A 56,007-nucleotide genomic window follows, 5' to 3' on the forward strand; every position below is an offset into this window, starting at 1 on the left:
ACTCCTTGTCGACCCATGTAAATCCAGTATAGCCCTCAGGTTGGCGCGATGGCTGATCAACATGAGTAATCAGGTAACAATTTATCTTGTTTGGAGGCGCCGGAGAGCCCTTTCTTACCCAAGACCAGCACTTCGGGATCGAGGCTCGCGTAATTGGAGAGTTTCATAGCAACCGAATTGGCTGACCGGCCCAGGTGTTTTGCCAGCTCGATGACTTCGGGCCGGCCATGATGCAGTTGCCCAAACGTCAGCCGGCAATAAAGTGCCAGCACCAAAAGTCGGTCTTGATCCGCCCATGATTTTCTTTCCGATGCCATGTTTGCCCCCGAATTGTTATCTTCCGAGCCTACTTTGAAGCATTAGGGAAGCGCCACTCTTGCTCACCTCTCCCCCATCAGCCGACCAATGAGGTAGAACTCTTCCTTCAGCGGTGAGCATGCTGCTGCAGCCACTGCCCCCACGATGATGCCACCGGTCAGCAAGCCCCGCTCGTCATGCAGCGAAGCGGGACTCTCCGGCGGCACCTACCGTGTACGGGCGAGGCGCGGGCTCAATCCTGCAATCGAAGGAGGCTCGACGGAGCTGACAATGTCGCCGGGTCGGTGGCATGCAGCGTCATCGCGATACCGCCCAGGCAGGTCATGTCGCGGTCCCATGGACAGGTCGCGACCCGGGTCAGGCCGATCAGCTCTTCGACCAGAGCGTCATCGATCGCCTGCTCGACCTCAGAGCGCATGGCCGGGTATCCCCGCACCCCGGCACCGGTGATCAACACAAGATCGGGATTGAACAGCGCCATGACATTGGCGATGCCATACCCCAGGGCGCGACCGGCCTTGCCGAAGATCTGACGAGCAACGGGGTCCCCGCGCATGGCGAGTTGCGTCAATGCCTGCATCTGTTCCTCGGAGGGGTGGGCGCTGTCGCCTGCGGGCAGGGAGAGCATGGTTCGCGCCTCGCGATACAGGGCGTAATCACCGACATAGGCCTCGATGCATCCGCGCCGGCCACAGGAGCAAAGCGCCCCTCCAGGCTCATACTTGCTGTGACCGAGTTCCGCCGCCGAGCCGTTGGCGCCGATAAAGGGCTGGCCATCGATGAGCACCGACATGCCGATCCCATAGCCCAGCATGATCACCACCATGTGCGGATAGGCCGCGTACTCGGGCTGGCTGGCGAGGCTCCTGGCGATGCAGTTGGCATCGTTTTCCAGCAGCACCGGGCAGCCGAAGACCGCGGCGAGGCGTGACGAGATGGGTGCATTGCGGAATCGCAGCGCCGGCGACCAGATAATGGTGCCATTGTGGGGCGAGACGATGCCCTGTACGGCCAGACAGATACCGGCGAAACGCGAGTAAGTGTCGCGCAGCTGGGAGCTCAGTGCCTCGATCTTGTCTACCAGAAACGCACAGAGCTCTTCCTGGGTAAGCGCCAGGGTGGCGAGCGAATGGAGCTCGCTGTGGCGAACCTGGCCGACGAAGTCGCCCACCACGATCTGCACCTCGTTGATCGAGAGCTTCACGCAAACGACGAAGACCGCGTCGGGGTTGAGTTGAATCAGCGTCTTGGGCCGACCGCGTCCGTTGTCGCGATGCATGCCGGGGGGAAGTTCGCTGACCAGCGCCTGACCGAGCAACTCCGTGGTGATCGCGGTAACGGTGGCAGAGCTGATGTCGTTGCTCGCGCCCAGGTCCACGCGTGCCATCGGCCCCTGCGAGCGCAACGCGCGGATGACGGCCAGGGTGTTGTCCTGTCGAGAGCTTTCGCTTGATGGGATAGCCATGGCGATTTTCGCCTTGTTTATTTCAAGTAAAAAAGTATATCAACGCTGACACGGTCAATAGCCCGAAAACCCTGCGCCTTTAGTCGTGATCCTGGGCCTCCGATGACCAAGTCGACCCGCTCTCAGCCAGCACTCAGCACACACGAGGCGACATCGCCCCGCAATCCTGAGACCTAAGTTGAATATGAAAGACTTTATTTTAGCGCCTAAAGTAAAACGACAATATCCCATAAACCTAAGGGGTAACGCCCATGCTTGCCCAGACTGCCCACTATCCCAGCCTCGAGGCGCGAGTCGTCTTCGTGACCGGCGGCGGGGGTGGCATCGGCGCCGCACTCACCCGGGCCTTTCATCGCCAGGGCGCTCAAGTCGCCTTCGTGGATATCGACGATGAGGCCAGTCAGGCCTTATGCGATGAACTCCAGACGGAGACCGGCCGAGCACCGCTATACCGCCGCTGCGATATTCGCGATATCGAGGCGCTGAAGGCCACGATCGACGAAGTAAGCGAGGCCCTGGGGCCGATCCGCACCCTGGTCAACAATGCCGCCAGCGATGACCGCCACGACTGGCGCGAGGTCAGCGTCGACTACTGGGACGAGCGCATGTCGCTCAACCTGCGACCCATGTTCTTTGCTGCCCAGGCAGTGGCCGACCGCATGGCGGCGGCTGGGGGCGGCTCGATCATCAACTTCGGCTCGATAAGCGTGCGTCTCGCTCTCGGCGGCCTGCCTGCCTACGTCACCGCCAAGGCCGCCGTGCATGGCCTGACGCGTAGCCTGGCGCGGGATCTCGGCGAGCAGAACATCCGCGTCAACACCGTGCTGCCTGGCTGCATCATGACCCAGCGCCAGCTAGACAAGTGGATCTCGCCCGAAGATGAGGAGAAGATCCAGCAGCACCAATGCCTCAAGGTACGCCTGGAGCCGGCTCACGTGGCGCCCACGGTGCTCTTCCTGGCGGCAGACGACAGCGCGCAACTGACCGGCCAGGAATTCCCGGTCGATGGAGGGTGGGGATAATGGACTCGCGGAACACGCCCCTGCTGGAAGGAAAGCGTATCTCGCGCGCCTTCGGCGGCAACCAGGTGCTCTTCGACGTCGACCTGGCGCTGCACCCCGGTGAGGTCCACGCCCTGCTCGGTGAGAACGGCGCCGGCAAGTCGACCCTGGTGCGCATCCTCTCCGGCTATTTACCGCCTTCCTCTGGCGAAGTGCTGGTCGCAGGCGAGCGCCGTGCTTATGGCTCCAGCGGCGAGGCCGAGGCGGATGGCATCGTCATGATCCACCAGGAACTGGCCCTGGCCGAGCAGTTAAGCGTCGAGGAAAACATCTTCCTCGGCCGCGAGCTGCGCCGTGGACTCTTTCTCGATCGCCGGGCGATGCGCGAGCGCTGCCGCGAGGCGCTGGCCGAGCTCGAGACCGCCGTGGCGCCTACCGCCAGGGTCAAGGACCTGGGCACCTCCGACCAGCAGATGGTGGAGATCGCCAAGGCAGTGACCCGCGACGTGCGGGTGCTGATCATGGACGAACCCACCGCCTCGCTGACCGAGCGCGAGGTGCAAGTCCTCTTTGCTCTCGTCGGCCGACTGCGCGAACGTGGCGTCGCCATCCTCTATATCTCCCACAAGCTGCGCGAGATCGAGCAGATCGCCGATCGCGTCACGGTACTGCGCGACGGCCACCTCATCGACAGCGGCCCCCTCGAGGGCCGCAGCAAGGAGGAACTCGCCCGCCTCATGGTGGGGCGCGAGATCACCGAGATGTATCCGCCGCGGACCCAGGTGCCCGACGACGCCCCCACGGTACTCGAGGCACGCGATATCGTGGTCCCCGGCGCAGTCCGGCGGGCCAGCTTTACGCTTCGCAAGGGCGAGGTGCTCGGCTTCGGCGGCGTGGTCGGTGCCGGACGCACGGCCCTGATCGAGTCGATCCTTGGCCTGCGCTATCGCGCCGCTGGCGAGGTTCGCCGCCACGATGCGCCGGTGAACCTGCGCCACCTGCGGGACGCCGTGCAGCACCGTATCGCCTACCTCACCGAGGATCGCAAGGGCAAGGGTCTGGTGCTCAACATGGGGCTGCGCCCCAACCTGACACTGCTGAACCTGCGCGCCTACTGCCATCCGCTGATCGACCGCAAGCGTGAGGAGCAGGCCTTTCAGCAGGCCATCGAGCGGTTCGACATTCGTCTGCGCACCGAGGCGCTTACAGCGGCCGAACTCTCCGGTGGCAACCAGCAGAAGCTGTTACTCGCCAAGGTCATGTCCATCGACCCCGAGATCGTCATCATCAACGAGCCGACCCGTGGCATCGATGTGGGCACCAAGCAGGAGATCTATCTCTTCATCCGCGAGCTCACCGATGCCGGCCGCTCGGTCATCCTGATCTCCTCGGAGATGGGCGAGCTGATCGGCCTATCCCACCGGGTGGCAGTGATGTGTGCCGGCGTGCTGACCGGCATCCTCGAGGGCGAGCAGATCAACGAGCAGGAAATCATGCAGTATGCATCGGGAATCAAGGGGGTAGGAGCGGATGAGCAACGTCGCGCCTGAACGCAAGGCTACCAAGGGAGGCGGAATGGCCATCGACCTGAAGACCTGGGGGCCTTTCATCGCCCTGGTGGTGTTGGCCATCCTGGGGGTGCTGATCAACCCGGCCTTTCTGGGGCTGGACAACCTCAGCAACATGCTCACCCGCAGTGCCTTCATCGGCATCATCGCGATCGGTGCGACCTTCGTGATCACCGCCGGTGGGCTGGATCTGTCGGTGGGCTCCATGGCGGCCTTCATCGCTGGGGTGATGATCATCATCATGAACAGCCTGGTCGAGCAGTTCGGAGCCGGCCTGACTACCGTGCTGTTCGGGGTGGGGGCGTCGCTGATTCTGGGCATGGGCGCCGGCTTCATCAACGGCGTCGTCACCACAAAGGGCAAGATCGAGGCGTTCATCGTTACCCTGGGGACCATGGGCATCTATCGCTCGCTGGTCACCTATCTCGCCGATGGCGGCACCCTGACGCTGGACTGGAACGTGCGCGATATCTATCGACCCGTCTACTACGACAGCCTGCTGGGTATCCCGATTCCGGTCTGGGTCTTTCTGGTCGTCGCCATCATCGGCTACATACTGCTCAACTTCACTCGCTTCGGACGCTACTGCTTTGCCATCGGCTCCAACGAGAAGGTCGCGGAGTACAGCGCCATTCATGTCGACCGCGTCAAGACGCTGACCTATGTTCTACAAGGCATCTGCGTGGCGCTGGCGACCATCATTTACGTGCCGCGACTGGGCTCGGCCTCCGGCGCCACCGGCGTGCTCTGGGAACTCGAGGCGATCGCCGCCGTGATCATCGGCGGCACCGTGCTCAAGGGGGGACACGGGCGTATCTGGGGCACCGTGGTGGGCGCGATCATGCTCACCATGATCGGCAATATTCTCAACCTGACGGACGCCATCTCCAACTATCTCAACGGCACGGTGCAGGGGATCATCATCATCGTCGCGGTGTACCTGCAACGCGCGTCGTGGAGGAAAACGGGCCCCTGAAAGGCCCCGCAACGCAAATTGCACAACAAAAACCGCACGACAACAGCAAGACAACAACATGAGCAGGAAAGGAGCATGACCATGCGACACCTCAAGACAGGATTGGCCGCCCTTGCCACCACGGCAGCGCTGGGCGTTCCCGCCATCGCCGTGGCCCAGGATTACACCATCGGCGTGTCGATACCCGCGGCGACTCACGGCTGGACCGGCGGGGTCAACTTCCACGCCGAGCAGGCCAAGGAGCGACTGGAGGAACTCCATCCGAATATCTCGATTACCATCTCCACCGCCAGCAACCCCGGCGAGCAGGCCAACGACCTTGAAGACCTGGTCTCGCTGCGCGACATCGATGCACTGGTGATCCTGCCCTTCGAGTCCGGCCCGCTGACCGACCCCGTGCGCCGGGTGAAAGAGGAAGGTGTCTTCGTCACCGTGGTGGATCGCGGCCTGACCCAGGACGGCATTTCGGACCTCTACGTCGCCGGTAACAACCACGAGTTGGGTCGTGTCTCCGGTGAGTACATCCGCGAACAGCTCGACGGCGAAGGCGACATCGTGGTGCTGCGCGGCATCCCCACGGTGATCGACGATGAACGCGTCGAGGGCTTCCAGGCGGCGATCGAGGGCTCCGATATCAACATCCTCGACATGCAGCATGCCAACTGGAACCGTGACGACGGCTTCGAGGTAATGCAGGACTTCCTCTCGCGCTTCGATAACATCGACGCCGTCTGGGCCCAGGATGACGACATCGCACTCGGCGTGATCGAGGCGGTCCGCCAGGCCGAGCGCGAAGATGAGCTGTTCATCGTCGGTGGCGCGGGCATGAAGGACATCATCGAGCGCGTCATGGAAGGCGACGACCTGGTACCGGTGGATGTGCTCTACCCACCCGCCATGATCGCTACCGCCATGGACCTGACCGTCCAGCATTTCGTTTCCAACGGACCGGTCCTCGGCGAGTACATCCTCGGCTCGCCGCTGATCACCGAGGAGAATGCCGAACAGTACTACTATCCCGATTCCCCCTTCTAAGCCGCATGCCTCGCCGGGCGGGCCATACAGGGCCGCCCTTCCACCGCGACGCCATCATCAAGCGTGACACCCTCAGGAGGGCCGATATGAAGACCATCAAGGGGCCGGCGATCTTTCTCGCTCAGTTCGCCGGCGACGACGCCCCGTTTAACAGCCTGGACAGCATTGCCGCCTGGGCGGCGGGACATGGTTACAAGGGTGTGCAGATTCCCAGTTGGGACTCGCGCCTGATCGACCTCAAGCGCGCCGCCGAGAGCAAGACCTACTGCGACGAAATCAAGGGCATCTTGGCCGAGAACGGCGTCGAGCTGACCGAGCTCTCGACCCACCTGCAGGGGCAACTGGTCGCCGTGCATCCCGTCTACGACGAGATGTTCGACGGCTTCGCCGTACCCGAGGTCAGGGGCAACCCCGCCGCCCGCCAGTCCTGGGCGGTGGAACAGCTGCACCTGGCAGCCAAGGCGTCACGCAACCTGGGGGTGACCGAGCACGGCACCTTCTCCGGCTCGCTGGCCTGGCCCTTTCTCTACCCCTGGCCGCAGCGCCCGGCCGGGCTGATCGATAGCGCCTTCGACGAACTGGCCAAGCGCTGGCGTCCGATTCTCGATGCCTTCGACGAAGCCGGCGTGGACCTCTGCTACGAGATCCATCCCGGCGAGGACCTCCACGACGGCGTTACCTTCGAGATGTTCCTGGAGCGCCTGGGCCATCATCCGCGCTGTAACATCCTCTACGACCCCAGCCATCTTATCCTGCAACAGCTCGATTACCGGGGCTTCCTGGATGTCTACGCCGACCGCATAAAGATGTTTCATGCCAAGGATGCCGAGTTCAAGCCAAACCCCAAGCAAGGGGTCTACTCCGGCTACCAGTCCTGGACCGAGCGCGCCGGACGCTTCCGCTCGCTGGGCGACGGCCAGATCGACTTCAAGCACATCTTCTCCTGGCTGGCCGCCAACGACTACGACGGCTGGGCGGTGCTGGAGTGGGAGTGCTGCCTCAAGCATCCCGAGGTCGGCGCGCGCGAGGGGGCGGCCTTCATTCGCGATCACATCATCGAGGTCACCGAGCGAGCGTTCGACGACTTCGCCGGTGGCGGCACGGATGAGGCAGCCAATCGACGCATTCTGGGACTCGACTGAGACACGCAGGAGCACGACGACATGAGCAACGAGCACAACGCCCCACGCCGGCTGCGCCTGGGCATGGTCGGCGGCGGCCAGGGCGCCTTCATCGGTGGCGTACACCGCATCGCCGCCAGGATCGACGACCACTTCGAACTGGTCGCCGGCGCCTTTGCCTCCGACCCCGACCGCGCGCGAGCCTCGGCGGCCACGCTCCACGTGGCGCCGGAGCGCGCCTATGCGGACTACCGGGCGATGGCCGACGCCGAAAGCCAGCGTGAGGACGGCATCGATGTGGTCGCCATCGTCACGCCTAATCACCTGCACTTCGACGTGGCCAGGACCTTTCTGGAAGCGGGCATCGACGTCATCTGCGACAAGCCGATGACCACCACCCTCGAGGATGCCCGCGCCCTGGCCGATCTCGTCGAGCGCAGCGGACGCTTCTTCGGCCTGACGCACAACTACAGCGGTTATTCCCTAGTGCGCCAGGCCCGCGAAATGGTGGCCGCCGGTGAACTGGGTGAGCTGCGCGTCGTCCAGGTCGAGTATCCCCAGGACTGGCTCGCCACGCGCATGGAAGATCAAGGCGTCAAGCAGGCGGAATGGCGAACCGACCCCAAGCGCAGCGGCCCGGCCGGCTGCCTGGGCGACATCGGTACCCACGCCTATCATCTGGCGCGCTTCGTCACCGGGCTCGAAGTGGAGTCGCTCGCCGCCGACCTGCACGCCTTCGTGGAAGGACGCGTGCTGGACGACAACGTGCACATGATGCTGCGTTTCAAGGGCGGCGCCCGTGGCATGCTCTGGTCGAGCCAGGTGGCGCCCGGCAGGGAGAACGGCCTGCGGCTGCGCGTCTACGGTAGCCAAGGCGGCCTGGAGTGGCACCAGGAGGAACCCAACCAACTGATCCATACCCCCCAGGGCGAACCACCCCGCCTCCTGACGCGCAACGGACCAGGGCTCGGTGACGCGGCCATGGAAGCAGTGCGTCTTCCGCCGGGCCACCCCGAGGGTTACCTGGAAGCCTTTGCTCAGCTCTACAGCGACTTCGCCGAGCAGATCCGCGCCCGCCATGCCAACCGCGAAGCCCATGGCCTGGCGCGCCATACCCCAGGCGTGGCGGATGGTGTCGATGGCCTGATGTTCATTACCCGGGCACTGGAGTCCTCGCAGGCGGGGGGCAATTGGGTGGCGTTTCAGTAAGTGTGAATTTCCTTAGCGAGCATCACCCCCTGAAGTGGTCCGAAGGATAAGGACCACTTCGGTCATAGTGGCCTTTTGGGCAAGATTTTCGAATATCGACACGGCTTTACGTTAACGTCAACGTTACATTTCCTTCCATAGACCTGTGAAACAGCCCTCGTCATCGTTTCCGGGCACCGGTTCTAACGCAACAACTCTTCTGCTTTCGTGACGAAAAAGCCGAGAGCTCACGCCTGTAACGCTATACTGAATGAGACCCACCACCCGAACAGGATCATGCCACTTGATTGCCGGCATCAGCGTAACGGAGCCCTGAGACTCGATAGCGCCCTGTCACGATTGATGCTCGAGCACGAGCCCCTTGACCCTGCCCGAACGACAATGGCCGGCTCCGGCTGCCTGACGCCGGACAGGCCCGCGGGTCAACGGCTGATGATGTCAGGTGGGGAATGGTGAAGCATAGGCAGTCGAGTCCCTTGTGCCGCGCCCTCCCAAGGAGGATGACATGGCCATTCATATCGATAACACCTCACTCAAGGCGTTACGCAAGAACTTCTCCGGCGAGATCCTGCTCCCCGAAGAGGCCGGTTACGACGAGTCGCGACGCCTGTTCAATGCGATGATCGACCGCCACCCGGGCGTCATCGCCCAGTGCGCCGAAGTGAAGGATGTCGTCAGCGCCGTCAACTTCGGCAGGCAGCTGGGGCTGGAAATCGCGGTTCGCGGCGGTGGACATGGTGTTGCAGGCAAGGCATCGACGGAAGGCGGTCTGGTGATCGACTTGCGGCGCATGAACGCCGTGTCGATAGACCCGGAGGCGCGCACCGCCACCGTCGGCGGCGGCGCGACCATGAGCCACCTCGACCGCGCCACCCAGCCCCACGACCTGGCCACAACGGGCGGGCGGGTGTCGACCACCGGTGTCGGCGGCTACACCCTGGGCGGTGGCGACGGCTGGCTGGCCCGCAAGTTCGGCCTGGCCTGCGACAATCTGCTGGCCGCCGAACTGGTAACCGCAGACGGCAGCATCGTCCATGCCAGCGAGGAAGAAAACCCCGAGCTGTTCTGGGCGCTACATGGCGGCGGTGGGAACTTCGGGGTCGCCACATCGCTGACCTTCCGACTTCACGAACTAAAGCAGGTAACTGCCCTGCTGCTGGTGTGGTCGCCCGATAAGGCATCGGAAGTTCTTCGAGCCTATCGCGATTATTTGGAAGCGGCACCGGATCAGGTAGGCGGCGGTGCCCTATACATTACGGCCCCTCCAGAGGCTTTCGTGCCAGAGCATTTCGTCAGCAAGCTTACGTTCGCCGTGCTGGTCGTTTATGCCGGACCGGAAGCCGAGGCACGCGAGGTGGTAGCCCCGCTACTAGCGCTCGGCCATGAGGCTGAGATGATTGCCGAGATGCCCTACGCCGACCTGCAGTGCATGCTCGACGATCCGCCCGGCTATCGCAATTACTGGTCGGCCGAGTACCTGGAGACTTTCCCCGACGAGGCGATCGCGCTGTTCTGCGAACGGGCGAGCGACATGATCGTGCCCTCCCCTTCCCAGCAAGTGCTGATTCCCCAAGGGGGGGCGGTGGGCAATAGGCCGTCGGACTTCCCGGTTCCCTGGCGACACGCTCCCTGGGCCGTTCACCCATTCGGCCTATGGGAGAATTCTGCCGATGATGAGCGCGGCAGGCAGTGGACTCAACGCCTGCGTCGCGACCTGAGCCCCTGGGCCACCGGCAGCGTCTACCTCAACTTCATCGGCGACGAGGGCAAGGAGCGAATCATCGCCGGTTTCGGGCGGGAGAACTACGAACGGCTCGCCAGGATCAAGACACGGTACGATCCGCAGAACCTATTCCACCTTAACCAGAATATCGCGCCGGCCTGACCGGTGCGATGATCGAATCACCGGTCACTGACGACAAGACACTGCCACGTCTCTCCCGAGACGGGGCAGTGTCTTGAATGCCTTGGGCAAACCACGCAGCAAACTGATGCAGTTGGAGGATTCACGTTGAGGAAAGGCCCCTCGTTGTGCCGCGCCGCAGCGTCAACTAGTATTACCGTATTACTCCATGGCGAGGAGGGCAATCGCCATGCCCACGGCAACCAGTCGGCTTACCAGTAAATACCAGGCCACCATCCCCGGCATCGTGCGCAAGGAGCTGGGCCTGCACGCCGGCGATGCGATCAGCTTCGAGATCGAGGATGGCGAGATTCGTCTGCACAAGGCTCTTCCCCTCGACCTGGCCTTCACGCATGCCGTCGAGGGCACCCTGAGCGAGTGGGAATCCGACACCGACGAAGAAGCCTACCGTGAGCTTTGAGGCCTTCGATGTCGTCGTCGTCCCTTTCCCCTTTACCGACCGATCGACTACCAAACGCCGGCCAGCGCTGGTCCTCTCCTCGTCCGAAATCTTCAGCCGACCAACCGTTCACGCCGTGCTGGCGATGATCACCAGTGCCAGGAACTCCACCTGGCCATTGGACACCGAGATCCAGGACCTCGACGCCGCAGGCCTACCCGCCACTTCCATCGTACGCATGAAGCTCTTCACCCTGGATGAACGTCTGATCATCCGCCAGGCTGGCCGACTTGAGCAGGACGACCGACGCCGAGTGATCAGAGCCCTGACGGCCCTAATGCCAGCCATCGTCCAGTAACCGGGCGCTCACGCGCGGCGGCCCCGCCTCTTCCGAGGCGGGGCCGCGTTCAGAGTGATTCTTGCCTGACAGTCGTGACCGAATAATCGTGGCCGAAAACCACCGGTAATCGCAACGCACCAGAACTATACTGAAATAGCCAGTGGAAAGGATTACTTGATCAGAAGCCAGTATTCGCTCTCGTTCAGGCCCTACTCAGGCACCTCTTTCCTGCAACCAACGTGGTGTGGGAGCAAGCCGTCATGAACATAAAACGTATTGCCACAGGAGTCGGTTCAATCCTCATCGCCGCACTCACTTTCATGTCATCGAGCACAGCGGATGATTCGGTAATCCTCTCGACCGAACTGGAAGGCATGGAGGGAATGGAAGCCAAAATCATGCTCTTCGAGGTTGACTCTGATTGGGTCACCGAGCGCCATACCCATCCGGGGCAACTTTTCGTCTATGTGCTGGAAGGTAGCGTAGAGGTCGCGGTGGAAGGCGATGAACCAAAGCTCGTATCGGCCGGAGAAGCCTTCTATGAGCGTCCCGACACGCCGATGGTCGGAAGAACCGCAAGCTCCGAGGGAGCCAAGTTCATTGTTTTTAATGTCGGCCGTACCGGTGAGCCCATCACGGTCTCCCAGACCGAGTGAGGGCTGTTCATTCGAGCCAGCAACCTGATGAAATGAATCCGGCGGCCGATCACCTCGGCCGCCGCTTCGCATTATTAGTTTGGATTAATTGATAGACGATACCTCCCTGCTCTTCCGACCTCTTGATCCTCCCAGAAGGTTCATAGATCGTCGCCGCATTGCTCGCGGGCTACAGACTCAGGAGCTTCACCTGGGTAGTGAAGATCATGCTCTTACACCTTCGAACCAAGGACGTGAAATTGCATCAGGTGGAGAATGCTGTCAGCAAAGTGCTTTATGTCTTGAGCGTTACCGTATCAAGTATCGGCTAACGTGATAGTGCCTGTTCGGCACGGATGGCGATGTGAGCTACAGGGTGATGAGAATGCCGCCACTGGCCAGGATCATCACCACCGCCCATGCGAAGCGGTTCCAGTGGGGCACACAGGCGGGGGGCAATTGGGTGTCAATTCAGGGGTAGCCGTGGGGCTCAGACATCGCGACCGACGACTTTTCGATGAACCAAGCTCGATGAGCCACAGGCGACTACCCTGGGAGATACCGCAGTACGTTCAATTTCTAAACTAAGCGAGTCAATGAAACCATGCCAACAAGAACATTGAACGAGGACATTAGAGAAGGTCGTTTGGCCCCTGGATGACACTTGCCAATACCTGGGCAGCCGCCCCGCGGGCGGCGATGAAGGTAGCGTCGTCGATCAAGCGTAAAGGGATCTGTTGAGACGTTCCCAATAGACGATTCTGGTTGCTCTTGAAATAGGCCAGGGCGGGATCGAGAAGCGGTGAACCCAACTGAACAAGCGACCCGCCAAGAACGATTTCGGAGGGGTTCTGGGCATGATGGAGGTTAAGCAGCAGTACGCCCAGTGCCTCGCCCGCACGGTGCAGGGTGCGCCGGACTTCGTCCTCATGCAGACGCGGCAACAACGCCTCGACGAGGTTTTCGTCCTCTCCAATGGAAAGCGACGCGCGTATCGACCAGCCGCTGACCAGGGTCTCGGCGCAACCACGATTGCCGCAGTGGCAATATAGCCCGCCGGGCTGCAGCACCGTGTGACCGATCTCCCCCGCCAGGCCCTGGATACCTCGAGTGACGAGGGGTCGATGATGACCTTCGACCAAACCACTGCCGATACCAGTACCGGCGCTAACGTAGACTAACGAGTCAGGGATGTGGCCGGTACGGAAGTAGATTTCACCGAAAGCGGCTGACTTGGCTTCGTTGTCGACCAGCCATGCACCCTCTAGCTGGGGCAGATGGGGGCGCAGCAAGTCAAGAAAGCGCACATCGCGCCAGCCCAGATTCGGCGCGAGCCTCAGCACGGGTTCGCCGGGGGCGATGGGGCCTGGCAGTGCAACCCCGATGCCAAGACAGCGACGACCGGCGAGCTCGGGTAATGTCATCAGAGCCTGCAGTCGCTTGGCAAGTCGCTTGGCAGTGATCTCCGGTGTTGTGGGGGCCAATGGCTCATGGTGAGAGGCGATTTGTTCGCCCGAGAGGGAGCAGGCGACCAGGCGCAGACCATGTACCCCCACCTCAACACCCAGCATGGCGAAGTGCTGATCATTGAGATGCAGAGCACGTCCCGGCCGGCCTCCACTGCTCTTCTGTAATTCACCCTCACGCAGCCAGTTTAGTTGCAGCAGTGATTGCACCCCTGCCCCCACGGTGGCCTTGGTCAGTTGTGCCTGGGTGGCAATATCAGCCCGGGTCAAGCCAGGGGATCGGCGAACCGACTCGAGAATGGCGCTACGGTTGAGCCGTTTGAGAAAATGAAGATCGCCCGCTCTGTGTTGCTGGAAATTCGTTGACATAACAGATATGAAGCCTTTGCATCCTGCGACTGCTCAGAGCCATACGCGCTTAGCGGCGCAGTGTTTAACATGGCTATCGCTAGTGGCAGATCCTCATGGTGGACGTAGGTCTCAGAGGGTACGAATCCAGCGGCAAGCCCTCCTTCGAGGATCGAGCTCGCGTCCCTTGCTACGGGAACGTTGCTGGCGGAACAGAAGAAGCCATATGCCGCATTTGGCGTTGGCTACTTGATTTTATCGTTTGGTATCGACGCGCCAGCTTACCCTTTTTCCTCGATTTTTTCCGCGCCTATACCAAGGTCTCATTGAAGAATCGCTATGCGCCATTCATCCTCTACTTAGTAAATATATCTAACTAAGTGGCAGGTGACATGAATCACAATTCGGCGCGTCATCCGAGTCTCGATAAGCGTGTGGTCTTCATAACCGGTGGAGGGAGCGGCATTGGTGCGGCCATGACCCGTGCCTTCCATCGCCAGGGAGCCATAGTGGCTTTCGTCGACATCAATGATGAGGCGAGCCAGGCACTGGTAGAGGAACTGGACACAGAGAGCAGTGAGGCTCCCCACTACTATCGTTGCGACATTCGAGATGTGGCAGCCCTGCAGGGCATCATCGCTGAGGTCGGCCAGTCTCTGGGGCCGATACACACCCTGGTCAACAATGCCGCCAACGATGATCGCCACTCGTGGCGTGAAGTGGATGTGGCCTATTGGGACGAGCGAATGTCCCTCAACCTGCGGCCGATGTTTTTTGCCGCACAGGCGGCTGCCGAACAAATGATTGAGGCCGGTGGCGGTTCGATTATCAACTTCGGTTCAGTCAGCGTACAGATGGCGCTTGGCGGGTTGCCTGCTTACGTCACCGCCAAGGCAGCGGTGCATGGACTCACGCGCAGTCTCTCGCGTGATCTTGGCGTGCATAACATTCGGGTCAACACCCTGGTGCCTGGTTCGGTCATGACCGAGCGACAGCTCGAAAAGTGGATTGGCCCGGAAGACGAGGCCGCCATTCAGGCTCGACAAGCCCTTAAACTGCGGCTCGAACCCCAGCATATCGCTCCGGCGGCGCTGTTCCTTGCCAGTGACGACAGTGCGGCCATTACCGGCCAGGAACTGGCAGTCGACGGTGGCTGGGCCTGATTCGACACCTCGTGCCTTGGCACTTCAATGGCAACGCGGGCATTGCCTGGCAATCATGTGGAGGGTGGCATGACGATCACTCTAGAAAACGGCGTTTTGCGTCTGCTGGTCAATCCTGACATCGGCGGTTCAGTGGTGCGCTTTGATGCCCTGACTGAAGATGGCCCGCTGGCGCTGATGCGCCCGGGTACTGAACAAGAGTACGACCCCAATCGGCTAGCCATGTACCCGCTAGTGCCTTGGTCGAATCGTATCTCGGCTGGAGGGTTTGAGTGGGGGGGAAACCATTATGCGTTGGACGCCAACCATATTGACGAACCATTGCCGATTCATGGCGATGGCTGGCAACGACCCTGGCGCGTCGAGGCGCATACCGCGCACGAGCTTCGCCTTGTGTTGCGTTCGCGCGATCAGCCGCCGTTCGATTACCGCGCAGAACTCACCTACCGCCTGATGGGCCACGGCCTCGAGGTGAGCCTGACGGTGACCCATCTGGGGGAGAGCTCAGTGCCCTACGGTCTGGGCGTGCACCCCTGGTTTCCGCGTTCAGCGGATACTCGGATCATCGCGTCGGCCGATGGCGTCTGGGAGGTCGATGAGGAGCAACTTCCACGCGACTGGCGACAGCTTGTGGGACGAGATCTGTGGGACTTTTCTCGCGGCAGACCGCTACCCGACGGGCAGATTGACAATCTATTCACCGGCTGGAACGGCCAGGCCCGCCTCGAGTGGCCTGAGCGTGGTGTGGCACTGGAAATCAGCACGAAGCCTTGCATGTCGCGACACCTGATCTTCTCCCCAGGCAAGCATGCCGACTTCTTCTGCTTCGAACCGGTCAGCCATGAAGTCGATGCGCATCACTTTGACTCCCCCTCGCGTCATGGGCTCATCGAACTCGCGCCAAGACAGTCGACTGCCATGACATGCCATTTTTCGTATGTATCGCAGGATGGCGTTAACCACGGCCATCCCCAAGATCGCAACGCATCGTAAAAAATCCACCGGCATAACCACTTCACTACAACTGTGACCTGTTACGCCCATAACAGCCACTAACGACAACACCAAGGAGCACGCAGAATGACCCAGCAACGAATGCTAAGTCGCTCTTCCTACATAATAGTAATATGTTGTATTGCCGCCATTGGTGGCTTCCTGTTCGGATTCGACAGTGGTGTCATCAACGGCACTGTCGATGGTCTACAAGCCTCCTTCAACTCCGACAGCGCGGGTACGGGCTTCAACGTGGCCTCCATGTTGCTCGGTTGTGCGATTGGCGCTTTTTTCGCTGGCCGCTTGGCCGATCGCTTCGGACGCCGCACGCTGCTGATCGTGGCTGCCGTGTTCTTCCTGATCAGTGCCTGGGGATCGGGCGTCGCCGGTAGCTCCATGGAGTTCGTGATCTATCGAATTCTCGGTGGGCTTGCCGTAGGCGCCGCCAGCGTAATGACGCCGGCCTACATCAGTGAAGTCGCGCCATCGGCCTATCGAGGTCGCCTGGCCACTATCCAGCAGGTGGCGATCATCTCTGGTCTGTTCATGGCATTTCTGAGTAACTACGTCTTGGCCAATGTAGCGGGCTCGGCGACGTCCGAGTTGTGGTTTGGCTTCGCTACCTGGCGCTGGATGTTCTGGATCGAGCTCATCCCGGCCTCCGTGTTCCTGTTGGCGCTGTTGTTCATCCCCGAAAGCCCGCGCTACCTGATCAGCACCGGCAAACAGAGCGAGGCCAGCCGTGTGCTGGGGCTAGTCATGCCCGAACGCGAGGTCGGCACCAAAATCGATGAAATTAACGCCACCCTGGATCAAGATCACAAGCCACGCTTGAGTGATGTGATCAACCGCACTACCGGCAAGGTCCACGGTATCGTCTGGGTTGGTATTGGTCTGGCGGTCTTCCAGCAGTTGGTGGGCATCAACGTGGTGTTCTACTACGGGGCTGTGCTATGGCAATCCGTCGGCTTCTCGGAGGGCGATGCGCTACTGATCAACGTGATCTCGGGTGCTGTCAGTATTGGTGCCTGCCTGCTCGCCATCTCGCTGGTCGACAAGATCGGTCGAAAGCCTCTGCTATGGATGGGATCGGTGGGTATGGCGGTGACGCTGACCTGCATGTCGTATGCGTTCTCTACCGCCTCCATGGTCGATGGAAGCCTGGGCCTATCCGATGACATGGGCGTGCTTGCCTTACTGTCCGCCAACCTCTATGTGTTGTTCTTCAACGCGTCCTGGGGCCCGGTAATGTGGGTAATGCTCGGAGAAATGTTTCCCAATCAGATGCGTGGCTCTGGCTTGGCAATTGCCGGATTGTTCCAATGGGTGGCAAACTTCGGCATTACCATGACCTTCCCCATTATGCTGGCCTCTATCGGTCTCTTTGGAGCTTATGGCCTCTACGCGGTCTGTGCTGTCGCTTCGGTATTCTTCGTGATCTATTTCGTCAAGGAGACCCGTGGCAAAGAGCTCGAAGAGATGGTTTACGAGTGATTACAGTGGCTAGCAAGGAGTGATGACATGGCCGATTACCGCCTCGAGGTAGCGCTACCGCTGGAGATGAGTCTCGGAGAGAGCCCGCTGTGGTCGCAGGCGCGACAAACGCTCTACTGGGTGGACATCAATCATGGGACGATCTATGCCTGGCGTCCCGGGGCAGGGATGCCGCCGGAAACGATCACACTGGACGAGAAGGTGGGCTGTGTTGCCTTGTGCGAAGGGGGGCTGCTTGGGGCGGCCTCCTCGGGCCTGGTCAGGCTACGCTTGCCTTTCGACAACAAGCCCGAGCCGTTGGCGGCCAACCCAGAATGGCATGAGGGGCATGGCAACCGCTTCAACGACGGCGGCTGCGATCCCGCCGGGCGCTTCTGGGTGGGCACCATCGATGCCGATGCAACGCACCCCACGGCAGCGCTCTACAGCCTCGAAGGCGGCGAATTGGTGCGGCGTCAGGCGGGCATTGGCATCGCCAATGGCTTGGCCTTCAGTCCCGACCGGCGCTGGCTTTATCATACCGACTCGCTGACTCGGCGCATCCTGCGCTACCCCTTCGATGCGATCAGCGGCAGCCTCGGCGAGCCACACCCCTGGGTCGATCTCGAGACGCTGGGCCTGCCGGGTGTGCCCGACGGTGCCGCGGTGGACAGCGAAGGCCACTACTGGAGCGCTCTCTACGGCGGCGGTAAGGTCGTGCGCTTTTCCCCCGAGGGCGAATGGGTGGCCAGCATTGAAGTGCCATGCCCGCACCCCACCATGCCGGCCTTCGGCGGGGCCGATCTACGCACGCTCTATATCACCACCGCCACCCAGCATCTCGATGCGGAAGAAAAGCGGCAATGGCCGGCCGCCGGTAGCCTGCTGTGCGCCTCAGTCGAGGTAGCAGGGCTCGCCGAGCCCTGCTGGTCGGGTGCCTGACTCTCTTCAGCAGCATGACAAGACTGCCGCGTTGCGCATAGAAATCAGCTCATCGAGATGGTGCTGTTGATGCCGCTGGAGACGTTCTCGGGTTCGAACCAGCGGGCGGTGACGGTCTTGGTCTGGGTCCAGAAGGCGATCGCCTGCTTGCCGTTGGGGTTCGCGTTGATGAACGCGATCGCCTCATCGTGGGTATCGACGCCGGCCACACAGAGCACCGGACCGAAGACCGCCTCGCGATAGATAGCCATCTCGGCCGTCACGTCGGCGAACACGTTGGGCTCCTCCTTCCCCGGCGACCGGCCTCCCACGGGGATTGCCCCACAATGCAAGGTCGGCCAATATCGCTCTATGGCTGCCGGCCATGCTTCCCGGCCAGGAGGGTCGGGAAAGCTCACGAAGCGGTGCCCGACGAGGCCCTCGTCAAGCCCCGACACGACGCAGCATGCATGGACTCCCAATATGGCTGATCGAGATGGTCCCGAGTTTTCAGCGTGGAACCCCGGCTTGGAGACCGATCTGCCCAGGCGCTACAAGCCCCTGGAAACGATTCATCAAACGGCCAACGTCTATTCTCGTCTTTCCGACATCTCTGAGTTGAGAGCCCTCACCGGGCTCGCGGAAGAGGAGTTGGTCGCTTTCCGGGCGGAGCGCCTTGTGCTTCACGAGTTGATCGTCCAAGTGACGGCCGATGTCTTGGTCCTCGAGGGTGAAGAGGAGGAGTTCCTCGGGCAGCATTTTCGCAGCATCACCCTCAAGATCCTGTTCGACTACCTGACTCCCCATCTGCCAACGTTTCAGCAGGACTATGACCACCTGTATGACGAGATACACAGCCGGGTGGTCAACATTCTCACCGCGGCCTTTGCTCCCGAACCGACGGAGGCCAGTCCCGAACCGGACTCTTTCCTGTCCAGATGGTTTGGCAAACGCCGTACCCCGCCACGGCTGACGGACCTACGATCTATAGAAGAACGACATCATGACGTGATCAGGGGTATCAAGGAAAAGGGGCTGGCAACCCAAGCCGAGCTGGAGAGGGCCATCTACAAGAGCACTTACCGGGTCCTGAATTCGATCGGTGGCACCCAGGGCCATATCGGAGTGGACCGGGAGCTGTTGGCGACATTGATCACCCAGCATGTCTGTAACGACTTCGGCAGCCGTCACCTCGGCCAGAAGATAGCGCCCCATGTGGAACGGGCCATGAAAGTCGAGGGCTACATCCGGCTCCCCTGTGCAAGAGAGCCGATCCTGATCAGCCTAAAGGGGGCCTCGGCAGCCGGCAAGAGCTCCCTTCGCCCCTTCCTGAAAGACACCCTGCGGGACCTGGGCATCCAACCGGACCAGTACGGCACCATCTCCCCTGACATCTGGCGTCGACTCCTGCTTGACTATGACGCCCTGGGTGGCGCCTACAAGTATGCCGGCCGCCTGGCCGGCAAGGAGGTCAAGCTCATCGATGTCAAGCTGGACCGCTACATCCGCGACAAGGCTCAGCGGGACCGCTCCATCCCGAACCTGCTGATTGACCGGTTTCGTTTCGATAGTTTCTCTTTGGACAAGGTGTCGCGAATCCTGGATGACACCTATGCGAAATATGTCGCCACCATGTATCTCTTTTTCATTGTCACCCCGCCGGAGGCGACGGTGGAACGCGGCTGGGAGCGCGGCCTGACGCGGGGGCGTTTCAAGGCGGTGGAGGACTTTCTAGGGCACTGCGTGGAAGCCTACGACGGCATGCCAAAGGTGCTCTTCAAGTGGCTGGACAGCCGGCATCCCCGGCTTGAGTACGTCTTCCTGGACAATAGCGTCCCCAAGCACACTCCACCGACGACCATCGCGTATGGAACCCGCGAAGAGCTCCACATCCTGGCTCCCCTGGGCATGGTCAACATCGACCGCTACAAGAAGATCAACACCCTGGCAACATGCCCGGCGGAGGTCTATCCCGACGATGACACACTGGCGATCGGCAGGAACTGTGCCTTCCTCAAGCAATGCATCGCGAAGGTGCCGGAGGTCCGCTTTATCGACGACGCAACCGGAAAGGTGTATTTGCAAGCCTCGGCAGGCCGCATTTCGGTGATGGACCCCGCGATCCTGCGGGTCAGACGGGAGGCCCCGGAACTCGCGGAGTTATTCGCTACCCTCGGGGTGCCCGAGCGCTAGATAAATCGGCCCCACCTCTTCATGAGGCGGGGCCGTGAAGTCGGACCATCAGACGATCATCAATGCATCGAGATGGTGCTGTTGATGCCGCCGGAGACGTTCTCGGGCTCGAACCAGCGGGCGGTGACGGTCTTGGTCTGGGTCCAGAAGGCGATCGCCTGCTTGCCGTTGGGGCCCAGGTCGCCGAGCTTGGAGCCGCGCGAGCCAGTAAAACTGAAGTAGGCCACCGGCACCGGGATCGGCACGTTGATGCCCACCTGGCCGACATCGATGTCACGCTCGAAGCGCTTCGCCACCCAGCCGGAATTGGTGAAGATCGAGGTGCCATTGCCGTTGGGGTTGGCGTTGATGAACGCGATCGCCTCATCCAGGGTATCGACGCCGGCCACACAGAGCACCGGACCGAATACCTCCTCGCGATAGATGGTCATCTCGGCCGTCACGTCGGCGAACACGGTGGGTCCGACGAAGTTGCCATCCGGATAGCCCTCGACCTGGTAGCCGCGACCATCGAGCATCAGGCGGGCTCCCTCCTTCTCACCGACACCGATCAGGTGCTCCACGCGCTCCCTCGCCTGCGGCGAGACCAGCGGGCCGAGGTCGGCGTCACACTGGGTGCCGGGGCCGACCGTCATCCGGCGCGCACCTTCGACGAGTTCGTCGAGCCACTGGCGCGCCTCGCCCACCAGCACCACCACCGAGTTGGCCATACAGCGCTGGCCGGCGGCGCCGAAGGCCGAGCCCAGCAGGTTGTTGATCGCCTGGCTGCGGTTGGCATCCGGCATCACCACGCAATGGTTCTTGGCACCCATCATCGATTGCATGCGCTTGCCCGCGGCGGCGGCGCGGTTGTAGAGCAGCGTGCCGACATGGGTCGAGCCGATGAACGACAGCGCCTTGATGTCCGGATGGTCGGCGATCTGGTTGGCCACCTCCGGTCCGCCGTGCACCACATTGAGCACGCCCGGCGGAATGCCAGCCTCATGGGCCAACTCGACCAGGCGCATGGTCGAGCTCGGGTCCTGCTCGGAAGGCTTGAGCAGGAAAGTATTACCGGTGGCGATGGCCAGCGGAAACATGAAACAGGGCAGCATGATCGGGAAGTTGAAGGCGGTGATCCCGGCACCCACGCCCAGCGGCTGGTTGAAGGTGTAGACGTCGATCTCGGTGCCGGCATTCTCGGCCAGCTCACCCAGCTGCAGCGAGGTGATAGAGCAGGCATGCTCCACCACTTCCAGGCCACGGCCCACCTCACCTTCGGCGTCGGGCAGGGTCTTGCCGTGCTCCTCGGTGATCAGCGCGGCTAGCTCGGAGGTATTGTCGCGGATCAGCGCCTGAAACTTGAGCATGATGCGCATGCGCTTGCCCAGTGGCACCTTGCGCCAGGTCTGGAATGCCTCCTTGGCGCTGGCCACGGCGCGGTCGACCTCCTCGGCGGTGCAGAACGGCACCCGGGCGACGACTTCCTGGGTGGCGGGGTTGACCACATCGCGCCAGTCCTGACTCTGTGACGGAACGGACTGACCGTCGATGACCATGGGGATTTCGCGAACGGACATGGTAGCGTGCTCCTGTGTGGGACCATGATGACGATGGCGATTCAGGTACCGCAGAAGGTGCGAAATACCCGCTCGTCAAGCGCCGCCGGCCGAGCATAGGCCTCGCGCCCGGGCTGCTCGGTAAATGGCTGGGACAGCACCTCCCCCAGGGTAGCGAAGGTGCCGAAATCGTCACGCTCGGCCGCGGCGACAAGCGCCTCCTCGACCTTATGATTGCGCGGGATATACAGTGGGTTTACCGAGCGCATGCGCGAGGCGATCGCCGCCCCACCCGCCTGTTCCAGCGTCAAGCGCTCGCGCCAGCGTGGCAGCCAATCACGAATCGCCCCCGGGTTCTCGAAGAGCGCGACGAGCACCTCGTCATCCTCGGTCTCTGCCGCGTCGGCGAGCTGGCGAAATGTCAGAGTGAAATCGGCGCGGCCGTGGTGCATCGCCTCGAGCAGAGCATCGACCAGGGCGCGATCCCTGGTCTCCTCGCGCTCGAGCCCCAGCTTGGTGCGCATCACCGCCAGCCACTCGGCCTCGTAAATATCGGGATAGGCCTCGAGCAGCGCCGTGGCGGGTTCGATAGCATGCTCGGGGTTTTTCTCGATCAACGGTAGCAGGGTCTCGCCAAGACGCGCGATGTTCCACTGGGTCATCCACGGCTGGTTGGCATAGGCGTAGCGCGCCCCTGCGTCGACTGAGCTGAAAACGGTACGCGGATCGTAGGCCTCCATGAAGGCGCAAGGGCCGAAGTCGAGGGTCTCGCCGGAGATCGCCGTATTGTCGGTGTTCATGACGCCATGGATGAAGCCCAGCCCCATCCATTTGGCCACCAGCGCCGCCTGACGCGCCAGCACGGCCTCCAGCAGCGCCAGGTAGCGCTCACCACCCGTCATCGAAGACAAGTGCGGATAGTGGCGTTCGATCGCCAGGTCGGCCAGAACCCGCAATGCTTCGGTATCGCCACGGGCGGCGAAATACTGGAAGGTGCCCACGCGCAGATGGCTTTTGGCCACACGCGTCAGCACCGCCCCCGGCTCGGGCGTCCGCCGGAAGACCCGCTCACCGGTGGTGACGGCGGCCAGCGCACGGGTCGCCGGTACGCCCATGGCATGCATCGCCTCGCTGACCAGGTATTCACGCAGTACCGGCCCCAGCGGTGCACGGCCATCGCCGCCACGGGAAAACGGCGTACACCCGGCCCCCTTGAGCTGGATATCGCGAAGTTGACCATGGCGGTCGGTGACCTCGCCAAGCAGCACCGCACGGCCGTCACCCAGTCGCGGCACGAAATTGCCGAACTGATGACCGGCGTAGGCCTGCGCCAGCGGCTCGGCCCCGGGCGGCACCCGGTTGCCGGAAAACCACTGGGTGGCCTCGGCCTCGTCGTAGGCCGTAAGATCGAAGCCCAGCTCTTCCGCCAAGGGGCGGTTGAACGCAACCAATCGCGGGGCCGTGACCGGCTCGGGGTCGAAACGCGTGAAAAGGTGCGCCGGCAGGCGGGCGTAGCGAAGGGTAAAATCGGGAAACATGGCGCCTCCAGTCGAGGCTGCGCGGGCGCAGCCTGTCCTCGTCAAAGACCCAGTATAAGACTCAACTTTAGGTTTATCGACCGATGAAGGCCGTGGTCAGCCAGGGCTGCCAGGCCAGCAGCACCAGGGTGGCAAGACTCGCCACCAGAAACGGCAGGAGCGCGCGGAAGATACGCAGCGGCGGCGTGCCGGTCATCGACGAGGCAATGAACAAGCCCGCACCCACTGGCGGCGTGAGCAGCCCCAGCACCAGCGTCAGGCAGACCACCACCCCGAACTGGTAAGGGCTGATACCGAACTGGTCCTGGGCGATCGGCAGCAGGATCGGCACCACCAGGATCAACGCGGCGATGCCATCGATGATCATCCCTACCAGCAGCAGCACCCCGATCAGCAACAGCAGAAAGGCGAAGGGGTCGGTCGTCAGCGCGGCGATCCAGGCCGCGGCCAGCTGCGGTAATCGCTCGTAGGTCACCACCCAGCCAAAGACACCGGCGGCGGCGATCAGCATGATCACCAGCCCGGCATTGACCGCGGTGCGCCTGAGCACGGAGGGCAGCATCGCCCACTTCAGGTCGCCATACAGAAAGCGCCCCAGCAGCAGCGCTGCCAGCGAGGCCAGCGCCGCCGACTCGGTCGGGGTGGCCAGTCCCAGCAGGATGCCGCCGATGATAATCAGCGGGATTGCCATCGCCGGCAGGCCCATTTGCAGCGCGCGCCGTGCTTCCGGTCGGGCCGGCCAGCGCCCCTTGGGATACTGCTGTACCAGCCCGACCACGGCGATGGTCAGGAAGAAGGTGAAACCCAGCAACAGCCCGGGCAGGATGCCGGCGAGGAACATCTCGGCGATGGGCACCTGGGCCATCACGCCGAACAGCACAAACAGCATCGAGGGCGGCAGGATCGGCGAGAGCAGACCGCCGGCGGCGGTAATCGCGGCGCTGAAGGGTCGGTCGTACCCTTCGGCCTCCATGGCCGGCACCATGGCCCGCGACATGATGGCGATCTGCGAAGCGGCCGAACCGATGATCGCCGCCATCATCATGTTGGCCACCAGGTTGATGTAGGCCAGCCCGCCGCGGAATCCGCCGACCAGCAGCCGCGCCAGGTCGATCAGCCGGCGGGTCACGCCACCCTCGTTCATCAGTTCGCCAGCGAGCATGAACAGCGGAATCGCCAGCAGCCCATAGCTCTCGACCGCCCCGAAAAGCTGCTGTGGATAGGAGGCGAAGAGCACGCTATTGCCGGAGCTCTGGATATAAAACATGGCGGTCAGCGCCAGTACCAGCGCGATCGGCACCGCGCCGAGCAGCAGCACCGCAAATACCACCGCCGTCATGACGAGGCCTCCGGGGGTGTCGAGCCGTCACGCGTACGACCCAGCCCGCGCAGCGCACCCACCAGATTGACCAGCCCATGGACGCTCAGCGAGAGCGCGAACCACGGCACTACCAGCCACACCCAGAACTTGGCGATGCCCAGCGTCGAGGTGGTCTCGGCGTAAATGAAGTTGAAGGTCTCGGCCTGGAAGGCCTGCACGTCGAAGCCGGCGCGCGCCAGTGCCAGCGGTTGATACCAGCGCCAGCAGAACCACAACAGCAGGAGCGCGAAGGCCAGCACCATGGCGTCGACGCCGGCCGTCAAGACACGACGCACGAGACGCGGCAGGACATCGCTAAGCAGCGTCACCGCGACGCCCTGGCGGCGCTTGAGCACCACCGAGGCGATCAGGAAGGTCATCCAGATCATCGCGTAGATCGACAACTCGCTGATCCAGTAAAGCGGACTCCCGGCGGCCCGAAAGGCGATATTGGTCAGGATCAGCAGGGTGATCACCGCCGCTAGCGTGGCGGCCGCGATCTCCTCTAGCTTGGCGAGCCGGTCGGATAGACGGGACAGCATCGGCTCACGGCACCCCTATTCGCGCAACTGGTCGGCCTGCTCGCGCAGGTCCTCGAGCATCGGCGCCTTGTCGGCCCACACGCTTTCCCATTCGGCGATGGCTTCGGGAAAGAACTCGACATCGGCCTCGACGATATTGAGATCGAGCTCACGAATCTCCGCTTCCTGGGCAGCATCTTTTTGCTGGAAGCCAGTGAGCACGTTCTCCAGGTGTTCCGACATGGCGGTCTCGATCAGCTCACGGTCCTGTTCGGAGAGCTCACTCCACACCCGCCCGGACACCACCCCGACCATAGGGAACATCATGTGGTTGGAGATCAGCAGGTTATCGGCCTGCTCGTAGAATTTGAGGATCAGGATCGAATCGAAGTCCATGTCGATGGCGTCGACCTGGCCGTTGGCCAGCGAATCGTAGACCTCGAGCAGCGGCATCGGCGCCGGCGCCGCCCCGGCGGCGGTGTAGAAGTCGCGGATCGGCTCGAACGGGGTGATGCGCAGGCGCAGACCCTCGAGATCCGCCGCAGTATCGATGGGCTCGCGGCTGAGCACCTGGCGCATGCCAACCATCCCGTAACCCAGCCCCACCATGCCGACCCCCGCCGGCATCAACTCGAGCAGCTCGCCCGCCGTCTCGGAGCGCAACAGCCTCGCGGCGTGGTCGACGTCGTCCACCAGGTAGGGTGCGTAGAGGGCACCGAAGTCGGGGATGCGGTTGGAGATCTCGGCAATGGTCAAAAAGGCCATGTCCAGCGCACCGGTCTGCAGCTGCTGAACCATCTGCGCCTCGTTGCCCAGTTGCTGGGCCGGAAACACGCTGACGCTGTGTTCGCCATCTGAGCGCTCGGCCAGGGTCGCGGCGAAGGCCTCGGCCTCGGTGGACCAGAGATGCTGCGGCGGGGTGATCAGTCCCAGGCGGAAGTCACGCGCCTGGGCGGAGAGCGTCGAAGCGGCCAGGGCGGCAGTCGCCACGGCGAGGGTGAGCGTCTTGATGCGATTCATGAATGCCCCTTGTCAATCCAGCATTGGCGGGCCGGTCGGTTCGTTATCCGGGACAAGAGAGTACCGCAGGTGACGCGTTGATGGCAGCCTTCAACCGGTCAGGGTCAGGGCGCCATCGAGCTGGCGAACGCTGGACACGAAGTCGCTGAAGCGCTCGCCCTGGATCAACACGTGCTCGCGTATCCGCTGCTCGGCCGCCACGTCGTCGCCGGCCTCAATGGCCGCCAGGATCTCGCGATGCTCGGCCAGGGAATTGACCATCCGATGGCGGACCTTGAGCTGCAGGCGACGGTAGGGCTTGAGACGCTGCTTGAGCTGGCTGGCTTCGCTGGCCAGAAAGCCATTGTGGCTCGCCGCATAGATGGCCAGATGGAAGCTTTCGTTCTCGTAGTAGTACTCATTGGTGTCGCCGGCCTCGGCGGCCGCCTCGCAGCGCGCCATCGCCTGGCTCAGGTCGACGAGTTCTTCCTTGGTAGCACGCCGGGCAGCCAGCCGGGCACACATGCCCTCAAGTTCCGCCATCACCTCGAACATCTCGATCAGCTGGTCGAGACCAACACGGGCCACGAAGGTGCCCCGCTTCGGCAACACCGTGACCAGGCCGCTCGCCACCAGCTGATGGATCGCCTCGCGCACCGGGGTTCGCGAGACCTCGAAGTCGCGGCACAGGGCGAGCGGTTCGAGACGTTCGCCGGGTACCCGGCGACCATTGATGATGTCGTCTTCCAAGGCGTCGCGGAGTCGTTGGGCATTAGATCGTTTCATGCCGTTACCCTCTTCTTTTCCCTGAGTTTTTCTTTGTCGTGAACGGCGAAGCTGCGACTTATGTCTAGCCCCGCAACATTGACACTAGTATAGCCAGGGGTCTAATGATGTATACATCAGCCTCGCTGATAGACATCTGCACCCACAAGAACAGATTTCGCGTCACAAGAACAACGTATTTGGAGATACTATGAAACGTACACTCACGCCGAAACGCACACTCACGCCCGCTATCGCCACCCTGACCCTGGCTGCCATTGCCTTCAGCAGTGCCGCCTCGGCTCAGACTGTTCTGCGCGCGTCCCACCAGTTCCCCGGCGGCCAGGGCGACGTCCGCGACGAGATGGTGCAGATGATGGCCCAGCACGTCGCGGATTCCGGCGCCGACCTGGAAATCGAGGTCTACCCCGGCCAGTCGCTGTTCAAGGCCGACGAGCAGTGGGGTGCCCTGGTACGTGGCCGTCTCGACATCACCGCCCTGCCGCTCGACTACGCCAGCGGCCGTCACCCGGAATTCTCCGCCACCCTGATGCCCGGTCTGGTACGTAACCATGAGCGAGCCCAGCGCCTCAACGACTCCGAGTTCATGGACATGATCAAGGAGATCATCAACGATGCCGGCGCCCGCGTGCTGGCCGACGCCTGGCTGGCCGGCGGCTTCGCCTCCAGCGAGCGCTGCATTACCTCGCCGGACACCGTGGAAGGACAAAGCCTGCGTGCCGCCGGCCCAGCCTTCGACGAGATGCTCGAGACCGCCGGGGCCTCGATCGCCTCCATGCCCTCCTCCGAGATCTACACCGCCATGCAGACCGGCGTGCTCGACGGCGCCAACACCTCCTCGGGCTCCTTCGTCTCCTACCGGATCTACGAGCAGGTCACCTGCCTGACCGCCCCCGGCGAGAACGCGCTGTGGTTCATGTATGAGCCGATCCTGATCTCCGAGCAGAGCTGGCAGGGCCTCAACGAGGAGCAGCAACAGGCCTTGACCGAAGCCGGCCAGGCCGCAGAAGAGTTCTTCGCTGCCGAAGCCGCGGGTCTCGACGAGACCATGGTCGAGGTGTTCAAGGAGAACGGCGTCGAGGTGGTCAACATGTCCCAGGAGGACTACGACGCCTGGCTCGAAGTGGCTAAGGAAAGCTCCTACAAGACCTTCGCCGAGAACGTCGAGAAAGGCCAGGCCCTGATCGACGCCGCCCTCGCAGTGGAATGATGACGTGTCAATGAGTCAGACAACGACACTGGCCGCCCCTTCTTCGGGGCGGCCATCCAGTCTTATCGGAGGGCCTCATGGAACACTCCCGTACTGACGCCACGACCCCCGGCGGGCTCGTAGGCGGCTACATTCGCCTGATGGACAAGATCTCCCGCCTCACCGCCTATCTTGCCGCGGCGCTATTCATCGCCGGGGTTATCGTCGTATGTCAGATGGTCTTCGTGCGCTACGTGCTCGGCATGAGCTCAAGTTGGCAGACCGAGTTCACAATATTTTCCGTGACCGGTGCCATGCTGCTCGGTAGCCCTTATGTGCTGATGACCGGCGGGCACGTCGCCATCACCTTGCTGCCGGACGCCATCGGCGGCGTGATCGGAACCATGATGCGGCTCGTCGCGGCCCTGTTCGGGCTGGGTTTCTGTCTCGCCCTGGCCTACGCCTCCTGGATCTATGTTCTGGAAGCCTGGCATGGCGGCTGGACCACCGGCACCGTCTGGAATCCGGTCCTGTGGCCGGCGCTGCTTCCCATGGCCGTGGGTGCCACCCTTCTGACGCTGCAATACGTCGCCGAAATTCTGCGCGGGGAGAACTGATCATGGATCCAGTTACAGCCGGCATTTTCGTCGCCATCGGCCTGATCGTATTGATGGCCATCGGCACGCCGATCGCCTTCGCGCTCGGCGGCATCTCGTTGATTGCCCTGGTCGCAGACCGCGGCGTTGCCGAACTGACCTATTTCGGCGAAACCTTCTTCGATCGCATCGCGGAATTCGGTTTCGTTGCCATTCCCATGTTTATCCTGATGGGCGCCGCGGTCGCCTCATCGCCCACCGGGCGCGACCTCTATCGCTCGCTGGACCTGTGGCTGGGCAAGCTACCCGGCGGCCTGGCGATCTCCAACATCGGCGCCTGCACCGTGTTCTCGGCGCTTTCCGGCTCCTCGCCGGCGACCTGTGCCGCGATCGGCAAGATGGGCATTCCCGAGATGCGCAAGCGTGGCTATCCCGACGGCGTGGCCGCGGGCTGCATCGCGGCGGGCGGCACCCTGGGCATACTGATTCCACCCTCGGTGACCATGATCATTTACGGCATCGCCACCGAGACCTCGATCGGGCGTCTGTTCATCGCCGGCGTAGTCCCGGGCTTCATGCTCGCCGGCCTGTTCATGATCTGGACACTGATCGCCTGCAAGTTGGCGGGTGGCTACAACAGCCCCAACCCGGTGGCCGCGGCCGCCGCGAGCATGAAGGACAACGTCGAGGGCAATCTCAAGGCCCTGGTGCGTGTGCTGCCCTTCCTGGCCGTGGTGATTGGTATCCTCTTCGCGCTCTATGGCGGGGTCGCCACACCGTCCGAAGCCGCCGGTGTCGGCGCCTTTTTCTGTGTGGCGCTGGCTATCCTCGTCTACCGCATGTGGCAGTTGAAGCCGCTCAAGCTGATCATGCGCGACGCCCTGCGCGAAAGCGTGATGATCATGCTGATCATCGCCGCGGCCGAGGTCTTCGCCTATGCGCTGTCGTCGCTGTTCATCACCCAGACCGTGGCCGGCGCCATCGCCGACCTGGAGGTCAACCGCTGGGTGCTGATGGGCGTCATCAATCTCTTCCTGCTGGTGGCCGGCTTCTTCCTGCCCCCGGTGGCGGTGATCGTGATGACCGCGCCGATCCTGCTGCCGATCATCCTGTCCGCGAACTTCGACCCCTACTGGTTCGCCGTCATCCTGACCATCAACCTGGAGATCGGCTTGATCACGCCACCGGTGGGGCTGAATCTCTTCATCATCAACAGCATCGCGCCCGACATCTCGCTGCGTAACGTGCTGATGGGCAGCTTGCCCTATGCACTGTGCATGGTGCTGGGTATCTTGCTGCTGTGTTTCTTCCCGGGGATCGTGACATGGCTACCCGATCTCATCATGGGCTGAAGGAGTCGTCCACACCATGAACATGACGTTCCTGCAAGAGATGTTCAACTCCATCACCCAGCGCGACGCCCTGCGGCGGCGTCGCCGAGGCGATTCGGAAACGACGGACCACAACCAGCTGCTGAAGGCCTGCCGGGCGCTGCTGGAGAGCGACGGCGAGGCTTCCAGCATCGCCCTGGCCAGCCGAGTGCTGGCCATGTTCAACCGACTGGACGAAACCCAGGAGGTTCGCTTCTTCGAGCGTCTGGCAACGGAATTTTCCGCCGACCCAGTCGCGATCGACGCAGCCTATGCGGCCTACCAGCACGACCGTGACAATGCGAATCTGCAGGCGCTGTTCGAGGCTTGTGAGCCGCGCCGCCAGGAGTTGTTTCGGCGGCTCAACCTGGCCCCCGACGGCACCTATGAGCTGGTGCGCATGCGCGAGGACCTGCTCAGGCTGATGCGGGAGAAGCCAGGCCTTGAAAAGAATGAGCTTTCTGGCATCGATGCCGACTTCGCGCACCTGTTCGGCTCCTGGTTCAACCGCGGCTTCTTGATGCTCAAGCGCATCGACTGGAACACCCCGGCCTCGATCCTCGAGAAGATTATCCGCTACGAGGCGGTGCACGAGATCCAGGACTGGAACGACCTGCGCCGGCGCCTGGATGCCCGCGATCGCCGCTGCTTCGGCTTCTTCCACCCGGCGATCGGCGACGAGCCGCTGATTTTTGTCGAAGTCGCCCTGCACAAGGGGCTGCCCAACAAGATCCAGCCGATCCTCTCGGGTGAGCGGCACGAGATCGAGGACCCCGAATCGGCGGACACTGCCGCCTTCTTCGGCATCAGCAACTGCCAGACCGGCCTGCGCGGCATCTCCTTTGGTAACTTCCTGATCAAGCAGGTGGTGCAGGAGCTCAAGCAGGAACTGCCCCAGCTCAAGTACTTTGTGACGCTCTCGCCGGTACCCGGCTTCGGCCCCTGGCTGGCCGAACGGCGCGAGGACGAAAATCTGCCCGACTTTGTGCGCAAGAGCCTCGCCGAACTGGAAGACCCCGACTGGCACCGCGACCCCGAACGCGTCGAAAAGCTCAAGGCGGTCATCAAGCCGCTGGCCGCGCACTACCTGGTCGACGAGAAGAACGCCCGTGGCCTGCCGCTCAACCCGGTCGCCCGCTTCCATCTGGGCAACGGTGCCGAGTTGCACCGCATCAACTGGCTGGGCGACGTGTCGAAAAAGGGGCTGAAGCAGGGCGCCGGCATGATGGTCAACTACCTCTATGTGCTCGATGACATCGAGCGCAACCATGAGAATTACACCGCCAACGCCACCGTGGCTCGTTCGAGTGAGGTCAAGGACCTCGCCCGGAAGGCCAGGAAGCTGGCCAAGGGAGAGAACACAAAATGAATCATAACCTCTTCGCCACCTTCGCCCAACGCATGCAAGAGCGCGGCGATGCCGATTTCATCACCACCCGCGAAGGTCGCGGCTATTCCTATGCCGAGACCCTGGCCGCCACGGCGCGCCTGGCCGGCGCGTTGACCGAGCTTGGCGTGCGCCCCGGCGACCGCGTCGCGGCGCAGACCGACAAGAGCCCCGAGGCGATCCTGCTTTACCTCGCCACCCTGCGCGTGGGTGGCGTCTATCTACCGCTCAATACCGGCTACACCGGGGAAGAGATTCGCTACTTCCTCGGCGATGCCGAACCGGCGCTATTCGTCTGCCGGCCGGGTAATATCGAGGAAGCGCGCAAGATCGCTTCCGAGAGCGGCTGCCCGGCGGTGGAGACGCTCGGCAAGGCCGCCGACGGCAGCCTGATGGAGGCCGCCGAGCGTGCCACGCCCCACGACGACATCGCCCCGCGCGAGGCCGATGACCTGGCCGCCATCCTCTATACCTCGGGCACCACCGGACGCTCCAAGGGCGCCATGCTCACCCATCGCAACCTGGGATCCAATGCCGAGGCGCTGGTGTCGTCCTGGCAGTTCAGCGAGGACGACCGGCTGATCCACGCGCTGCCGATCTTTCATACCCACGGCCTCTTCGTTGCCTGCAACGTCACCCTGATGGCCGGCTCGAGCATGCTCTTCCTGCCGAAGTTCGATGCCGACGTGATCTTCGAGGAGCTGCCCCGCGGCACCGTGATGATGGGCGTGCCGACCTTCTATACGCGCCTGGTCCAGGACGAACGCCTGACCCCCGAGGCGACCGCCAACATGCGGCTGTTCGTCTCCGGCTCGGCCCCGCTGACCGCCGAGACCCACCAGGCCTTCGAGCAGAAGACCGGCCATGCGATTCTCGAGCGTTACGGCATGACCGAGACCAACATGAACACTTCCAACCCCTACGACGGCGAGCGCCGTGCGGGCACCGTGGGCATGCCGCTGCCCGGCGTGGAGGTCCGCATCACCGACCGCGAGACGGGCGAGGAAGTGCCACAAGGCGAGATCGGCATGCTCCAGGTACGCGGCCCCAACGTCTTCATCGGCTACTGGCGCATGCCGGAAAAGACCCGTGAGGAACTGCTGGAAGACGGCTTCTTCATCACCGGTGACCTGGCGATGGTCGACGAGCGCGGCTACGTGCACATTGTCGGGCGCGACAAGGACCTGGTGATCTCCGGCGGCTACAACGTCTACCCCAAGGAGATCGAGCAGGTCATCGACGAACTCGATGGCGTTTTCGAGTCCGCGGTGATCGGCGTGGCGCATCCCGATTTCGGCGAGGGCGTCACCGCCGTGGTGGTCCCCAAGGAAGATTCGGATCTCGACGAGGCCAAGGTGCTGGGCTTTCTCGACGGCAAGCTGGCCAGGTACAAGCAGCCCAAGCGGGTCTTCTTCACCGACACTCTGCCACGCAACACCATGGGCAAGGTCCAGAAGAACCAGCTGCGCGAGCAGTTCAAGGACATCTATCGCTGAACGACCAAGCTTTGTCGCCATCTCTCCCGACGCTGGGGAGATGGCTTCCTTGCCGGAGCCACCCCATGGCAAAGCGAATCACCTATTGCTTCACCCCTGTCTCACCCTGGACCTACCTGGGCCATGCCCGGCTCGGCGAGATCGCCGCCCGCCATGGTGCGACGATCGACTACGTGCCGATCACCCTCAGTGCGATCTTTCCCAAGACTGGCGGCCTCCCGCTGGCCAAGCGTGCCCCGGAGCGCCAGGCCTATCGAATGGCCGAGCTCAAGCGCTGGCCACGTCTGCTCGGCATTCCCCTCAACCTTGAGCCGAAGCACTTCCCCACTGATGACCGTCCGGCGGCCCGACTGGCGCTGACCGCCAAGGCGCAGGGGCACGACATCGCCGCGCTGTCGCTGGCCATGCTGCGCGGCACCTGGGTCGAGGAGCGCGATATCGCCGATCTCGACACCCTAAACGCGATCGCCGATGCCAACGAACTCGACGGCGCGGCCCTGCTCGCCGCCTCGGAGACCGAAAGTGGCCAGCAGCGCCTCGATGCCGCCTGCGAACAGGCCTTGGCGATAGGCTGTTTCGGCTCGCCATGGTACGACCTGGACGGTGAGCCCTTCTGGGGCCAGGACCGCCTCGACCTGCTGGAAAAGGCATTAGTCGAGCGCTAGAACCGATCCCCCACGCACCGGCCATCCGATGCCGGCGTATCCTCACCCTAAAACAACTGGGTATCCGGTTTTAATGTTTCTAGTATTACCGTTGCACGAAACCGGACGGACACCATAAACGACGAGACCCGGCGCCTGTCGACGCCAGGTCCTACTTGACGAGCTTTCGCCTTACCGAGCTTTTGCGATCAGGGAATGATCTTCTCGGCGCGCAGACGATCGAACAGGTCGAAGAACGCACCGCGGGTCTCGCGGAAATGGTCGAAACCGAAATCGCGTGATTTGGCGGTGTCGTTGACGCACTCCTGGTCGCGACCCAGGTCGGCATCGGTATGCCACCAGGACGCGAGCTTGGCGACGTCCGGCTCGATCAAGTCATGCTTCTCGGCTATGTCGCGCCAGGTCGCGTCGGCCTCGGACATCTGCGTTTCCAGCGGTTGCGGCGTCTCGGGACAGTCCGCTACTTCCAGACCGAAGTACTCACCGATCTCGCGCCACATGCGGCGCCAGCGAAAAACGTCACCGTTGACCGTGTTGAAGGCCTGATTCGCCGCCCCCGGCGTCGTCGCGGCCCACTCCATCTGGCGCGCCAGCACCAGCGCGTCGGTCATATCGGTCAGCGCATTCCACTGAATCTGCGAGCCTGGGAAGACGAACGGCCTGCCGGTCGCCTGGCAGATCGAGGCGTAGACGGCAAGCGTGGTGCCCATGTTCATGGCGTTACCGCGGGCGTAACCGATTACCGTATGTGGACGATGTACGTTCCAGTCGAAGCCCTGGTGCTCGGCGGTTTCGAACAGGACGTCTTCCAGCGCGTAGTAGAAGTTATCGCCGGGGACGCGCGGCTCGGATTCGCGGAACGGCGTCTCGATGCGACCACTGCCGTAGGCTTCGAACGAACCGAGATACTGCTTGGTTCCCGTGACCAGCGAGGCGTGCTGCAGATCAGCGTCAGCGAGCGCCGCGAACAGGTGGCGCATCATGGCGCTGTTGGCCTTAACGTTGGCCTTCTCGTTCTCGCGACCGATCCAGGTGCAGTAGAAGACATGGGTGATCGGCAGGCCGGCCAGCGCCTCTCGCGTAGCTGACTCGTCGAGCAGATCCGCGGCAACCGGAATCACGCCGCTCTGTTGGGTTGCGCGGCGCGAAAGCCCGTAGACCGTCCAACCGCTGGCTACCAGGTAGGACGCCAGATTGCCACCGGTAATCCCGGTGGCGCCGACGACCAGTGCGGTACCTTTACGCATGCGCTATCTCCTTGCGTGAATGCTGTCTGGCTCCCTGATGGGTAGCCAATGCAGGCATTCTGGTAGCGGTCGTTCATTGCTACAATCGAAAGGAGTGCAAATCTTTATTGCGTCAAACGCAACTCAAAGGATATCAATTCGATGGACCTTAATGCCCTGCGCGCCTTCGAGCGGGTCGCCGCCACGGGAAGCTTCACTGCTGCCGCCCGCCACTCCCAGCGCGCTGTTTCCTCCATTTCCCGGCAGATCCGAGGATTGGAAGAGGCCGTGGGTCAGCCGCTGCTCTATCGGCATACCCGTGCAGTGACGCTTACCGAGGCTGGCTGGCGTTATTACGAAGAGGTGCGCGACATTCTGGAGCGGCTCGACTTCGCTACGGAGGCCTTGGCTCACCCAGATGCCGAGCCCAGCGGTATCCTGCGCATCAACGCGCCGGTAGCGTTCGGTCAGCGCCAGATCGTACCCCTGCTGCATCGCTTTCAGAGTCGCTATCCTTCGCTCAACGCCGAACTGCAGCTTAACGACCGCGTGGTCGACCCGGTTCGCGAAGGGCTTGATATCACCTTCCGCGTGGGTAATCTGTCGGATTCGTCGCTGGTAGCGCGTCGCCTGGCGCCGATGAACTACGTGATCGCTGCAGCGCCTGGCTATCTTCAGGCGCATGGCGAGCCCGAGTCGCCGGAGTCACTCGCCAATCACAACTGCTTGCTCTATCAAGGCGAGATGGGCCGCCAGCGCTGGTACTTTCAGACGCCGGATCAGACCAGCGCCGTACCATACGAGGTCACCGGCAATCTTTACAGCAACGACGCCATGAGCCTGGTCCAAGCTGCCCTGCTGGGTCAGGGGTTGGTGATGTTTCCGACCTGGCTGATTGCTAACGAGCTCGAATTCGGCGCGCTGGTCGCGCTGCTCGACTTCTGGCGCTGCGAGGTCATGCCGGGGCGCCGTGATATCCATGTGCTGACCTCTGAACGGCGCCTTCGCTCACGCAAGGTCCGCGCTTTTCTCGACTATCTGTTCGCGTCGTTGACCCCCGTTCCACCTTGGGATCGCTGGCGAGAGACAATGCTGACCGAGAGCGGGCGATCATCCTGATAGCCCTCTCCCTACTAGCTATTCAATCGTTTTCTTCGATCACACCTACCTTTTGGTGAGTATTAAACATTTTTGACGGTACCTTTTTCTGATTGATCGCCAAGAGCTTCACGGCGCATAAAGGCCCAGTCAATCAGCGCCTCCACAGAGGGGCCGAGCGCTATCCCCATCTCGGTCAACGTGTACTCCACCTTTGGCGGAACTTGCGGATAAACCATCCTTGAAACAATGCCGTCTTTCTCCAACTGTCGGAGCTGCTGAATTAGCATCTTCTGGTTAACTCCCTCAACACGCCGCTCCAATTCGGAAAAACGCAAAGGCGATTTAGCAGCAAAGAGCTGAATAATAATGACAATCTTCCATTTCCCTTCAAGTACTCGTAAGGCTTCGCTTGTCGCGGAGGCCCAAACGAGCTGCTGTTCAGGGTCTTCGCAACGCCAGTCTCGATCCGTCATACTTACCTCTTGGTGGGTATTACACTTTTTAGTAGGTTCTTGCTCTTACGTTCGCTTGTCTCTATTTTGCTTGAAAAGCAACTTAGAAGGCTAGGTACAGAAATGAAAATTGGCGTAATCGGTATCGGTAGTATCGGCGGCACGCTTGCCCGTAAGTTAACCGCTGCGGGACATCAGGTTCGAGTCGCAAACTCCAAGGGTCCGGACGACGTTCGGCCGTTCGCGGATAAAATCGGCGCTGAGGCGGTCGACACTCACGGCGCGGTCGACGGAGTGGAACTGGTTATCCTGGCGATCCCGATATCAGCCATTGCAAAGTTTCCTGAAACGCTCTTTGAAAACACGCCTCAAACGACGCCTATCGTCAGCACAAGCAACTACTACCCAGAGCTAGGCGATCCGCGTATTCCCGATATTGATGCGGGACAGGTGGAGAGCGCATGGGTTTCGGAGCAGCTTGGCCGCCCCGTAATCAAGGCTTTCAATAACATTTTGGCTTATTGCCTGGCCGAATTGGGCCGGCCCCGAGGAGCAGAAGACCGGCTTGCGGTGGCGGTGGCCGGTGATGACGTTGATCAGAAACAAAAAGTCATGGAGCTCGTCGATGAGATCGGCTTTGACCCGGTTGATGGCGGAACTCTGAGTGAATCCTGGCGACAAGAGCCGTCAACGCCCAGCTACTGCTGTGACTGGGGTGCTGAGGCCATGCGCAAAGCGCTGACTGCCGCAGTGGAAGGCGAGGCACCTCGCAAGCGCGCTCAGTTGCCTGAGCAATTTGCTGCGCTCGGGTCGAACCCGACCCATGCCGATGTCGTCGCTCTTAACCGATCTTTGAATTGGCCTGACTAACTTGGCAGACCGGTATTTGAATACCCGGAAACCAAGTGGATTCGAGTGTTGATATATCCAACTATTCCTCGCAAGGAGAAGATAGATGAAAGCTATCAGATGGACGTCTGCTGAAAAGCCAGACCTGGAACACCATGACGAACCAACGCCGACCCCAACAAACCATGAAGTGCTCGTTCGCGTTCATGCTGCCTCACTGAACTTTCGTGATCAGGTGATATTGAATGGTCAATATGGTGGGCCCACCCAGAAAAACGGTATCCCTCTATCTGATGGGGCAGGTGAAGTTGTAGCGGTTGGCGATGATGTCACCAGGGCTAACGTCGGTGATCGGGTATCCGCAAGCTGCAACCCACACTGGGTCGGTGGACCCATGCAAGCGGAGTATCATTTGAATAGCCTGGGAATATCGGCAGATGGGTGGTTGTCTGAATATATTCTCATGCATGAAAACGCCATTGTGCATTTGCCTGATTACCTATCGTACATTGAGGCGGCATCGTTGCCATGCGCAGCCGTTACGGCTTGGACAGGCCTCAATCTGTCATCCCCCCTTCAGCCGGGTCAAACCGTTCTGGTACAGGGCACTGGCGGTGTCGCGCTATTTTCGCTCCAGGTGGCACGGATGTTCGGTGCTCGCGTCCTGGCAATCACTTCTACCGATGAAAAGGCCGAGACACTGAAAATATTGGGTGCAGAGTCGGTTGTCAACTACAGCACTTTCCCGGATTGGGATCGCGAGATTCTCGAACTGACCCATGGTAAGGGTGTCGACAAAGTCGTCGATATCGCGGGTGAGAAAACCATCGTCAAATCTGCGGCCTCGTGTCGAATCGGTGGGGAGATTGCGTTAGTTGGATTCACAAGCGGTGTCGGTGGTGGACTGCCACCCATCGACATACTGTCACGCTCTCTTCGAGTTGCCGGCACGGCCATTGGCCCTCGGCTTAATTTCGAAGCGCTGCTCGCAGCGATGGCCCAGCATGAAGTGAAACCGGTCATTGATCGGGTTTACCCGTTCGCGGAATACCGTGATGCGTACCAGCGTCTTGCAAGCGGTAGTCATGTCGGCAAGGTTGTGATTGACGTGGCACATTAACCCCTACAAAGAGTTTATATAGTGGACAATCGACAGATTGATGAGCTTACAGCCCTGCTTGCCGTCGCTAACGAGGGGTCTTTCGTTCAAGCGGGGCGTCGTTTACATCGTCATGCCACTATCATCTCCAAACGTATTGCTTCACTTGAAGCTCGGCTTGGGGTGCGGCTGGTAGAAAGAACAACGCGTCAAATCCGGCTGACCGATGCTGGGCGACGGCTGGCAGACAAAACGGAATCGGCGGTCGACTCTCTTCATAATGCCGAGCTAGAGGCTAGCGATGGCGCAGAACACCTTCGGGGCAAGTTGCGATTGGCCTTTCCAGCCACGATGGGGCGCTTATGGCTTGCACCAATTCTTCCCAAATTTTTGAAGATGTACCCTGCCCTGAAAGTTGAAGTCTTTTACAGCGAGCAGTACGTGGATCTGGTCGGAGAAGGGTTCGATGCTGCGATTAGAATTGGTGTACTTCAGGATAGCCGATTGAAGGCCCGCAAGCTTTGGCATCAAAGACGGGTGCTTGGCGCGTCGCCGAAGTATGTGGTTAAACATGGGTTGCCAAGCGAACCCAGAGACCTCATCCATCACAACTGTTTGGCGTTTCCCGCCTTGGCAACGTTTCCAGAATGGCAGCTCTCAAATGGAGATCATGTAGAGTCAGTCATAACGAAGAGTTCTTTGCTGTCTAACGACAGTCTCGCGCTACTGGAGGCCGCACGCCAGGGCATTGGCATTTTAGGCGCAGGCGATTGGCTAATGGCAAAGGACTTTGCCCAAGGTTCTCTTGTGCCAGTGTTGCCCAACTGGTCTTTTGACGCCAGCGGTGGAATATATTTGGTACGCCCGTCGGCAGATTTCGCGCCCGCTCGAACAGAAGCATTTATTGAATGGATCGTCGGTTGCTTCGAAAACGGACCGCCTTGGATCTCCCGGTAACGTCACCAGGTGAGGCTGTCGTTCTAACTAATTATGGTGCCAAGAAAAGTACGAAGCGTGATACCGATAACGCCTCCTAAAATTGCAGGGAGAGCGGTTTTGCCTAAACGCGCACCAGCGGATAGCAGTATGGCGACTCCCGGTAAATCAAGTGGGTGCAGCAACAACCCCGCACTGGTCAAGCTCACCAACGATAAATTGAGCTGGCCCTGAGCGTTTAGATCATGCATGACACCCACTAACGCTGTACTGCCCGCCAAATATTTAGTCAAAAACGGTAATAGGAGTTCTGGCTCCGCGCCTATTATGTTCATAACGGGAGCCATTAATGCCTGTAGGCTACCGATGGCTCCCATATGCCTCAGCGCTGTCACCACGACGAGAGACAGTAACAGCATGGGGATTATATTAATGACAATCTGAATTGCCTCAGCGCCACTTGTGTTAATTATTTTGAGGACTGAAAATTTTTCCGTAGCTTTCTGTTCCGAATTCTCAGCATTATGGGGTTCGCTGGATAGCTTTCTTCCCCAGAGCCAGTAGGTCGTGGCTGCTGCCGTCAATCCGCCGAGTAGAGAAATTATTAGCGCCTCACCGGCATTCAGCCCCATCACTGAGAGTGGAAAAACAGCATTGGCAGGTGCCATGGCAAGTATGGCGGCAAGTGCCGCAGAAAGATGCCTGTAGGAAGCGCCTCTTTTTTCCATCAGAACCAGAGTTGGGAGCGGCGCGACGAAGCTTACGAAACTTATCTGCAGCATCGCCAACACGCCTAATCCGTTCAGGCCAAAGGGACGGGCAATGGGAGCCATCACGGTCAGAAACTTCTCTAGCGAACCGCTGACTTCAAAAAACCGAAGCAGAACCATCGTCACTACCATGATAGGCAGCAGTGTATAGAGGGCAACATCGACAGCGCTCCGGCCTGCTTCGAGCACTATGACTATAATGGCTTCCACTATTCAGGCCTTAGAACGATCGGACCCATGGCTTTTCGGCTTTCTAATGCCTGATGCGCGTCACTTACCTGCGTTAGCGGATACGTTTTCCAGATATCCCCAGTGATGATGCCGGCCTCGGCAGTGGCATAGACCTCCGTTGCCCGCGCTTGGTATTCGTTGATATCCGTTGCATGTGCAGCAATTGAGGGCCGAGTCAGGAACAGGGAGCCACGGCTATTCAAGGTGCCGACGTCGACCGGGTGTGGTACACCGCTTGAGGCTCCGATGGAGACCATGGTGCCGCGAGTGCGCAAGCTTGATAGTGATGCATCAAATGTATCTTTGCCTATGCCGTCGTAAACGACATCGACCATTTCGCCCCCTGTCAGAGTTTTGACTTCTGACGGTAAATCGCATTTACCCCAAACGCGAACGTTGTCACAACCTCGCTGGCGAGCTGTTTCTACGCTTGATTCTTTGGAAACGACTCCGATCACATAGGCGTTGAGATGCGTCGCCCAAGGAATCATGAATTGGCAGAGTGCGCCTGCAGCACCATAGATCAGCAACACCTTTCCAGACCCAACGGGATAGGTGGTTTTCAAAAGATATTGAGCGGTGATCCCTTTGAAAGTAATAGCGCCCGCATCATCAAAGGATAGAGACTCGGGAAGCGCAATCAATCGATTAGCTGGGTAAGCACGTTCACTCGCGTAAGCCCCCAGTGGACCAAGGGCATAGGCGACTCGATCCCCTTCTTTGACATTGGTGACATTGCGACCGACTTCTAAGACACGTCCCGCAGCTTCAAGTCCTATTCCTCCGGGTATGGGAATTGGAACAGCGCCACTACGTTGCATCACATCAAGGTAATTAACGCCAATGGATTCTTGTGCGATCCAAGCGTCTCCCGGAGCAAGTTTCGAGCGACTGACCTCATGAAGCTGCAGGACATCAGGGCTTCCTGTTTTGGTGATATGGATTTCGTGTGCCATGCCTTCCTCCGTATCGAAATAAGCTTTATGAAAATGTTCGACAAAACGAAGACTGAGGGCAACAGTTAAATTTGCACTTAACAACTGCATAGGACGCAGGAATGTCGGAGGGCTATCATGTGCCACCTAGATAATGTCCGAGCCTCTCGCCGTTGCCAGCATCGAGCCAAGACCATGCTCCGGCAGCGCATCTTTGGATCTCAGGTTCTTGTTTTCGAGGAGTGTCAACCAAACAATTCGTAGGGCCTATACTGTGTTCCATCTTTTCTGAGCAAGCGTCAACTATCTATTCCAGTTACCCACAAAAATGGTCGGTTTCCCCCCTCGAATAAATCCTAAAATATGTCACAAAGACATTTAACACTTAAAATCAATAGCCTAGATCGCCTGTCAGGTGGTCCGAAGGGAGGGGTCCACTTCACGCCGGCAGCGGGCCAGAGCGCCTGCACGTGGCTGAGCCAGGCCTATTTTTACAGTCGGCATCAACTGGCATCGTGACCTCCCTCGGCATCATTCCCAGCGCCGAAAAATAACGCTGGCGTTGACGCCACCAAAGCCGAAGCCATTGGATATAGCGTGCTCCATCGACATTTGACGCGCTGACCCCCGCACTAAATCAAGCCCTTCGCTAGCAGGATCGGGATTCTCCAGGTTGAGGGTGGGAGGCGCAATCTGGTCACGCAGTGCCAGGATGGTCAGAATCGCCTCCAGGCCCCCGGCCGCTCCTAGCAAATGACCGGTCGCCGACTTGGTCGCGCTTACGGCCACCTTGTCTCCGAAGGTGCTCTTGATGGCCGCGAGCTCGCCTTTGTCTCCTAATGGAGTGGACGTGGCGTGGGCGTTGAGATGCTGAATATCTGCTGGGCGCAGTTTTGCCTGCGCTAGCGCGTTTAACATCGCTCGCTGGGCGCCACTGCCGTCCTCGGGGCCTGACGTAATGTGATAAGCATCAGCCGTTGTGCCATAGCCGACAATTTCAGCGAGGGGAGTCGCACCACGAGCAAGCGCATGTTCAAGCTCCTCTATGACCAGAAGTCCCGCGCCTTCGCCCATCACAAAGCCATCCCGAGCGGTATCAAAAGGGCGGGAGGCCTGTGCCGGCGTGTCGTTGAAATGCGTAGACAGCGCGCGAGCGGCTAAGAAGCCCCCCAGGCTCACTTTGTTGATGCAGGCCTCGGCTCCACCGCAGATGGCGACATCCACCTCATCGGCCCGAATCATCCTTGCTGCGTCACCAATCGCCTGGACGCTGGCGGCGCAAGCGGTTACCGGCGCCCCGATAGGGCCTTTGTAGCCATATCGAATAGAAACATGACCAGCAGCCAGATTGACCAAGAACGAAGGCACGGTAAAAGGCGACAGGCGGCGTGCGCCACGGGTGTCCGTTGTGCGAACGGCGTCTGTGATGGCTGGAAAGCCACCCACCCCGGATGCAATCACCGTTGCGGTGCGTTCTTGCTGTTGGGCTTGCTGGGGATGCCATCCTGCCTGGGTAACGGCTTCCTCCGCCGCTGCCAGCGCAAGCAGCATAAAGCGATCCATTTTGCGCTGCTCCTTAACCGGCACAAAGTTATCGGCATTGAAGCCAGCCTCTGGATCTTCCAGGTGATCCGGGACCACCCCGGCAATTTTGACCGCCAGGTCATCCACCATGGTTTCAGGCAGCCGTTTAATACCTGACTGGCCATTCAAAAGCCTTGACCAGCTAGCTTCCACTCCGACAGCCAAAGGGGAAACCAGCCCCAATCCGGTCACAACAACTCTACGCATGCTTAGCTCCTTATTAGCTATTGCTAATTATTTGTTTGACCCTGTGTAACAGGGTTCACTCCACCTTTAGATGCGGTATTCCCGCCCCTAGGTGTGGGCTTGATCTTGAACCAGATGGCATACGTCGCCGGCAAGAACATTAGCGTCAGAATTGTCCCTGCGAAGGTGCCACCGATCAGGGTGTAGGCCAGCGTTCCCCAAAACACCGATTGGGTGAGCGGTATGAACGCCAGAATGGCGGCGAGTGCGGTCAAGATGACCGGGCGAGCACGCTGTACCGTCGCTTCGACCACTGCGTCGAAAGGTGCCAGTCCATCCTGCCGGTTGCTGCGAATATAGAGTGCAAAGGTCACATCATCTTATTCGTCGTTCACCATGGGGCCAATGATTCCACTGGGCAGGCTACTGGTCTCATCGCCAATTTTCTTACGCGCCTGATAGAACTGCTCGGGGACTTCGGCGGGCGGCGTGCTATCGAGCAGATACACCGTGGTGAAGGCCAGGCCCGGACGCGTAAAGGTTTCAGTACGGTCATACCAGCCCAGTTCCTGCATGCGTTTTTCCAGGGGCTCGGCGACCAGCTCTTCCATCTCCTTAGCTGTAGCGCCGGGCCATGCAGTGACCACGGTCATTTGCTTGACGGTAAACGCAGGATCCTCCGCTCGGCCCAGCGTCAGGAAGGCCACAATGCCGGCGATGAAAATCGCCACCATCAGAAACAGGGTGACCGAGCGCTCGCGTACTGCGAGGGCAGAGAGGTTGAAGGCACTCATGGCTACTCTCCACGATTGGCGGCCAAGCCCGTGGTAACCGCACGCTCATCTAACCGCACTTGTTCGCCCTCGTGCAGCAAGTGCGCGCCGAGCGCCACGATGCGATCGCCCGCTTCAAGGTCGCCAACGACCGAGGCGGTTTCATCGCTGAGGCTGGCCACCTGCACAGCATGGCAAGTGACCCGGGGCGACTCTCCTTCGATCAGCCACACGCCGGGCCCTTTACCTGGATCGAAGAGTGCGCCTATCGGCACCTGCAATGCTGAAGCGGAAGGGTCGATCCGAATGTCGACGGAAACGGTCGATCCCAGGGGGGCATCTGCAAGATTGCCCTCCAGTACGTAGCGTGCCTCGAAGGTTCGCGTCAGAGGGTTTGCGGCATCCGACAACTGGCGAAGCGTCGCAGCGCCCGTGAGCCCGTTGCCATAGAGGGTTGCACTGCCTGTGGAGCCGATCGCCGGACGCAGAGTCTCGGGGAGGTCGATGAGTGCCTCGCGGGGCCCAGCATGGGCCACCCGCACCACGGTTTGGCCGGCAGCAACGACCTGGCCGGGTTCTGCCAGCGTTTCCACTACCACCCCGTCAGCATCGGCGAGAAGAACTGCATAATCGGTCTCATTGCGAGCAACGCCCGCCCGAGCCGCGGCCGACATGAGATCCGCCCGAGCCGTCTCGGCGGCTGCGCGGGCGCTGTCGTAGGCCGATGCTGACACCGCGCCTCGAGAGACCAGGTCACGGTATCGCACCTCGTCCTCAGCGGTCTGACGCGCGCGCCCTGGCGGCAGCCACGGCCTCCTCTTGGGCGCGCGCGGCGAGCATCAGATCCGTGGGATCGATGCGCATGAGTGGCTGGCCGCGCTCGACGGCCTGACCTGTATCGACTAAACGCTCCTGTATCTTGCCAGGTACGCGAAAGCCGAGATCGCTTTGCACCCGCGCGGCAACAATACCGGTAAATGAACGCTCGGCCTTTCCATCGACCTCCACCTCCGCTACCCGTACATAAGGGCTCTGCGTGCGAGGATCGATTGAAGAGGTGGCATCGCTGCACGCTGCCAGGGCAAGGGGCAACAGACCGATGACGACGAGGAATGAGATATCGCGACGCTTGAGCATGGAGATCTCCGGGAGGACGGATATCTCCAGCTTATTACTGGTGACCAATATCGTCAATAGTCACTCAGCGGCTCGCTAGGGAGCCAGACTGCGCAGCACCAGGCTCGAAAGCTGCACCGGCCCATCCTCGACAAGATCTAAATTGTGTTGAAGAAGCAGAGGGTTCACATAGGGGTGCATGACCAGAAAGATGGAATGCACCGTCTCGTCCAACGGGGTTTTTCGCTCGAATTCGCCGCTTTCGCGTCCTTCGCGGATGATCTCCAGCAGCATCTGTTTAATGTGCTGCGCATAGGCGCGAGCAGAGGGCCAGCCCTCGCCAGCGGAGTGTGCAGCGATGTCATACAGCTTGCGATCATTGAAGAACAGATCCGAGCCAGTCGTCACTAACGCCTTAAACATTTTGCGGAATTTTTCCGTAGGTGTGGACGCACCAGCTACGGCTTCTTCGATCGCCTCGACGATAGCGTTCAAGACTTTGGAGCAGATGGCCTCGCCGATGGCCTGCTTGGAATCGAAGAACTTGTAGATGTAAGCCTTGGAAAAACCGATCGCCTTGGCCAAGTCGGAGACCGTGGTCTTCTCGTAACCGTAGTGACTGAAGTGCTCTTCGGCAGCCTCCACGATCTGCTCGCGTACGCTGTGGTCGGAGGGGCCGCGCGATTGGGGGGCAGAAGACGCGTTTTCGCTCATGAGAATTCCACACCTCGATATTTTTGGTTTGACAACTAGTGACTATATTGGATTATAGTCACTTCGACAGTTCTATTCCCGGAGGCTCTCATGCACGCCCGCCCCCGCTCTCTCGCCTTTTTGTTGAGTGTCAGCGTCTTGACGGGCTGCGCGGTCGGCCCGGACTACAGACCACCCGAGACCGCCTTGTCGGCTCGCTTCCTCGGTCAGGAGGATATCGAGCAGCGGTAGGTTCAGGGTAAGGCGAACCTCCACGCCTGGTGGGTCGCCTTCGACGATCCCTTGCTGACGCGCTTCGTCCTCCTCGCCCTCGAGCAGAATCTGGATATCGCGCAAGCGGCGGCACGTGTCGCCCTATCGCGTGCCTCATTGCGCCAGGCCGATGCAGCGCTGCTTCCATCGGCCAGCGTGAGCGCTCACGGTGCAGAAGTATACCAGTCGGTCGAGACCCCGCTGGGGCAGGTGCTTGCTGCCACGCCCGACTTCGACCGTAGTGGCAGCGCCTACGAGGCCAACCTCGATGCGGGCTGGGAAATCGACATGTTCGGTGGCCTGCGGCGAGGATGGGAAGGTCCTGCTGGTGGCCAGCCTGCTGGCCTACCAAGGTATAGAGAACTTCGCCGTCTATGCCGCCGCCAAGGCCTATGTATTGCGTCTGGGCGAAGCGCTTCATCGCGAACTCAAGCGCGATGGCATCACGGTGACAACACTCTGCCCGGGCAGGTCGAACACAGGATTCGCCGCCGCGGCGCAATAGAAGATCACGCCCGCGTTGAATCAGTTGATGATGCAGCCAGCACCCGTGGTGCGCACCGGTATCCACGCCTTGCAGGCCGGGCGCATCAGCGTCGTGACGGGTTGGGCGAACAAGGCCCTCGTGATCCTCACGTGGGCGACGCCATGCTGGCTGCACCAGGCGTTCTTGTCGCGCGTGATGAACGGATGAGCCACCGCGACTGATCGAGCGCTGCAGCTATCGAGAGCGGACTAGCGGTCGCGACCAACGCGAGTACAACGTGCCTGGTTTTGATCAGGTTTCGTAGAAGGTGGGGGCTGGCGGTGGTGCTATGGCATAGCCCTGTGGTACCGCTACATGGCACCAGGGCTGCCCCTCTTCATGCGTTCTCAGGGTGATGGCCAAGCGCTTCGCGGCGCATTAAGGCCTAGTCAATAAGCGCCTCAATGGAAAGCCCGAGCGCAACTCCCGTCTCGATCAACGTGTATTCCACCTTGGGATGAAGGCCAAGCGCATCTTAGGCTACTGTATGGTATTGCTATTCGTGTCCATCCCGTTCCACATCGTCGGGCTGACGTTCTTCTCTTGACCTTGGCAAGTCATAACATTGTTACGTCGTACCCCCGGTAAGCCCCAGTGGGTAAGCCACTGCATGGAGAGCCCCTGATGTCCTCAATTCCCTCAGCCCTGGCCGATGTCAGGGCACTGACCTTCGATGTCTTCGGCACCGTGGTCGATTGGCGCAGCAGCGTGATCCACGAGGGCGAGACGCTCGGCCGTCGCTACCAGTTGGAGGTGGACTGGGCCGCCTTCGCGGATGCCTGGCGAGGCGGCTACGCGCCGGCCATGGACCGGGTTCGCCGGGGTGAGCTGCCCTGGACCCGCCTGGACCAGCTGCATCGCATGACCTTGGACCGGCTGCTCGACGACTACGGCATCGCCGAGCAACTCGATGAGGCCGACAAGGAACACTTCAATCGCGTCTGGCATCGCCTTGCGCCCTGGCCGGACTCGGTGGCCGGCATGCAGCGCCTGCGCCAGCGTTTCATCCTGGCGTCGCTCTCCAACGGCAACATGTCGCTGCTGGTCAACATGGCCAAGCACGCCGACCTGCCCTGGGACTGCGTGCTCTCGGCGGAACTTGCTGGCCACTACAAGCGCGACCCCGAGGTCTATCGCATGGCCGCGAACCTGCTCGATCTCGAGCCGGCGCAGGTGATGATGGTCGCCGCCCATCAGGACGATCTTCAGGCGGCCCATCGCGAGGGCTTTCGCACCGCCTTCGTGATGCGCCCGCTCGAACACGGCCCGGACGCCGATCCGGACCTGAGCGCCGATCCCTGTTTCGACCTGGTCGCCAGCGACTTTCACCACCTGGCCGACCAGCTGGAGTGCTGAATGCAGATCGTGATCCCCGACGACTATCAGAACGCTGTCCTTACCCTGGCGGCCTTTGCCAAGCTCGAGGGCCATGAGGTCAGGGTCTTTCATGACACCGTCAGCGACCTCGACACCCTGGCCGAGCGCTTCGCCGGTGCCGAGGCCCTGGTGCTGATCCGCGAACGCACCTCGATTAGCGAGGATCTGCTCGCCCGTCTCCCCGAGCTTAAGGTCATCAGCCAGACCGGCGGGGGCATCGCCCACATCGACCAGGCAGCCTGCCAACGCCACGGCGTCACCGTGCTGGGCGGCACCGGCTCGCCCCATGCGGCGGCCGAGCTTACCTGGGGACTGGTGCTGGCTGCCATGCGCCACATCCCCGAAGAGGTCGCCAACCTCAAGGCCGGCCGCTGGCAGCGTACCCTGGGTACCGGCCTGAAGGGACGCACCCTGGGCATCTTCGGTTACGGCAAGATCGGGCGTCTGGTGGCCGGCTACGGCCAGGCCTTCGGCATGCAGGTGCTGGTGTGGGGCCGCGACAGCACTCGTCAGCGAGCCGCCGAGGCCAGCCTGGAAGTCGCCGAGAGCCAGCAGGCGCTGTTCGAGCGCGCCGATGTACTGAGCCTGCATCTTCGCCTCAACGACGAGACGCTGGGTATCGTCACCGCCCGGCATCTCGCCGCCATGAAGCCCACTGCCCTGCTGGTCAATACCAGTCGCGCGCCCTTGATTGCCGCCGGCGCTCTGGAAATGGCGCTGCGCCACGGCCGGCCCGGCCAGGCGGCGGTGGACGTCTTCGAGCAGGAACCGGTGATCACCCATCCCCTGCTCGAGCTGCCCAACCTGCTGGCCACCCCGCATCTGGGGTATGTCGAGAAGGACAGCTACGAGCTCTACTTCGGCGACGCCTTCGACAACCTGCTGGCGTTCGACGCGGGACGGCCGGTCACCAACCTCGCCGGGTGAGCCCTGTCATGAGGCCGGGGCTTTCTCCTCCAGGGACTCGACGAAGGTGCGATAGTCCTGGCTCACGCAGTCAGCGTAACTGACGGCCAGCAGGGTCACTATCTCGACGAAGTGATCGAGTCGGCCGTCGACCCGTTCGCAGATGCTTCTGGCGAAGCGGGCCGGGTCGTCCGGGTGCAAGGCCCGCGCGCCGCGCAGATGCTCACGCGCCAGTATCCGTCCCCACTGCTTGACCAGCTTGCGATAAGGCTTGGCACCGTCCAGCTTGTGGGTCGGAAAATCCTCCTTGAAGGGCGAACGCTCACGCACCGAGAAGACCCTCTTGTCCAGGTGTAGCCAGCCCAGGTAGGAATCGGGATGTTCGGCGATAGCACAGAACGCCGCGGCATGCCGGATCCCCTCATGAGGAAAGGTAGCGCGCCAGGCGCGTTTCTCGGTGGCGTTCATCAATCGCCAGCCTTCCGGCGGCGTCTGCTGCTTGACGTCGAGGATCACATCGTCGTGCTCATGGTCTCGCCCACCCTCGATCAACACGTAAAAACGCTCGACGCCCAGCGACCCGGTCCCGGCATCCAGGCGGCGCGCCATATCCTTGACGCGGAAATGGGCGTCATCGGTCGTGGTTTGGGCATTTGCCAGCGTTTGACGATACTCCTCCTCGATGGCCTTGCGCAGCTGGCTGGCCAGATGGGCGGGCAGCCGGGCGAGCTTTCCCGGCCGCTCGGCAAAACTGCGCCCCTCGTCGGTCATTTGTGTCCACTTTTCGAGCATCTTGGCGCGGCTTTGCTTTTGGCTGACCTTTTCGAGAAACGGCGCGAGGGTTCCCTTGGCGGTCTCGAGGGTGACCGCCCCCGGCACTTCACCGCGTATGTGGCCCGCCAGCTCGTCGTGATAGCTCTCGACCAGCGCCTTTAGCGCCTTGCGCGTCCCCTTGCGAGAGAGCTCGACGTTCTCGCGAGCGTCCAGCACGAGGCTGATGGCCAGGCGCCAAAGGTCGTACTGATAGTCGCCGATCAGAGCATCGTCGAAGTCGTCCATGCCGTAGCGTACGGCATCATCGTGATGCCCGTAGGCCCCGAAGTTGTAGGCGTGGGCGTCGCCCTGCAGCCAGGTTTGAGTCTCCGGCAGGCCACCGAACAGCGCAAAACGCCAGTCGTGCCAGACATCGTCCCAGTAAAGGTGATTGGTGCCGCGAAAGAACCGGTAGGGGGACTCCGCAAGCTTGGCGTACTTGGCCTGGCGATCGTCGTCACCGAGGGCCGTGTTGGCCGTGGCGATAGCGTCGAGCACCTTCTGCGGGCGGTTGTGCAGCGTCAACGGACGTGGCATGAAGGGGATTCCTTGTCACGGAGATAGCAGAATAATAGAACGGATCAGCCCGGAATCAGGTCGGACGCTCCAGCGCAAAGAGATCGGTCGTGCGTGCGTAGTCGCTGCCGGCCATGCGCCCGATGGGGCGCAAGGCCTCCAGGTCGACATGACGCCCGTTCCAGACCGCCTCATCGACATGAATCGACACCACCTCGGCAAGCACCAGATTGCCGGCCAGCGGCTGGTCGCCGAAGCGGATGATCTCGCGCAGCCGGCACCCGAAGGCCACCGGTGCAGCGGCCACCCGCGGCACCGAGATACCCGGCATCGCTGCCTTCTCCAGCCCCGCCAGCGTGAACTCATCTTCGCCGTGGGGCAGGCTCGTGCTGGTGGTATTGAGCGCCTCGACCAATGCCTCGCCGCCGATATGCACCACGCACTCCGGCACCGCCTCAAGGTTGCGGATCGTGTCCTTGGGCTGGCCTTCGCCACCCAGTAGCGGCGAGAAGCCCAGCACCGGCGGGGCCACGCTGACGACATTGAAGAACGAGAACGGCGCCAGGTTGGCGTTGCCGTTGGCGTCCTGGGTCGAGACCCAGGCGATCGGGCGGGGACAGATCGACCCCGAGAAAAGGCGGTAGATCTTGCCGGGGCTCAGCCCGTGTTCCTCCAGCAGGTAGTCGCTCATGATGTGGGCTCGTTTCATGGATCGAGTCCAAGAGTGTCCCTCCGCCGGGCTTGTTTGTCCAAGTGGCCGCGAGGAGCCTTATTCAAAGCTGGTGCATACGGGCGCCTGCTCATCTGGATCATGGCTCACCTCGAGACTCACCGGTTCACTGATGTCCGTGAGGGCAACGCGCCACTGGTGGTCGACGTTCACCGGATCGCAGCTGCCCTCACTGCCGCCGCCGAAATTGGAGTCAATCCAGTAGTGAACGTCGTAGAGATTGCCCTCCTCGAGCGCGCCAGAAAAAGTGAAGGAGAAAGCCGGTTCCTGGTCCGGCGACACGCTGCCGGAATCGGTGGCCACGACCTCCCCGGCCGCCACGTCGTATAGCGCCACGTGAATAGCCTGCTCGCCATGCGGCAAGTTAAAGGTGCCGTCGCCGACAAAGGTGAGATCATGGCCATCGCTGGCAAAGGTAGGGGCTGCCGCGAGCAATAGCACGACGGCCAGCTGGCATGCGGCTTCCTTGCTGAGGGGATTCGCGCGCGTCATAACATACCTCCCGTTGGCTCTTCCGTGTACGTTCGGGCCATATCGCAGCCTCCTTCCCAGCATAGTTCATGGTGCGACATCCACGTGACCCCGAGTGAGCCACTGGATGCTTCGATACTTCGCCAATTCAATCACGACTCATTATTGAAAATAATAGCTTGCGATGTAACGATTTCGCGCTTGATACGGCGCGCGACAAACGGCGACGACCGCGCCGCGGCCCGCTTGACAGGCTGGTGGACACTTCCTAGCTTGAGGGGACCCTCCGTAAGCCCCGGCATTTCATTCAATCTTCTAAGTTTAAAGAATGTTTCTGCTGCGTTCAGGAGCCTTGGCGTCTGGCGACAGCCGGCTGTGGCCTGTAGACACGGAGTCCCTAGCGACAAGGAGTCACCATGAAAGCATTGACCTGGCACGGCACCCATGACGTTCGCGTCGACAACGTCGATGACCCCAAGATCCAGGAGCCGCGCGACGCGGTCATCAAGGTCACCGCGACCGCGATCTGTGGTTCCGACCTGCACCTTTACAATGGCCTGATGGCGGGCATGAAGGAAGGCGACATCATCGGTCACGAGTTCATGGGCGAGGTCGTCGAGACCGGCTCAGCAGTGAGCAACCTGAAAAAGGGCGATCGCGTGGTGGTGCCCTTCACCATCGCCTGCGGCAGCTGCTTCTTCTGCAACAAGCATCTCTACTCGCTGTGCGACGAGTCCAACCCCAACGCAGACATGGCCGCCGGTGCCATGGGTCACTCACCGTCGGCGCTGTTCGGGTATTCGCACATGCTGGGCGGTATTCCCGGCGGCCAGGCCGAATACGTGCGCGTGCCCTATGCGGACGTCGGCCCGATCAAGGTCGAATCCGATCTGCGCGACGACCAGTTGCTGTTCCTGTCGGATATCTATCCGACCGGCTACATGGCTGTGGACAACTGCGACATGGAAGCCGGCGATACCGTGGCCATCTGGGGTTGCGGCCCAATCGGCCAGTTCGCCATCCGCAGCGCCTGGATGCGCGGCGCGGGCCGGGTGATCGCCATCGACCGGGTACCCGAGCGGCTCAAGCTCGCCAACGAAAAGGGCGGCGCCGAAGTCATCGACTTCGAGAGCGACGACGTTTACACCAAGCTGCTCGAGATGACCGGCGGGCGCGGACCGGACTGCGCGATCGACTGCGTCGGTGCCGAGGCCCACGGCCAGGGTGATCCCGAAGCCGAGCGCCGCAGCGCGGATTCCACCGAGGAGAACCATCCGACGGCGATCAACGAGATGATCATGTCGGTGCGCAAGGGCGGCCGTCTGTCGCTGCCCGGGGTGTATACCGACAAGGTCGATGGCTTCGCGCTCCACGCGCTGATGAACAAGTCCTTGTCGGTCAAGAGCGGGCAGACCCATATGCAGCAGTACCTCAAGCCGCTGCTCAATACGGTGGAACAGGGCCTGATCGATCCCTCGTTCATCATCACGCACCGTTACCCGTTGACACAGGCGCCCGAGGCCTATGCCCAGTTCAACGCCAAGCAGGACGGGTGCATCAAGGTGGTGATGACGCCGTAACGTGCGGCTTTCGCCGCTGGGCCGATAGCACCATCTGAAGGTCATTAGAGCGAAACCCTCAATGCCTTGGCGATCGGGAAGTCGATCCTCGGAGACATGGCGGCATGGCATCGGCGAGGCCGTGAGGGAGGCTTGACGCTACGGTAAGGGTAGGTAGATTGGGCTACCTACCCTTGCGATAGACTGAGGCGCCAGCATGACCTCATCACCCACCCAGGCGCCCGAGAGCACTCGTGACCGTCTCCACCATGCGGCTTCCACGCTGTTCTACAGCCACGGCATCACCGCAACGGGTGTCGATACCACCGTGAGGCGGGCAGCCCCGCTGGATATGTCATGAACCGGACGGCCAATGAAAGTCTGCTGGGCATAGCGACCGTGCTCATTGCCGCCATCCTCTGGGGGACCACCGGTACTGCGGCGACTTTCGCGCCCGACGTCAGCGCCGTGGCGATCGGTGCCGTGGCCATGGGCGGCGGTGGACTGATGCAGGCCCTGCTCGCCGCGAGGCGAATCCACCGCCATGCCAGCCTGCTGCGAGCCCAATGGCGATGCCTATTGCTGGGGGCTGTCGCCGTGGCGATCTATCCGCTGGCGTTCTATGCCTCCATGCGCCTGGCCGGCGTGACCATCGGCACGGCGGTCTCCATCGGTTCGGCACCGCTGCTCTCGGCACTGATCGAGTATCGCCTGGATGGGCTACGACTCACCAAGCGCTGGATGAGCGGTGCGGGGCTCGGGCTAGCGGGCATGGTGATGCTTTGCCTGGCCGAAAGAAGTGGCCATGTGCCAACGGGGACCGATTCAGGCGTTATTCCTGGGGTACTGCTGGGATTACTGGCCGGTTTCAGCTATGCCCTGTATTCGTGGACGGCACGTCGCCTGATGCAGCGTGGCATTACCTCTCGGGCTGCCATGGGCGCCACCTTCGGTATTGGCGGTTTGATGCTGATGCCAGTGCTGTTCCTCACGGGGGCACCGCTGCTCGCCTCCTGGGGGAATGCTTCGGTAGGGCTGTACATGGCGTTGGTGCCGATGCTGCTGGGATATCTCTGCTTTGGGCACGGCCTGGCCCGGGTTCCTGCCAGTACCGCCACGACTATCACCCTCTTCGAACCCGTGGTCGCTGCCGGCCTGGCGGTCGTTATCGTCGGCGAACGCCTGCCGGCAATGGGGTGGGTTGGCATCGCGCTGATACTGGCTTGCCTGGTGTGTATCAGTGCGCCCGTTAATATGACCCAACGACGGGCGCTCTGCTCGACAACCCATGCCGGCGTAGCGTCTGATCCATAGGCAGCTTACACAGAGGCGGGTGTTTTGACGCCCGCCTTTGCCTTGGAACGACCGCAACGGGAGACCGCGATGCCTCGTGTGGGCAGACTATACTAAATCCAGTGTCGGAGAGACGATACGCCATGCGGAGAGGCAGCATGATCGTCGAACATCTGCTGAGTCTGCCAGGCGTCGACTCGACAAGTGACGCTTTACGTGGCGCTGCACGCATCCGCAATTGGCAGCCGATGCCATCCCGCTGGACCGACACCCCCTCCAACATAAAGGGCATATGCGACGCTTCACCTCTCGGGGCTCCATAACGTTAAAACAGGGTGTTCCGTGAACGCCTGGGACGATGCAACGCCATGAGTCTCCGGTTTGATGACTTCGAACTCGATACGGCGCACTACGAACTGCGTCGACGTGGCGAGTTGCGTCGTGTGGAGCCAATGGTGTTCGATCTACTGGTGCATTTCGCCCACCATCCGGATCGGGTCTTCAGTCGCGACGAACTGATCGATGCCGTGTGGGCGGGGCGGGTCGTCTCCGATGCCACGGTCGCCTCCTGCATCAAGCAGGCACGTCGCGCGCTGGGCGACAGCGCGACAACCAGGCCCACATCAAGACGGTGCGTGGCCGCGGCTTCCGCTTTACCGCGAACGTCACCGAATCCGACGATGCCTCGCCGAGACGGTCTGCGACCCCCGCTTCCCAGATCGCCGCTTCTCCGCCCGCCGGCAGTGACGACCCCTCTCTGCTCATTCTTCCGCTGCGTGCGCTTGCCGACATGCCCGAGCTTGTTCGGTTCGCCGATGCGCTCACCGGCGAGCTGGGCTCCATCCTCACGCGTATACCACTGCTGCGCCTGGGCGCCCGGAGCGGACATTACCTCGACCGTCCGGTAACGCCGACCGCTCGCGAGATTCACGAGGCGCTCGGGGTCGACTACGTACTGGAAGGTAGCGTGCAGGCCCGGCCCGACGAGGACGCGGAGCGTGTGCGCGTCACCGTGCGTCTTCTGCGCAATGCCATTGAGCTCAGCCCGGCCAACGCCCAGGCCTGGGCGGCACTGGGCTCGGGGTATCTGGCCGGCAACCGCCCGGACGAAGCGATCGTTCATCTACGCCACGGTATTCGCCTCAGCCCGCTCGATAGCCGCCTGGCCATCTGGGGCGCGGTGCTCGCCATGGCTCACCTGCTCCTCGGCGACCGCGTCGCCGCCCGCGAGCAGGCCGAACTGGCCTGCCAGCGCGGCGATCGCTGCTACATGCCGCGCATCGTGCTGGCCGCCATCCACCGGCTCGACGGCAGGCATGATCTCGCGCGCCAGGCGCTGAGCGATGCCTATCGCATCAAACCCGACCTGTCGACCGAGCAGGTGGTCGCGCTGGTCGGGCAGAAGCATGGCGCACGGCTGATGGCGTTGTAGATATAGTCGCCGCCATGTTTCTCGCCACGCTCTTGTCACCCCATCCCCCCAAAATCCCCCGCAAATTCCCACGCGGCCCGCAAGCCGGGCGCGGTGGCGTTGCTTAGGCTGAGACTACCGTTCGGGCAGCGCCCCCAAGGCAGTCTTCCGACGGCACCTTCACAAGCCAACCCAAGGAGTTCTGCCA

General features: G+C 61.4%; 58 protein-coding genes and 1 pseudogene (1 of these 59 only partly in view). 36 read left to right on the forward strand and 23 right to left on the reverse strand.

The features are described 5' to 3' along the window. Positions 1-56 precede the first annotated feature (56 nt). Positions 57-317, reverse strand: coding sequence for a hypothetical protein (locus KG088_RS07675; RefSeq protein ID WP_213824928.1), 261 nt, complete (start codon positions 315-317; stop codon positions 57-59). A gap of 233 nt (positions 318-550) precedes the next feature. Further along, a complete protein-coding gene (locus KG088_RS07680; protein WP_213824929.1) occupies positions 551-1,783 on the reverse strand; it encodes an ROK family protein in 1,233 nt (410 codons plus the stop codon). A gap of 251 nt (positions 1,784-2,034) precedes the next feature. Between KG088_RS07680 and KG088_RS07685 the strand changes: the two genes are divergently transcribed. From KG088_RS07685 to KG088_RS07730, 10 genes are all read left to right on the forward strand, one after another. Next, complete coding sequence (locus KG088_RS07685) at positions 2,035-2,805, forward strand: SDR family NAD(P)-dependent oxidoreductase (protein WP_213824930.1); 771 nt, start codon at positions 2,035-2,037, stop codon at positions 2,803-2,805. Then, positions 2,805-4,334, forward strand: coding sequence for a sugar ABC transporter ATP-binding protein (locus tag KG088_RS07690; RefSeq protein ID WP_250148144.1), 1,530 nt, complete (start codon positions 2,805-2,807; stop codon positions 4,332-4,334). Before KG088_RS07685 ends, KG088_RS07690 begins: the two co-directional genes overlap by 1 nt. A 25-nt stretch (positions 4,335-4,359) precedes the next feature. Then, on the forward strand, positions 4,360-5,328 hold the full coding sequence (locus KG088_RS07695; RefSeq protein ID WP_250148145.1) for an ABC transporter permease: 969 nt from the start codon (positions 4,360-4,362) through the stop codon (positions 5,326-5,328). A gap of 75 nt (positions 5,329-5,403) precedes the next feature. Next, positions 5,404-6,363, forward strand: coding sequence for an ABC transporter substrate-binding protein (locus tag KG088_RS07700; RefSeq protein ID WP_250148146.1), 960 nt, complete (start codon positions 5,404-5,406; stop codon positions 6,361-6,363). A gap of 86 nt (positions 6,364-6,449) precedes the next feature. After that, positions 6,450-7,505: a sugar phosphate isomerase/epimerase family protein gene (locus KG088_RS07705; protein WP_213824932.1), complete on the forward strand. Its 1,056-nt coding sequence runs from the start codon at positions 6,450-6,452 to the stop codon at positions 7,503-7,505. Between the two features lie 21 nt (positions 7,506-7,526). Further along, complete coding sequence (locus KG088_RS07710; RefSeq protein ID WP_213824933.1) at positions 7,527-8,693, forward strand: Gfo/Idh/MocA family protein; 1,167 nt, start codon at positions 7,527-7,529, stop codon at positions 8,691-8,693. Positions 8,694-9,198: 505 nt separating this feature from the next. Continuing rightward, on the forward strand, positions 9,199-10,578 hold the full coding sequence (locus KG088_RS07715) for an FAD-binding oxidoreductase (protein WP_213824934.1): 1,380 nt from the start codon (positions 9,199-9,201) through the stop codon (positions 10,576-10,578). 208 nt (positions 10,579-10,786) lie between these two features. Then, positions 10,787-11,017 (forward strand): AbrB/MazE/SpoVT family DNA-binding domain-containing protein, encoded by a 231-nt coding sequence (locus KG088_RS07720; RefSeq protein ID WP_213824935.1) that lies wholly within the window; start codon positions 10,787-10,789, stop codon positions 11,015-11,017. Then, positions 11,007-11,354: a type II toxin-antitoxin system PemK/MazF family toxin gene (locus KG088_RS07725; protein ID WP_213824936.1), complete on the forward strand. Its 348-nt coding sequence runs from the start codon at positions 11,007-11,009 to the stop codon at positions 11,352-11,354. The genes KG088_RS07720 and KG088_RS07725 overlap by 11 nt, the downstream gene beginning before the upstream one ends. A gap of 242 nt (positions 11,355-11,596) precedes the next feature. After that, the gene (locus KG088_RS07730) at positions 11,597-11,992 is read left to right on the forward strand and encodes a cupin domain-containing protein (protein ID WP_213824937.1); all 396 of its coding nucleotides are present in this window, start codon (positions 11,597-11,599) and stop codon (positions 11,990-11,992) included. Between the two features lie 611 nt (positions 11,993-12,603). Here KG088_RS07730 and KG088_RS07735 read toward each other — a convergent pair. Then, positions 12,604-13,806 carry an ROK family protein gene (locus KG088_RS07735; RefSeq protein ID WP_213824938.1) on the reverse strand — a complete coding sequence of 401 codons (1,203 nt, stop codon included), beginning with the start codon at positions 13,804-13,806 and terminating at the stop codon, positions 12,604-12,606. 371 nt (positions 13,807-14,177) lie between these two features. Here KG088_RS07735 and KG088_RS07740 point away from each other — a divergent pair, with 371 nt between their 5' ends. The 4 genes from KG088_RS07740 to KG088_RS07755 all read left to right on the forward strand — a co-directional run bounded on the left by KG088_RS07740 (position 14,178) and on the right by KG088_RS07755 (position 18,356). Then, complete coding sequence (locus tag KG088_RS07740) at positions 14,178-14,948, forward strand: SDR family NAD(P)-dependent oxidoreductase (protein ID WP_213824939.1); 771 nt, start codon at positions 14,178-14,180, stop codon at positions 14,946-14,948. Positions 14,949-15,017: 69 nt separating this feature from the next. Beyond that, on the forward strand, positions 15,018-15,941 hold the full coding sequence (locus KG088_RS07745; RefSeq protein ID WP_213824940.1) for an aldose 1-epimerase: 924 nt from the start codon (positions 15,018-15,020) through the stop codon (positions 15,939-15,941). An 87-nt stretch (positions 15,942-16,028) separates the two neighbouring features. Beyond that, a complete protein-coding gene (locus KG088_RS07750; protein ID WP_213824941.1) occupies positions 16,029-17,435 on the forward strand; it encodes a sugar porter family MFS transporter in 1,407 nt (468 codons plus the stop codon). A gap of 27 nt (positions 17,436-17,462) precedes the next feature. After that, entirely contained in the window at positions 17,463-18,356 is an 894-nt protein-coding gene (locus KG088_RS07755) for an SMP-30/gluconolactonase/LRE family protein (protein ID WP_213824942.1), read from the forward strand. 44 nt (positions 18,357-18,400) lie between these two features. Here the strand turns inward: KG088_RS07755 and KG088_RS07760 are convergent. Next, positions 18,401-18,637, reverse strand: a pseudogene (locus tag KG088_RS07760) (aldehyde dehydrogenase family protein); the annotation flags it as partial. A 181-nt stretch (positions 18,638-18,818) separates the two neighbouring features. Between KG088_RS07760 and KG088_RS07765 the strand changes: the two are divergent. Beyond that, the gene (locus KG088_RS07765) at positions 18,819-20,528 is read left to right on the forward strand and encodes a DEAD/DEAH box helicase family protein (protein ID WP_213824943.1); all 1,710 of its coding nucleotides are present in this window, start codon (positions 18,819-18,821) and stop codon (positions 20,526-20,528) included. Between the two features lie 59 nt (positions 20,529-20,587). On the opposite strand, the gene KG088_RS07770 is transcribed toward KG088_RS07765, so the two are convergent. The 6 genes from KG088_RS07770 to KG088_RS07795 form a co-directional block, all read right to left on the reverse strand. After that, positions 20,588-22,087: a CoA-acylating methylmalonate-semialdehyde dehydrogenase gene (locus tag KG088_RS07770; protein WP_213824944.1), complete on the reverse strand. Its 1,500-nt coding sequence runs from the start codon at positions 22,085-22,087 to the stop codon at positions 20,588-20,590. A gap of 41 nt (positions 22,088-22,128) precedes the next feature. Further along, positions 22,129-23,604 carry a protein adenylyltransferase SelO gene (locus KG088_RS07775; RefSeq protein WP_213824945.1) on the reverse strand — a complete coding sequence of 492 codons (1,476 nt, stop codon included), beginning with the start codon at positions 23,602-23,604 and terminating at the stop codon, positions 22,129-22,131. 73 nt (positions 23,605-23,677) lie between these two features. Further along, a complete protein-coding gene (locus tag KG088_RS07780) occupies positions 23,678-24,943 on the reverse strand; it encodes a TRAP transporter large permease (protein WP_213824946.1) in 1,266 nt (421 codons plus the stop codon). Continuing rightward, positions 24,940-25,506, reverse strand: coding sequence for a TRAP transporter small permease (locus KG088_RS07785; protein WP_213824947.1), 567 nt, complete (start codon positions 25,504-25,506; stop codon positions 24,940-24,942). The genes KG088_RS07780 and KG088_RS07785 overlap by 4 nt, the downstream gene beginning before the upstream one ends. Before the next feature lie 15 nt (positions 25,507-25,521). Next, positions 25,522-26,505, reverse strand: a complete 984-nt coding sequence (locus tag KG088_RS07790) for a TRAP transporter substrate-binding protein (protein WP_213824948.1) — start codon at positions 26,503-26,505, stop codon at positions 25,522-25,524. A gap of 90 nt (positions 26,506-26,595) precedes the next feature. Next, on the reverse strand, positions 26,596-27,270 hold the full coding sequence (locus KG088_RS07795; RefSeq protein WP_213824949.1) for a GntR family transcriptional regulator: 675 nt from the start codon (positions 27,268-27,270) through the stop codon (positions 26,596-26,598). Between the two features lie 190 nt (positions 27,271-27,460). On the opposite strand from KG088_RS07795, the gene dctP reads away from it, so the two are divergent. From dctP to KG088_RS07825, 6 genes are all read left to right on the forward strand, one after another. Further along, on the forward strand, positions 27,461-28,480 hold the full coding sequence (gene dctP, locus KG088_RS07800; RefSeq protein ID WP_213824950.1) for a TRAP transporter substrate-binding protein DctP: 1,020 nt from the start codon (positions 27,461-27,463) through the stop codon (positions 28,478-28,480). A gap of 77 nt (positions 28,481-28,557) precedes the next feature. Continuing rightward, positions 28,558-29,076, forward strand: a complete 519-nt coding sequence (locus KG088_RS07805; RefSeq protein WP_213824951.1) for a TRAP transporter small permease subunit — start codon at positions 28,558-28,560, stop codon at positions 29,074-29,076. Between the two features lie 2 nt (positions 29,077-29,078). Further along, entirely contained in the window at positions 29,079-30,407 is a 1,329-nt protein-coding gene (locus KG088_RS07810) for a TRAP transporter large permease (protein WP_213824952.1), read from the forward strand. Between the two features lie 16 nt (positions 30,408-30,423). Further along, the gene (locus tag KG088_RS07815) at positions 30,424-31,794 is read left to right on the forward strand and encodes a malonyl-CoA decarboxylase (RefSeq protein ID WP_213824953.1); all 1,371 of its coding nucleotides are present in this window, start codon (positions 30,424-30,426) and stop codon (positions 31,792-31,794) included. Next, a complete protein-coding gene (locus KG088_RS07820; protein WP_213824954.1) occupies positions 31,791-33,308 on the forward strand; it encodes a malonate--CoA ligase in 1,518 nt (505 codons plus the stop codon). The genes KG088_RS07815 and KG088_RS07820 overlap by 4 nt, the downstream gene beginning before the upstream one ends. A gap of 65 nt (positions 33,309-33,373) precedes the next feature. Continuing rightward, positions 33,374-33,973 (forward strand): 2-hydroxychromene-2-carboxylate isomerase, encoded by a 600-nt coding sequence (locus KG088_RS07825; protein WP_213824955.1) that lies wholly within the window; start codon positions 33,374-33,376, stop codon positions 33,971-33,973. Positions 33,974-34,161: 188 nt separating this feature from the next. Here KG088_RS07825 and KG088_RS07830 read toward each other — a convergent pair whose 3' ends face one another. Continuing rightward, the gene (locus KG088_RS07830; protein ID WP_213824956.1) at positions 34,162-35,220 is read right to left on the reverse strand and encodes an SDR family oxidoreductase; all 1,059 of its coding nucleotides are present in this window, start codon (positions 35,218-35,220) and stop codon (positions 34,162-34,164) included. A 141-nt stretch (positions 35,221-35,361) separates the two neighbouring features. On the opposite strand from KG088_RS07830, the gene KG088_RS07835 reads away from it, so the two are divergent. Further along, the gene (locus KG088_RS07835; protein ID WP_213824957.1) at positions 35,362-36,318 is read left to right on the forward strand and encodes a LysR family transcriptional regulator; all 957 of its coding nucleotides are present in this window, start codon (positions 35,362-35,364) and stop codon (positions 36,316-36,318) included. A 62-nt stretch (positions 36,319-36,380) separates the two neighbouring features. On the opposite strand, the gene KG088_RS07840 is transcribed toward KG088_RS07835, so the two are convergent. Then, positions 36,381-36,773 carry a winged helix-turn-helix transcriptional regulator gene (locus tag KG088_RS07840; protein ID WP_213824958.1) on the reverse strand — a complete coding sequence of 131 codons (393 nt, stop codon included), beginning with the start codon at positions 36,771-36,773 and terminating at the stop codon, positions 36,381-36,383. Positions 36,774-36,875: 102 nt separating this feature from the next. Between KG088_RS07840 and KG088_RS07845 the strand changes: the two genes are divergently transcribed. From KG088_RS07845 to KG088_RS07855, 3 genes are all read left to right on the forward strand, one after another. Further along, the gene (locus KG088_RS07845; RefSeq protein WP_213824959.1) at positions 36,876-37,622 is read left to right on the forward strand and encodes an NADPH-dependent F420 reductase; all 747 of its coding nucleotides are present in this window, start codon (positions 36,876-36,878) and stop codon (positions 37,620-37,622) included. Positions 37,623-37,707: 85 nt separating this feature from the next. Further along, positions 37,708-38,721 (forward strand): zinc-dependent alcohol dehydrogenase family protein, encoded by a 1,014-nt coding sequence (locus tag KG088_RS07850; RefSeq protein ID WP_213824960.1) that lies wholly within the window; start codon positions 37,708-37,710, stop codon positions 38,719-38,721. Positions 38,722-38,742: 21 nt separating this feature from the next. Beyond that, the gene (locus tag KG088_RS07855; RefSeq protein WP_213824961.1) at positions 38,743-39,657 is read left to right on the forward strand and encodes a LysR family transcriptional regulator; all 915 of its coding nucleotides are present in this window, start codon (positions 38,743-38,745) and stop codon (positions 39,655-39,657) included. Positions 39,658-39,680: 23 nt separating this feature from the next. Here KG088_RS07855 and KG088_RS07860 read toward each other — a convergent pair whose 3' ends face one another. The 8 genes from KG088_RS07860 to KG088_RS07895 form a co-directional block, all read right to left on the reverse strand. Further along, entirely contained in the window at positions 39,681-40,616 is a 936-nt protein-coding gene (locus KG088_RS07860) for a nucleoside recognition family protein (RefSeq protein WP_213824962.1), read from the reverse strand. Continuing rightward, positions 40,616-41,683 (reverse strand): quinone oxidoreductase family protein, encoded by a 1,068-nt coding sequence (locus tag KG088_RS07865; RefSeq protein WP_213824963.1) that lies wholly within the window; start codon positions 41,681-41,683, stop codon positions 40,616-40,618. The genes KG088_RS07860 and KG088_RS07865 overlap by 1 nt, the downstream gene beginning before the upstream one ends. A gap of 420 nt (positions 41,684-42,103) precedes the next feature. Continuing rightward, positions 42,104-43,363 carry a beta-ketoacyl-ACP synthase II gene (gene fabF / locus KG088_RS07870; RefSeq protein ID WP_213824964.1) on the reverse strand — a complete coding sequence of 420 codons (1,260 nt, stop codon included), beginning with the start codon at positions 43,361-43,363 and terminating at the stop codon, positions 42,104-42,106. 23 nt (positions 43,364-43,386) lie between these two features. Beyond that, positions 43,387-43,716, reverse strand: a complete 330-nt coding sequence (locus tag KG088_RS07875) for an efflux RND transporter permease subunit (protein ID WP_213824965.1) — start codon at positions 43,714-43,716, stop codon at positions 43,387-43,389. Positions 43,717-43,722: 6 nt separating this feature from the next. Continuing rightward, complete coding sequence (locus KG088_RS07880) at positions 43,723-44,136, reverse strand: efflux RND transporter permease subunit (RefSeq protein WP_213824966.1); 414 nt, start codon at positions 44,134-44,136, stop codon at positions 43,723-43,725. A gap of 2 nt (positions 44,137-44,138) precedes the next feature. Next, the gene (locus tag KG088_RS07885) at positions 44,139-44,849 is read right to left on the reverse strand and encodes an efflux RND transporter periplasmic adaptor subunit (RefSeq protein ID WP_319941404.1); all 711 of its coding nucleotides are present in this window, start codon (positions 44,847-44,849) and stop codon (positions 44,139-44,141) included. Between the two features lie 40 nt (positions 44,850-44,889). Further along, a complete protein-coding gene (locus tag KG088_RS07890) occupies positions 44,890-45,252 on the reverse strand; it encodes a biotin/lipoyl-binding protein (protein WP_213824968.1) in 363 nt (120 codons plus the stop codon). A 75-nt stretch (positions 45,253-45,327) separates the two neighbouring features. Beyond that, positions 45,328-45,945: a TetR/AcrR family transcriptional regulator gene (locus KG088_RS07895; protein WP_213824969.1), complete on the reverse strand. Its 618-nt coding sequence runs from the start codon at positions 45,943-45,945 to the stop codon at positions 45,328-45,330. Positions 45,946-46,035: 90 nt separating this feature from the next. On the opposite strand from KG088_RS07895, the gene KG088_RS07900 reads away from it, so the two are divergent. The 5 genes from KG088_RS07900 to KG088_RS07920 all read left to right on the forward strand — a co-directional run bounded on the left by KG088_RS07900 (position 46,036) and on the right by KG088_RS07920 (position 49,027). Beyond that, positions 46,036-46,176: a hypothetical protein gene (locus KG088_RS07900; RefSeq protein ID WP_213824970.1), complete on the forward strand. Its 141-nt coding sequence runs from the start codon at positions 46,036-46,038 to the stop codon at positions 46,174-46,176. A 289-nt stretch (positions 46,177-46,465) separates the two neighbouring features. Beyond that, positions 46,466-46,702 (forward strand): SDR family NAD(P)-dependent oxidoreductase, encoded by a 237-nt coding sequence (locus KG088_RS07905; RefSeq protein WP_213824971.1) that lies wholly within the window; start codon positions 46,466-46,468, stop codon positions 46,700-46,702. A gap of 15 nt (positions 46,703-46,717) precedes the next feature. Then, positions 46,718-46,891: an SDR family oxidoreductase gene (locus KG088_RS07910; protein WP_213824972.1), complete on the forward strand. Its 174-nt coding sequence runs from the start codon at positions 46,718-46,720 to the stop codon at positions 46,889-46,891. Between the two features lie 456 nt (positions 46,892-47,347). Then, positions 47,348-48,079, forward strand: a complete 732-nt coding sequence (locus KG088_RS07915; RefSeq protein WP_213824973.1) for a haloacid dehalogenase type II — start codon at positions 47,348-47,350, stop codon at positions 48,077-48,079. Next, positions 48,080-49,027, forward strand: coding sequence for a D-2-hydroxyacid dehydrogenase family protein (locus KG088_RS07920; RefSeq protein WP_213824974.1), 948 nt, complete (start codon positions 48,080-48,082; stop codon positions 49,025-49,027). Positions 49,028-49,033: 6 nt separating this feature from the next. On the opposite strand, the gene KG088_RS07925 is transcribed toward KG088_RS07920, so the two are convergent. The 3 genes from KG088_RS07925 to KG088_RS07935 all read right to left on the reverse strand — a co-directional run bounded on the left by KG088_RS07925 (position 49,034) and on the right by KG088_RS07935 (position 51,557). Then, entirely contained in the window at positions 49,034-50,356 is a 1,323-nt protein-coding gene (locus tag KG088_RS07925; RefSeq protein ID WP_213824975.1) for a DUF2252 domain-containing protein, read from the reverse strand. A gap of 55 nt (positions 50,357-50,411) precedes the next feature. Beyond that, positions 50,412-51,026, reverse strand: a complete 615-nt coding sequence (locus KG088_RS07930; RefSeq protein ID WP_213824976.1) for a flavin reductase family protein — start codon at positions 51,024-51,026, stop codon at positions 50,412-50,414. 78 nt (positions 51,027-51,104) lie between these two features. Next, the gene (locus KG088_RS07935) at positions 51,105-51,557 is read right to left on the reverse strand and encodes a hypothetical protein (protein ID WP_213824977.1); all 453 of its coding nucleotides are present in this window, start codon (positions 51,555-51,557) and stop codon (positions 51,105-51,107) included. 395 nt (positions 51,558-51,952) lie between these two features. Between KG088_RS07935 and KG088_RS07940 the strand changes: the two genes are divergently transcribed. The 6 genes from KG088_RS07940 to KG088_RS07965 all read left to right on the forward strand — a co-directional run. Continuing rightward, a complete protein-coding gene (locus tag KG088_RS07940) occupies positions 51,953-53,116 on the forward strand; it encodes a zinc-dependent alcohol dehydrogenase (RefSeq protein WP_213824978.1) in 1,164 nt (387 codons plus the stop codon). Positions 53,117-53,312: 196 nt separating this feature from the next. Beyond that, entirely contained in the window at positions 53,313-53,456 is a 144-nt protein-coding gene (locus KG088_RS07945) for a hypothetical protein (RefSeq protein ID WP_213824979.1), read from the forward strand. Continuing rightward, positions 53,453-54,409, forward strand: a complete 957-nt coding sequence (locus KG088_RS07950) for a DMT family transporter (RefSeq protein WP_213824980.1) — start codon at positions 53,453-53,455, stop codon at positions 54,407-54,409. The genes KG088_RS07945 and KG088_RS07950 overlap by 4 nt, the downstream gene beginning before the upstream one ends. A 431-nt stretch (positions 54,410-54,840) precedes the next feature. Next, positions 54,841-55,296: a winged helix-turn-helix domain-containing protein gene (locus tag KG088_RS20030; protein ID WP_406565598.1), complete on the forward strand. Its 456-nt coding sequence runs from the start codon at positions 54,841-54,843 to the stop codon at positions 55,294-55,296. Further along, a complete protein-coding gene (locus KG088_RS07960) occupies positions 55,179-55,820 on the forward strand; it encodes a hypothetical protein (RefSeq protein WP_213824982.1) in 642 nt (213 codons plus the stop codon). The genes KG088_RS20030 and KG088_RS07960 overlap by 118 nt, the downstream gene beginning before the upstream one ends. A gap of 186 nt (positions 55,821-56,006) precedes the next feature. Then, position 56,007, forward strand: a 1-nt sliver of a protein-coding gene (locus tag KG088_RS07965) for a class I SAM-dependent methyltransferase (RefSeq protein WP_213824983.1). The gene runs 836 nt beyond the window's last position; only 1 of the gene's 837 nt is visible here; its start codon straddles the right edge of the window (only 1 of its three bases is visible, at position 56,007); its stop codon lies off the right edge, out of view.

Source organism: Halomonas jincaotanensis (assembly GCF_018448785.1).
GTDB classification, from domain to species: Bacteria; Pseudomonadota; Gammaproteobacteria; order Pseudomonadales; family Halomonadaceae; genus Halomonas; species Halomonas jincaotanensis.

Excerpts from the sequence above, each read along its gene's own strand:
- KG088_RS07935 (WP_213824977.1), bottom strand. The coding sequence starts at position 51,557 with ATGACGCGCGCGAATCCCCTCAGCAAGGAAGCCGCATGCCAGCTGGCC.
- KG088_RS07690 (WP_250148144.1), top strand. The coding sequence starts at position 2,805 with ATGGACTCGCGGAACACGCCCCTGCTGGAAGGAAAGCGTATCTCGCGC.
- KG088_RS07700 (WP_250148146.1), top strand. The coding sequence starts at position 5,404 with ATGACCATGCGACACCTCAAGACAGGATTGGCCGCCCTTGCCACCACG.
- KG088_RS07785 (WP_213824947.1), bottom strand. The coding sequence starts at position 25,506 with ATGCTGTCCCGTCTATCCGACCGGCTCGCCAAGCTAGAGGAGATCGCG.
- KG088_RS07770 (WP_213824944.1), bottom strand. The coding sequence starts at position 22,087 with ATGTCCGTTCGCGAAATCCCCATGGTCATCGACGGTCAGTCCGTTCCG.
- KG088_RS07820 (WP_213824954.1), top strand. The coding sequence starts at position 31,791 with ATGAATCATAACCTCTTCGCCACCTTCGCCCAACGCATGCAAGAGCGC.
- KG088_RS07675 (WP_213824928.1), bottom strand. The coding sequence starts at position 317 with ATGGCATCGGAAAGAAAATCATGGGCGGATCAAGACCGACTTTTGGTG.
- KG088_RS07930 (WP_213824976.1), bottom strand. The coding sequence starts at position 51,026 with ATGAGCGACTACCTGCTGGAGGAACACGGGCTGAGCCCCGGCAAGATC.
- KG088_RS07695 (WP_250148145.1), top strand. The coding sequence starts at position 4,360 with ATGGCCATCGACCTGAAGACCTGGGGGCCTTTCATCGCCCTGGTGGTG.
- KG088_RS07835 (WP_213824957.1), top strand. The coding sequence starts at position 35,362 with ATGGACCTTAATGCCCTGCGCGCCTTCGAGCGGGTCGCCGCCACGGGA.
- KG088_RS07755 (WP_213824942.1), top strand. The coding sequence starts at position 17,463 with ATGGCCGATTACCGCCTCGAGGTAGCGCTACCGCTGGAGATGAGTCTC.
- KG088_RS07730 (WP_213824937.1), top strand. The coding sequence starts at position 11,597 with ATGAACATAAAACGTATTGCCACAGGAGTCGGTTCAATCCTCATCGCC.
- KG088_RS07740 (WP_213824939.1), top strand. The coding sequence starts at position 14,178 with ATGAATCACAATTCGGCGCGTCATCCGAGTCTCGATAAGCGTGTGGTC.
- KG088_RS07795 (WP_213824949.1), bottom strand. The coding sequence starts at position 27,270 with ATGAAACGATCTAATGCCCAACGACTCCGCGACGCCTTGGAAGACGAC.
- KG088_RS07720 (WP_213824935.1), top strand. The coding sequence starts at position 10,787 with ATGCCCACGGCAACCAGTCGGCTTACCAGTAAATACCAGGCCACCATC.
- KG088_RS07815 (WP_213824953.1), top strand. The coding sequence starts at position 30,424 with ATGAACATGACGTTCCTGCAAGAGATGTTCAACTCCATCACCCAGCGC.
- KG088_RS07960 (WP_213824982.1), top strand. The coding sequence starts at position 55,179 with ATGCCCGAGCTTGTTCGGTTCGCCGATGCGCTCACCGGCGAGCTGGGC.
- KG088_RS07810 (WP_213824952.1), top strand. The coding sequence starts at position 29,079 with ATGGATCCAGTTACAGCCGGCATTTTCGTCGCCATCGGCCTGATCGTA.
- KG088_RS07685 (WP_213824930.1), top strand. The coding sequence starts at position 2,035 with ATGCTTGCCCAGACTGCCCACTATCCCAGCCTCGAGGCGCGAGTCGTC.
- KG088_RS07830 (WP_213824956.1), bottom strand. The coding sequence starts at position 35,220 with ATGCGTAAAGGTACCGCACTGGTCGTCGGCGCCACCGGGATTACCGGT.
- KG088_RS07710 (WP_213824933.1), top strand. The coding sequence starts at position 7,527 with ATGAGCAACGAGCACAACGCCCCACGCCGGCTGCGCCTGGGCATGGTC.
- KG088_RS07945 (WP_213824979.1), top strand. The coding sequence starts at position 53,313 with ATGACCTCATCACCCACCCAGGCGCCCGAGAGCACTCGTGACCGTCTC.
- KG088_RS07940 (WP_213824978.1), top strand. The coding sequence starts at position 51,953 with ATGAAAGCATTGACCTGGCACGGCACCCATGACGTTCGCGTCGACAAC.
- KG088_RS07900 (WP_213824970.1), top strand. The coding sequence starts at position 46,036 with ATGCACGCCCGCCCCCGCTCTCTCGCCTTTTTGTTGAGTGTCAGCGTC.
- KG088_RS07840 (WP_213824958.1), bottom strand. The coding sequence starts at position 36,773 with ATGACGGATCGAGACTGGCGTTGCGAAGACCCTGAACAGCAGCTCGTT.
- KG088_RS07880 (WP_213824966.1), bottom strand. The coding sequence starts at position 44,136 with ATGAGTGCCTTCAACCTCTCTGCCCTCGCAGTACGCGAGCGCTCGGTC.
- KG088_RS07865 (WP_213824963.1), bottom strand. The coding sequence starts at position 41,683 with ATGCAGTTGTTAAGTGCAAATTTAACTGTTGCCCTCAGTCTTCGTTTT.
- KG088_RS07920 (WP_213824974.1), top strand. The coding sequence starts at position 48,080 with ATGCAGATCGTGATCCCCGACGACTATCAGAACGCTGTCCTTACCCTG.
- KG088_RS07825 (WP_213824955.1), top strand. The coding sequence starts at position 33,374 with ATGGCAAAGCGAATCACCTATTGCTTCACCCCTGTCTCACCCTGGACC.
- KG088_RS07735 (WP_213824938.1), bottom strand. The coding sequence starts at position 13,806 with ATGTCAACGAATTTCCAGCAACACAGAGCGGGCGATCTTCATTTTCTC.
- KG088_RS07905 (WP_213824971.1), top strand. The coding sequence starts at position 46,466 with ATGCGGGCTGGGAAATCGACATGTTCGGTGGCCTGCGGCGAGGATGGG.
- KG088_RS07765 (WP_213824943.1), top strand. The coding sequence starts at position 18,819 with ATGGCTGATCGAGATGGTCCCGAGTTTTCAGCGTGGAACCCCGGCTTG.
- KG088_RS07805 (WP_213824951.1), top strand. The coding sequence starts at position 28,558 with ATGGAACACTCCCGTACTGACGCCACGACCCCCGGCGGGCTCGTAGGC.
- KG088_RS07705 (WP_213824932.1), top strand. The coding sequence starts at position 6,450 with ATGAAGACCATCAAGGGGCCGGCGATCTTTCTCGCTCAGTTCGCCGGC.
- KG088_RS07750 (WP_213824941.1), top strand. The coding sequence starts at position 16,029 with ATGACCCAGCAACGAATGCTAAGTCGCTCTTCCTACATAATAGTAATA.
- KG088_RS07895 (WP_213824969.1), bottom strand. The coding sequence starts at position 45,945 with ATGAGCGAAAACGCGTCTTCTGCCCCCCAATCGCGCGGCCCCTCCGAC.
- KG088_RS07950 (WP_213824980.1), top strand. The coding sequence starts at position 53,453 with ATGAACCGGACGGCCAATGAAAGTCTGCTGGGCATAGCGACCGTGCTC.
- KG088_RS07780 (WP_213824946.1), bottom strand. The coding sequence starts at position 24,943 with ATGACGGCGGTGGTATTTGCGGTGCTGCTGCTCGGCGCGGTGCCGATC.
- KG088_RS07850 (WP_213824960.1), top strand. The coding sequence starts at position 37,708 with ATGAAAGCTATCAGATGGACGTCTGCTGAAAAGCCAGACCTGGAACAC.
- KG088_RS07915 (WP_213824973.1), top strand. The coding sequence starts at position 47,348 with ATGTCCTCAATTCCCTCAGCCCTGGCCGATGTCAGGGCACTGACCTTC.
- KG088_RS07790 (WP_213824948.1), bottom strand. The coding sequence starts at position 26,505 with ATGAATCGCATCAAGACGCTCACCCTCGCCGTGGCGACTGCCGCCCTG.
- KG088_RS07680 (WP_213824929.1), bottom strand. The coding sequence starts at position 1,783 with ATGGCTATCCCATCAAGCGAAAGCTCTCGACAGGACAACACCCTGGCC.
- KG088_RS07745 (WP_213824940.1), top strand. The coding sequence starts at position 15,018 with ATGACGATCACTCTAGAAAACGGCGTTTTGCGTCTGCTGGTCAATCCT.
- KG088_RS07925 (WP_213824975.1), bottom strand. The coding sequence starts at position 50,356 with ATGCCACGTCCGTTGACGCTGCACAACCGCCCGCAGAAGGTGCTCGAC.
- KG088_RS07890 (WP_213824968.1), bottom strand. The coding sequence starts at position 45,252 with ATGCTCAAGCGTCGCGATATCTCATTCCTCGTCGTCATCGGTCTGTTG.
- KG088_RS07845 (WP_213824959.1), top strand. The coding sequence starts at position 36,876 with ATGAAAATTGGCGTAATCGGTATCGGTAGTATCGGCGGCACGCTTGCC.
- fabF (WP_213824964.1), bottom strand. The coding sequence starts at position 43,363 with ATGCGTAGAGTTGTTGTGACCGGATTGGGGCTGGTTTCCCCTTTGGCT.
- KG088_RS07715 (WP_213824934.1), top strand. The coding sequence starts at position 9,199 with ATGGCCATTCATATCGATAACACCTCACTCAAGGCGTTACGCAAGAAC.
- dctP (WP_213824950.1), top strand. The coding sequence starts at position 27,461 with ATGAAACGTACACTCACGCCGAAACGCACACTCACGCCCGCTATCGCC.
- KG088_RS07775 (WP_213824945.1), bottom strand. The coding sequence starts at position 23,604 with ATGTTTCCCGATTTTACCCTTCGCTACGCCCGCCTGCCGGCGCACCTT.
- KG088_RS20030 (WP_406565598.1), top strand. The coding sequence starts at position 54,841 with ATGGTGTTCGATCTACTGGTGCATTTCGCCCACCATCCGGATCGGGTC.